The 57,187-nt window shown below is 64.5% G+C and carries 51 protein-coding genes (2 of these 51 running past the window's edge); 25 read left to right on the top strand and 26 right to left on the bottom strand.

The window, feature by feature from the left end; translation table 11 throughout:
- The 3 genes in view from paaK to paaG are tightly spaced (at most 22 nt apart) and all read right to left on the bottom strand, a layout consistent with a single transcriptional unit that may run on beyond the window.
- Positions 1-859 carry the 5' portion of a phenylacetate--CoA ligase PaaK gene (paaK, locus tag AC2A04_RS14115; protein ID WP_484212990.1) on the bottom strand. Its footprint begins 446 nt before the window's first position, so only the first 859 of its 1,305 coding nucleotides appear in the window; it begins with the start codon at positions 857-859; its stop codon lies off the left edge, out of view.
- A gap of 2 nt (positions 860-861) precedes the next feature.
- Positions 862-2,889 carry a phenylacetic acid degradation bifunctional protein PaaZ gene (paaZ, locus tag AC2A04_RS14110; protein ID WP_484212989.1) on the bottom strand — a complete coding sequence of 676 codons (2,028 nt, stop codon included), beginning with the start codon at positions 2,887-2,889 and terminating at the stop codon, positions 862-864.
- Positions 2,890-2,911: 22 nt separating this feature from the next.
- Positions 2,912-3,703, bottom strand: a complete 792-nt coding sequence (gene paaG / locus AC2A04_RS14105) for a 2-(1,2-epoxy-1,2-dihydrophenyl)acetyl-CoA isomerase PaaG (protein WP_484212988.1) — start codon at positions 3,701-3,703, stop codon at positions 2,912-2,914.
- 155 nt (positions 3,704-3,858) lie between these two features.
- On the opposite strand from paaG, the gene paaI reads away from it, so the two are divergent.
- From paaI to paaE, 7 genes are all read left to right on the top strand, one after another.
- Positions 3,859-4,296: a hydroxyphenylacetyl-CoA thioesterase PaaI gene (gene paaI, locus AC2A04_RS14100; RefSeq protein ID WP_484212987.1), complete on the top strand. Its 438-nt coding sequence runs from the start codon at positions 3,859-3,861 to the stop codon at positions 4,294-4,296.
- Positions 4,293-5,492, top strand: coding sequence for a 3-oxoadipyl-CoA thiolase (pcaF, locus tag AC2A04_RS14095; RefSeq protein WP_484212986.1), 1,200 nt, complete (start codon positions 4,293-4,295; stop codon positions 5,490-5,492). Before paaI ends, pcaF begins: the two co-directional genes overlap by 4 nt.
- A 90-nt stretch (positions 5,493-5,582) precedes the next feature.
- On the top strand, positions 5,583-6,569 hold the full coding sequence (gene paaA, locus AC2A04_RS14090; RefSeq protein ID WP_484212985.1) for a 1,2-phenylacetyl-CoA epoxidase subunit PaaA: 987 nt from the start codon (positions 5,583-5,585) through the stop codon (positions 6,567-6,569).
- Positions 6,570-6,586: 17 nt separating this feature from the next.
- The gene (gene paaB, locus AC2A04_RS14085) at positions 6,587-6,871 is read left to right on the top strand and encodes a 1,2-phenylacetyl-CoA epoxidase subunit PaaB (protein ID WP_484212984.1); all 285 of its coding nucleotides are present in this window, start codon (positions 6,587-6,589) and stop codon (positions 6,869-6,871) included.
- A gap of 7 nt (positions 6,872-6,878) precedes the next feature.
- Positions 6,879-7,631, top strand: coding sequence for a 1,2-phenylacetyl-CoA epoxidase subunit PaaC (gene paaC / locus AC2A04_RS14080; RefSeq protein ID WP_484212983.1), 753 nt, complete (start codon positions 6,879-6,881; stop codon positions 7,629-7,631).
- A 9-nt stretch (positions 7,632-7,640) separates the two neighbouring features.
- Positions 7,641-8,129, top strand: coding sequence for a 1,2-phenylacetyl-CoA epoxidase subunit PaaD (paaD, locus tag AC2A04_RS14075; protein ID WP_484212982.1), 489 nt, complete (start codon positions 7,641-7,643; stop codon positions 8,127-8,129).
- A 9-nt stretch (positions 8,130-8,138) separates the two neighbouring features.
- On the top strand, positions 8,139-9,215 hold the full coding sequence (paaE, locus tag AC2A04_RS14070) for a 1,2-phenylacetyl-CoA epoxidase subunit PaaE (RefSeq protein ID WP_484212981.1): 1,077 nt from the start codon (positions 8,139-8,141) through the stop codon (positions 9,213-9,215).
- Between the two features lie 105 nt (positions 9,216-9,320).
- On the opposite strand, the gene AC2A04_RS14065 is transcribed toward paaE, so the two are convergent.
- Positions 9,321-10,340, bottom strand: coding sequence for a glycosyltransferase family 4 protein (locus AC2A04_RS14065; protein ID WP_484212980.1), 1,020 nt, complete (start codon positions 10,338-10,340; stop codon positions 9,321-9,323).
- A gap of 11 nt (positions 10,341-10,351) precedes the next feature.
- A complete protein-coding gene (locus AC2A04_RS14060) occupies positions 10,352-11,923 on the bottom strand; it encodes an alpha-amylase family glycosyl hydrolase (protein WP_484212979.1) in 1,572 nt (523 codons plus the stop codon).
- Positions 11,924-12,073: 150 nt separating this feature from the next.
- On the opposite strand from AC2A04_RS14060, the gene AC2A04_RS14055 reads away from it, so the two are divergent.
- The 4 genes from AC2A04_RS14055 to AC2A04_RS14040 all read left to right on the top strand — a co-directional run bounded on the left by AC2A04_RS14055 (position 12,074) and on the right by AC2A04_RS14040 (position 19,652).
- Entirely contained in the window at positions 12,074-12,622 is a 549-nt protein-coding gene (locus AC2A04_RS14055) for a biliverdin-producing heme oxygenase (RefSeq protein ID WP_484212978.1), read from the top strand.
- Positions 12,612-15,200 carry an HWE histidine kinase domain-containing protein gene (locus AC2A04_RS14050; protein WP_484212977.1) on the top strand — a complete coding sequence of 863 codons (2,589 nt, stop codon included), beginning with the start codon at positions 12,612-12,614 and terminating at the stop codon, positions 15,198-15,200. The genes AC2A04_RS14055 and AC2A04_RS14050 overlap by 11 nt, the downstream gene beginning before the upstream one ends.
- Before the next feature lie 109 nt (positions 15,201-15,309).
- Complete coding sequence (locus AC2A04_RS14045; protein WP_484212976.1) at positions 15,310-16,797, top strand: ATPase domain-containing protein; 1,488 nt, start codon at positions 15,310-15,312, stop codon at positions 16,795-16,797.
- Positions 16,798-16,820: 23 nt separating this feature from the next.
- The gene (locus tag AC2A04_RS14040; protein ID WP_484212975.1) at positions 16,821-19,652 is read left to right on the top strand and encodes a PAS domain-containing protein; all 2,832 of its coding nucleotides are present in this window, start codon (positions 16,821-16,823) and stop codon (positions 19,650-19,652) included.
- Positions 19,653-19,667: 15 nt separating this feature from the next.
- Here the strand turns inward: AC2A04_RS14040 and AC2A04_RS14035 are convergent, their stop codons facing one another.
- The 5 genes from AC2A04_RS14035 to AC2A04_RS14015 all read right to left on the bottom strand — a co-directional run bounded on the left by AC2A04_RS14035 (position 19,668) and on the right by AC2A04_RS14015 (position 24,143).
- Positions 19,668-20,552, bottom strand: coding sequence for an MBL fold metallo-hydrolase (locus AC2A04_RS14035; RefSeq protein ID WP_484212974.1), 885 nt, complete (start codon positions 20,550-20,552; stop codon positions 19,668-19,670).
- Positions 20,553-20,654: 102 nt separating this feature from the next.
- Positions 20,655-21,839: an acyl-CoA dehydrogenase gene (locus AC2A04_RS14030; protein ID WP_484212973.1), complete on the bottom strand. Its 1,185-nt coding sequence runs from the start codon at positions 21,837-21,839 to the stop codon at positions 20,655-20,657.
- 80 nt (positions 21,840-21,919) lie between these two features.
- Entirely contained in the window at positions 21,920-22,678 is a 759-nt protein-coding gene (locus AC2A04_RS14025; protein ID WP_484212972.1) for an SDR family NAD(P)-dependent oxidoreductase, read from the bottom strand.
- Positions 22,675-23,202 carry a cupin domain-containing protein gene (locus tag AC2A04_RS14020; protein WP_484212971.1) on the bottom strand — a complete coding sequence of 176 codons (528 nt, stop codon included), beginning with the start codon at positions 23,200-23,202 and terminating at the stop codon, positions 22,675-22,677. The genes AC2A04_RS14025 and AC2A04_RS14020 overlap by 4 nt, the downstream gene beginning before the upstream one ends.
- Entirely contained in the window at positions 23,199-24,143 is a 945-nt protein-coding gene (locus tag AC2A04_RS14015) for a fumarylacetoacetate hydrolase family protein (RefSeq protein ID WP_484212970.1), read from the bottom strand. Before AC2A04_RS14015 ends, AC2A04_RS14020 begins: the two co-directional genes overlap by 4 nt.
- A 166-nt stretch (positions 24,144-24,309) precedes the next feature.
- Between AC2A04_RS14015 and AC2A04_RS14010 the strand changes: the two genes are divergently transcribed.
- Together AC2A04_RS14010 and AC2A04_RS14005 are read left to right on the top strand one after the other, a co-directional pair.
- Positions 24,310-25,467 (top strand): alpha/beta hydrolase, encoded by a 1,158-nt coding sequence (locus AC2A04_RS14010; protein WP_484212969.1) that lies wholly within the window; start codon positions 24,310-24,312, stop codon positions 25,465-25,467.
- Between the two features lie 5 nt (positions 25,468-25,472).
- A complete protein-coding gene (locus AC2A04_RS14005) occupies positions 25,473-25,880 on the top strand; it encodes a VOC family protein (protein WP_484212968.1) in 408 nt (135 codons plus the stop codon).
- Positions 25,881-26,087: 207 nt separating this feature from the next.
- On the opposite strand, the gene AC2A04_RS14000 is transcribed toward AC2A04_RS14005, so the two are convergent.
- The 4 genes from AC2A04_RS14000 to AC2A04_RS13985 all read right to left on the bottom strand — a co-directional run bounded on the left by AC2A04_RS14000 (position 26,088) and on the right by AC2A04_RS13985 (position 29,919).
- Positions 26,088-27,176, bottom strand: coding sequence for a VOC family protein (locus AC2A04_RS14000; RefSeq protein ID WP_484212967.1), 1,089 nt, complete (start codon positions 27,174-27,176; stop codon positions 26,088-26,090).
- 111 nt (positions 27,177-27,287) lie between these two features.
- A complete protein-coding gene (locus AC2A04_RS13995; RefSeq protein ID WP_484212966.1) occupies positions 27,288-27,524 on the bottom strand; it encodes a hypothetical protein in 237 nt (78 codons plus the stop codon).
- On the bottom strand, positions 27,524-29,110 hold the full coding sequence (locus AC2A04_RS13990; protein ID WP_484212965.1) for a phytoene desaturase family protein: 1,587 nt from the start codon (positions 29,108-29,110) through the stop codon (positions 27,524-27,526). The genes AC2A04_RS13995 and AC2A04_RS13990 overlap by 1 nt, the downstream gene beginning before the upstream one ends.
- Positions 29,107-29,919: an SDR family NAD(P)-dependent oxidoreductase gene (locus tag AC2A04_RS13985; protein WP_484212964.1), complete on the bottom strand. Its 813-nt coding sequence runs from the start codon at positions 29,917-29,919 to the stop codon at positions 29,107-29,109. Before AC2A04_RS13985 ends, AC2A04_RS13990 begins: the two co-directional genes overlap by 4 nt.
- Before the next feature lie 105 nt (positions 29,920-30,024).
- Here AC2A04_RS13985 and AC2A04_RS13980 point away from each other — a divergent pair, with 105 nt between their 5' ends.
- Positions 30,025-30,462 (top strand): winged helix-turn-helix transcriptional regulator, encoded by a 438-nt coding sequence (locus tag AC2A04_RS13980; protein WP_484212963.1) that lies wholly within the window; start codon positions 30,025-30,027, stop codon positions 30,460-30,462.
- Between the two features lie 6 nt (positions 30,463-30,468).
- On the opposite strand, the gene AC2A04_RS13975 is transcribed toward AC2A04_RS13980, so the two are convergent.
- The 4 genes from AC2A04_RS13975 to AC2A04_RS13960 are packed head-to-tail and all read right to left on the bottom strand — an operon-like array spanning position 30,469 to position 36,298.
- Complete coding sequence (locus AC2A04_RS13975; RefSeq protein WP_484212962.1) at positions 30,469-31,476, bottom strand: LysR family transcriptional regulator; 1,008 nt, start codon at positions 31,474-31,476, stop codon at positions 30,469-30,471.
- Positions 31,477-31,489: 13 nt separating this feature from the next.
- Entirely contained in the window at positions 31,490-32,407 is a 918-nt protein-coding gene (locus AC2A04_RS13970; RefSeq protein ID WP_484212961.1) for an NAD-dependent epimerase/dehydratase family protein, read from the bottom strand.
- 23 nt (positions 32,408-32,430) lie between these two features.
- A complete protein-coding gene (locus AC2A04_RS13965; protein ID WP_484212960.1) occupies positions 32,431-33,843 on the bottom strand; it encodes a sulfatase-like hydrolase/transferase in 1,413 nt (470 codons plus the stop codon).
- A gap of 10 nt (positions 33,844-33,853) precedes the next feature.
- Complete coding sequence (locus AC2A04_RS13960; RefSeq protein WP_484212959.1) at positions 33,854-36,298, bottom strand: TonB-dependent receptor; 2,445 nt, start codon at positions 36,296-36,298, stop codon at positions 33,854-33,856.
- A 143-nt stretch (positions 36,299-36,441) separates the two neighbouring features.
- On the opposite strand from AC2A04_RS13960, the gene AC2A04_RS13955 reads away from it, so the two are divergent.
- Complete coding sequence (locus AC2A04_RS13955; RefSeq protein WP_484212958.1) at positions 36,442-37,581, top strand: FAD-dependent monooxygenase; 1,140 nt, start codon at positions 36,442-36,444, stop codon at positions 37,579-37,581.
- A 107-nt stretch (positions 37,582-37,688) separates the two neighbouring features.
- Here AC2A04_RS13955 and AC2A04_RS13950 read toward each other — a convergent pair whose 3' ends face one another.
- Positions 37,689-40,031 (bottom strand): TonB-dependent receptor, encoded by a 2,343-nt coding sequence (locus AC2A04_RS13950; RefSeq protein ID WP_484212957.1) that lies wholly within the window; start codon positions 40,029-40,031, stop codon positions 37,689-37,691.
- A gap of 178 nt (positions 40,032-40,209) precedes the next feature.
- Positions 40,210-40,923, bottom strand: a complete 714-nt coding sequence (locus AC2A04_RS13945) for an SDR family NAD(P)-dependent oxidoreductase (protein WP_484212956.1) — start codon at positions 40,921-40,923, stop codon at positions 40,210-40,212.
- 196 nt (positions 40,924-41,119) lie between these two features.
- Between AC2A04_RS13945 and AC2A04_RS13940 the strand changes: the two genes are divergently transcribed.
- From AC2A04_RS13940 to AC2A04_RS13905, 8 genes are all read left to right on the top strand, one after another.
- Positions 41,120-42,349 (top strand): amidohydrolase family protein, encoded by a 1,230-nt coding sequence (locus tag AC2A04_RS13940; RefSeq protein ID WP_484212955.1) that lies wholly within the window; start codon positions 41,120-41,122, stop codon positions 42,347-42,349.
- Positions 42,349-43,872 (top strand): bifunctional 3-(3-hydroxy-phenyl)propionate/3-hydroxycinnamic acid hydroxylase, encoded by a 1,524-nt coding sequence (locus AC2A04_RS13935; protein WP_484212954.1) that lies wholly within the window; start codon positions 42,349-42,351, stop codon positions 43,870-43,872. Before AC2A04_RS13940 ends, AC2A04_RS13935 begins: the two co-directional genes overlap by 1 nt.
- Positions 43,869-44,294, top strand: coding sequence for a GlcG/HbpS family heme-binding protein (locus AC2A04_RS13930; protein WP_484212953.1), 426 nt, complete (start codon positions 43,869-43,871; stop codon positions 44,292-44,294). Before AC2A04_RS13935 ends, AC2A04_RS13930 begins: the two co-directional genes overlap by 4 nt.
- The gene (locus AC2A04_RS13925) at positions 44,295-45,197 is read left to right on the top strand and encodes a VOC family protein (protein WP_484212952.1); all 903 of its coding nucleotides are present in this window, start codon (positions 44,295-44,297) and stop codon (positions 45,195-45,197) included.
- A 110-nt stretch (positions 45,198-45,307) separates the two neighbouring features.
- Complete coding sequence (locus AC2A04_RS13920; protein ID WP_484213011.1) at positions 45,308-46,141, top strand: fumarylacetoacetate hydrolase family protein; 834 nt, start codon at positions 45,308-45,310, stop codon at positions 46,139-46,141.
- On the top strand, positions 46,138-46,986 hold the full coding sequence (locus tag AC2A04_RS13915) for an alpha/beta hydrolase (RefSeq protein ID WP_484212951.1): 849 nt from the start codon (positions 46,138-46,140) through the stop codon (positions 46,984-46,986). The genes AC2A04_RS13920 and AC2A04_RS13915 overlap by 4 nt, the downstream gene beginning before the upstream one ends.
- A 50-nt stretch (positions 46,987-47,036) precedes the next feature.
- Entirely contained in the window at positions 47,037-48,221 is a 1,185-nt protein-coding gene (locus AC2A04_RS13910; protein WP_484212950.1) for an aminotransferase, read from the top strand.
- Positions 48,222-48,279: 58 nt separating this feature from the next.
- A complete protein-coding gene (locus AC2A04_RS13905; RefSeq protein ID WP_484212949.1) occupies positions 48,280-48,981 on the top strand; it encodes a hypothetical protein in 702 nt (233 codons plus the stop codon).
- Between the two features lie 129 nt (positions 48,982-49,110).
- Here the strand turns inward: AC2A04_RS13905 and AC2A04_RS13900 are convergent, their stop codons facing one another.
- The 5 genes from AC2A04_RS13900 to AC2A04_RS13880 all read right to left on the bottom strand — a co-directional run bounded on the left by AC2A04_RS13900 (position 49,111) and on the right by AC2A04_RS13880 (position 54,221).
- Positions 49,111-49,698, bottom strand: a complete 588-nt coding sequence (locus AC2A04_RS13900) for a twin-arginine translocation pathway signal protein (protein ID WP_484212948.1) — start codon at positions 49,696-49,698, stop codon at positions 49,111-49,113.
- Between the two features lie 76 nt (positions 49,699-49,774).
- Positions 49,775-51,544 carry an SLC13 family permease gene (locus tag AC2A04_RS13895; RefSeq protein ID WP_484212947.1) on the bottom strand — a complete coding sequence of 590 codons (1,770 nt, stop codon included), beginning with the start codon at positions 51,542-51,544 and terminating at the stop codon, positions 49,775-49,777.
- A gap of 116 nt (positions 51,545-51,660) precedes the next feature.
- Positions 51,661-52,257, bottom strand: coding sequence for a hypothetical protein (locus AC2A04_RS13890; RefSeq protein ID WP_484212946.1), 597 nt, complete (start codon positions 52,255-52,257; stop codon positions 51,661-51,663).
- A 157-nt stretch (positions 52,258-52,414) separates the two neighbouring features.
- A complete protein-coding gene (locus AC2A04_RS13885; protein WP_484212945.1) occupies positions 52,415-52,798 on the bottom strand; it encodes a nuclear transport factor 2 family protein in 384 nt (127 codons plus the stop codon).
- Positions 52,799-52,871: 73 nt separating this feature from the next.
- Positions 52,872-54,221, bottom strand: coding sequence for an aromatic ring-hydroxylating oxygenase subunit alpha (locus tag AC2A04_RS13880; protein WP_484212944.1), 1,350 nt, complete (start codon positions 54,219-54,221; stop codon positions 52,872-52,874).
- A 194-nt stretch (positions 54,222-54,415) separates the two neighbouring features.
- Here AC2A04_RS13880 and AC2A04_RS13875 point away from each other — a divergent pair, with 194 nt between their 5' ends.
- Together AC2A04_RS13875 and AC2A04_RS13870 are read left to right on the top strand one after the other, a co-directional pair.
- The gene (locus AC2A04_RS13875; RefSeq protein WP_484212943.1) at positions 54,416-55,393 is read left to right on the top strand and encodes a quinone oxidoreductase family protein; all 978 of its coding nucleotides are present in this window, start codon (positions 54,416-54,418) and stop codon (positions 55,391-55,393) included.
- A 220-nt stretch (positions 55,394-55,613) separates the two neighbouring features.
- A complete protein-coding gene (locus AC2A04_RS13870; RefSeq protein ID WP_484212942.1) occupies positions 55,614-55,940 on the top strand; it encodes a GIY-YIG nuclease family protein in 327 nt (108 codons plus the stop codon).
- Between the two features lie 763 nt (positions 55,941-56,703).
- Here the strand turns inward: AC2A04_RS13870 and AC2A04_RS13865 are convergent.
- Positions 56,704-57,187, bottom strand: partial view of an enoyl-CoA hydratase-related protein gene (locus AC2A04_RS13865; RefSeq protein ID WP_484212941.1) — the 3' portion only. The gene runs 278 nt beyond the window's last position; the window shows 484 of its 762 coding nt (coding positions 279-762); its start codon lies beyond the right edge, outside the window; the stop codon is at positions 56,704-56,706.

Here is a 57,187-nt window from a genome sequence, read left to right as displayed (position 1 = left end):
CTTCTTCGCCGTCGGGCAAGACTTCGCCAGTCTCGGGATCGATCACTTCAGGCAGGAAGTGATCCTCCCAGATGGTTGGCCCATCGCGCGTGGCGGCGTATTCCTGGGCGACGCCTGGCCCCATCACTTCCGACAGGCCGTAAATGTCGACGGCAATGATTCCGGTGGCCTGCTCCATTTCCCGTCGCATCGCGTCGGTCCACGGCTCGGCGCCGAAAATGCCGATCTTTAGCGAGGTCGATCGCGGATCGATGCCGCGCTTCCGCATCTCGTCGATCAGGGTCAACATGTAGCTGGGCGTGACCATGATGATCTCGGGCTTGAAATCGCCGATCAGTTGTATCTGCTTCTCGGTTTGCCCTCCCGACATGGGAATGACCGTGCAGCCCAGCGCCTCCGCGCCGTAGTGGGCGCCAAGTCCCCCGGTGAACAGCCCATAGCCATAGGCCACGTGGATCTTCATGCCGGGCCGGCCCCCGGCGGCGTGGATCGAGCGCGCCACCAGCCCCGCCCAGGTCCGGATGTCCTCGTGGGTATAGCCCACGACGGTCGGCTTTCCGGTCGTGCCGGACGAAGCGTGGATACGCGAAACCTGGTCCATCGGGAGGGAGAAATACCCGAACGGATAATTGTCCCGCAGGTCCGATTTCATCGTGAAGGGAAACCTGGCGAGGTCATCGAGCGAATGCAGGTCATCGGGCGTGATGCCGGCGGCAGCACATTTGCTGCGATAGGCTGCATTGCCCTCCCAGCACGCGCGCACGCTGGCCTGCAGCCGTTCGAGCTGGAGTGCGTCCAGGGCGTTGCGATCGAGCCGCTCGTTGACCAGCAGCTCGCCTTCCGAAACCATCGTGCCCATGATTACACCGCGTTCATCGTCAGGAGTTCGTAGGATGCGACAAGTTCGTCGGCCGAATTCGTCACGGCGACAGCCCAGCGCACTTCACCCATTTCAGGCGTGCGAAGCGCCTTTGACTTGACCGTGAGAGCAACCTTAATGCTCTCTCCCGGACTGACCGGCTTGATGAAGCGCAGCCGCTCCAGTCCGAAATTGGCAAGCACCGGCCCAGGTGCAGGATCCACGAACAGCCCGGCGGCAAAGGACAGGATCAGATAACCGTGCGCGACGCGGCCCCCGAAGATCGGGCTGGCGGCGGCGGCAACTTCGTCCATGTGGGCATAGAACGTATCGCCGGTGAACTCGGCAAAATGTTCGATGTCGGCGATCGTGATCGGTCGCGACGCCGTGTGCAGCGTGTATCCGATTGCCAGTTCGCTCATCCGCAGCCGGAAAGGATGCGTCGTGGCCTCTGCTTGCGGAGCCCCCGGCAGCCAGACGCTGGCGAGGCGGCTGAGGTGTCGCGGATTGCCCTGAATGGCGCTGCGCTGCATGAAGTGCTTCACACCACGCACGCCACCCATCTCCTCGCCGCCGCCGGCCCTGCCCGGCCCGCCATGGACCAGCATGGGCAGCGGTGAACCGTGCCCCGTGGATTCCCCGGCGCTGTCGCGATCGATCAGCACGATGCGGCCGTGATACGATCCCACCGTTAGCACGAAGCGCCTCGCAACATCTGCGTCATGCGTGAACACGGACAGGGCGAGCGAGCCTTCCCCGCGGTTGGCCAAAGCCATCGCCTGGTCGGGATCGGAGTAGGGCATCAGGGTCGCCACGGGGCCGAAGGCTTCGGTCTCGTGCACAAGCCTGGCGTTCAACGGATCGTCGTGGCGGAACAGCAAGGGCGACATGAATGCGCCGCTTGCCACCCCATCGCCCCACGCGTCGACAGAGTCGATGGTGCCGAAGACCAGCTTTGCCTCGCTGGCGAGAAGATGGGCCTTTTCCCGCACGTTCGCGAGCTGTGCCGTGCTGATGAGCGGCCCCATGTTGACGCCCTCGACCGAAGGATCACCCGGCACGACGCGCGACAGACGCAGGCAGAGGGCTTCTTGCGCCGCATCCATCCAAGCCTCGGGCACGAAAGCGCGGCGGATCGCGGTGCATTTCTGCCCGGCCTTCACCGTCATTTCGCGCGCGACCTCCTTGATGAAGAGGTCGAACTCGGGCGTGCCCGGCGCAGCGTCCGGGCCCAGCACGCAGGCGTTGATCGAGTCCCGCTCGGCGATGAAGCGAACGGACTCACGCGCGATGACCGGGTTGGCCTGAAGCTTTATCGCTGTCGCTGCCGATCCGGTGAACGACACGACGTCCTGACAGGTCAGGTGGTCCAGCAGGTCGCCGACCCCGCCGATCAGGAGTTGCAGGGCACCCTTGGGCAGCACGTCTGCCTCGATCATGATGCGAAAAGCGTGCTCTGCGACTTGCGCTGATTGCATGGCGGGTTTCACGATCACCGGAACACCGGCGATCAGCGCCGGACCGAGCTTCTCGAGCATGCCCCAGACCGGAAAATTGAAAGCATTGATCGTGACCGCCGCGCCTTGCAGCGACGTGTAGATATGCTGACCCACGAACGTGCCGGTCTTGCCGATCGGCTCCATGTCGCCATCCAGCAGAAGAACATCGTCGGGCAGCTCGCGGCGCGCCTTGGACGACGTGGCAAAAAGCGTGCCCGCACCGCCCTCGATGTCCACCCAGCTGTCGCTGCGCGTGGCGCCGGTTTCCGCAGAGAGCGCATAGAGCTCTTCCTTGCGCGCCATGATGGCCGCGCCGAGCGCCTTCACGATCTGAGCACGCTGGTGGAACGTCATGTTGCGCAGTGCCGGACCACCGATGCTGCGGGCGTGTCGCAGCAAATCTGCAAAGACGATGCCCTCGCTCCCGGCACGTGCAACCAGCGCGCCATTTACGGCCGAATGGATCTCGTGATCGGGCACGGGAGTGGAATACCAGGCGTCCTGGCAATAGTTCTGAAGAATTCTGGTCATGGTGCCTCTGGTGTGATTTCGGTCAGCGGCCGGTGAAGGACGGCGCGCGCTTCTGCATGAAGGCGGCGACGCCCTCGCGGTAATCGTCACTGAATCCCAGCTCGCGCATCAGATCGCGCTCGAGCGTCAGCGATTCATCGAGAGTGCGGTCGAAGCTGCTCCGCAGTGCCTGCTTCGTCGCCGCCAGTCCGAGCGGCGGACCGGCCGCAAGACTGGTTGCAAGTGCCATAGCCTCGCTCTCCAGCTGTTCGGAATCGACGCATTTCCAGATCATGCCCCACTGTTCGGCCTGCTCGGCCGCGAGCGGTTCACCGGTAAGCGCCAGTCCAAGCGCACGGGCCTGACCTGCCAGGCGTGGCAGCACCCAGGTGCCTCCGGAATCCGGAATCAGACCAATCTTGGCGAAGGACTGGATGAACTTGGCGCCACGCGCGGCAAACACGATGTCACAGGCAAAGGCGATGTTGGCCCCAGCACCTGCGGCCACGCCATTGACCGCACAGACCACCGGCTTGGGCATGGAAGTCAGCCGCCGGACAAGTGGCGACCACCAGGTCTCGACTGATTCGCCAAGATCGACCGCCGAACTGTCCGGCGCCACGGCCCGGTCCGAAAGATCCTGCCCTGCGCAAAAGCCGCGACCCGCGCCAGTGAGGAGCACGGCGCGAACTTGAGGATCTGTCTCGAAGCCGTCCAGGACTTCGGCCAGTTCGCGATGCATTCCCACGGTAAAGCTGTTGAGCCGGTCGGGACGGTTGAGGGTGACCTTCCCCACGCCGTCCCTGATTTCCGACAGGATCGTCTGCCCGACCATCTGCTTCTCCCTTTGGCCATGTTTCTGGCCGCTGTTCTTATTTAATAGAATGCCCGGTCAGACAATTATTGTAAAGCCCATTTTCCGCGTGTATCGCTGCTCTTGGCCGCACGGGCCCGAAATGCAGCAACGGGCAGGGTCCAGAGGGGGAGGGAATGAGCGAAAGCCTGGCGAAGACCATTGCCGAAACGCTTCTTGCCCGGGAAGGCACGGGTGCGGCGTGGGATCTGCGAATCACGCACGCCTCCCCCGGATGTGCCTGCGTGGCCATGATCGTCCGCGAAGACATGACGAACGGCCACGGCACGGTGCATGGCGGCATGGTGTTCGCGCTGGCCGACACCGCTTTCGCCTATGCCTGCAACAGCCGCAACGTCGCGACGGTCTCGCAGTCGGCCACGATAATACATATCGCGCCGGCCCATGTCGGCGACGAGCTCGTCGCCGAGGCGCGCGAGGTGGCGCTGGCCGGTCGGAGCGGAATCTACAGTGTCACCGTCCGCACAGGCGGCGGACAAATCATTGCGCAGTTTCAGGGACATTCCCGGTCTCTCGGGCACCCCGTCATTTCAGAAGCAGGATTATCAGCATGATGGATGCGTATATTTGCGATGCAGCACGGACGCCGATCGGTCGCTACGGTGGCGCGCTCGCCTCGGTCCGGCCCGACGATCTGGCAGCCGTGCCTTTGCGAGCGCTGGTCGAGCGTAATCCCGGAATTCTAGGAGCGATCGACGATGTCGTGATGGGCTGCGCGAATCAGGCCGGAGAAGACAACCGCAATGTGGCGCGCATGGCCGCGCTGCTTGGCGGATTGGGCGATAGCGCTCCTGGCACCACCCTCAATCGCCTTTGCGGCTCAGGCATGGACGCGGTCGCTTTCGCGGCCCGATCGATCAAGGCCGGCGAAGGCGACCTCTATATCGCGGGCGGCGTCGAATCGATGTCACGCGCACCCTTCGTGATGCCAAAGGCCGAGAGCGCATTCAGCCGCAACAACGCTGTTTACGACACGACGATTGGCTGGCGCTTTGTGAACAGACAGCTCAAGGCCGAGTACGGTATCGATTCGATGCCCGAAACGGCCGAAAACGTGGCGGACGATTTTGCAATCTCGCGCAGCGACCAGGACAGTTTCGCGTGCGAAAGCCAGCGCCGCGCCGCGGATGCGCAGCGAACGGGCCGCTTCGCGCAGGAAATCGTCGCTGTCAGCGTACCTTCGCGAAAGGGCGAGCCGACGCTCGTCGAACATGACGAGCATCCTCGCGAAACCACAATTGAAGCGCTTGCGAAACTGCGACCGATCGTCCGCCCCAATGGCACGGTGACCGCCGGCAACGCGAGCGGCGTGAACGATGGTGCCGCCGCGATCATCGTAGCCAGTGCAAAAGCCGTAGAACGTCATGGGCTGGTGCCGCGTGCGAGAGTCCTGGGCTGTGCGGTGGCTGGCGTGAGCCCGCGGATCATGGGCATCGGCCCTGCCCCGGCGACGCAGCGCCTGCTGGATCGGCTCGGTATTGGCGTCGGCGATATCGACGTGTTCGAACTCAACGAGGCTTTTGCCGCGCAAGGTCTCGCGGTGTTGCGCCAGCTGGGCCTGCCGGACATGGCCGCCCATGTGAATCCCAATGGAGGCGCAATCGCCCTGGGTCATCCACTGGGGATGTCGGGAGCGCGCCTTGTCCAGAGCGCGACGCAGGAACTGGTGAACAGTGGCGCTCGCCTCGCGCTTTGCACGATGTGCATCGGTGTCGGACAAGGAATCGCCCTCGCGCTGGAACGGGTCTGACCCTCGTGCGCCGAGCGGAAAACGCCACCTGAAATAAGTTGACCGTTCGGTCGGTAAATTATATACAGACTGCGCGCAGGAGATTCCACGATGTACACAACCGAACTTGGCAAGGCTGCCGACAATGCCCCCACGTTGATGACCGAGGATCCGGCAAAGCTGGCGGCCTTTGAAGCCCGCGTTGCCGCTGACGAGTTCATCGAGCCGAATGACTGGATGCCGCAGGCCTATCGCCGCACGCTGACGCGCCAGATTTCGCAGCACGCCCACAGCGAAATCGTGGGCATGCTGCCGGAAGCCAACTGGCTGACCCGGGCACCGAGCCTGAAGCGGAAGGCCATCCTGCTCGCCAAGATTCAGGACGAGGGCGGTCACGGGCTCTATCTCTATTGCGCAGCAGAAACGCTGGGGACGAGCCGTGAGGACATGATCCAGGCCCTGCACTCAGGCAGCGCCAAGTACTCGACCATCTTCAACTATCCGACGCTGACCTGGGCCGATATCGGTGCCATCGGTTGGTTGGTGGATGGTGCAGCCATCATGAACCAGGTCCCGTTGCAGCGCACCTCCTATGGTCCCTACGCCCGGGCCATGGTCAAGATCTGCAAGGAAGAAAGCTTCCACCAGCGCCAGGGCTACGATCTGCTGTTGTCATTGATGGCCGGCACCGACGCGCAAAAGGCGATGGTGCAGGACGCCATGAACCGCTGGTGGTGGCCTTCGCTGATGATGTTCGGCCCCTCGGATGCGAATTCGCCCAACTCCGAACAATCGATCCGTTGGCGGATCAAGCGCGAAACAAATGACGAGCTGCGCCAGAAATTCGTCGATGCCACCGTTCCCCAGGCCGAACTGCTTGGCATCACGATCCCTGATCCGGACCTGAAATGGAACGAGGATCGCGGCCATTACGATTTCGGGAAGATCGATTGGGCGGAGTTCAACGCGGCTGTTCGCGGCGAAGGTCCTGTCAGCAAGGAGCGCCTGCAGGCCCGCCGTGCGGCATGGGATGGCGGAGAATGGGTGCGCGAAGCGGCAGATGCTTACGCCAGGAAGAAGATGGCCCAGGCGGCCTGAACAGGGAAACGATGCACATGAATCACGATTGGCCCTTGTGGGAAGTTTTCGTCCGTGCGCGCGGTGGCCTCGAACACCGGCACGCCGGTTCGATCCACGCTCCCGACGGAGAGATCGCGCTGCGCCATGCACGCGATACGTACACGCGTCGCCTCGAAGGGGTGAGCCTGTGGGTTGTGCGCTCGGATCAGATCATCGCGTCCGATCAGGGCAAGGCAGATGTCCTGTTCGAGCCGGCGGCCAGCAAGATCTACCGACACCCCACATTCTACAATCTTCCCGATCCCGTAAAGAATATGTGAGGCGGCCATGACCGATCCATTGTTCCGCGCGCTGCTGCAATACGGTGACGACTGTCTCATCATGGCGCAGCGCCTGTGCGAATGGTCCGGCCGGGGGCCGACCATCGAAGTCGACCTCAGCCTGTCCAACCTGGCCCTCGATTTGCTCGGCCAGGCCACGCTGTTTCTCGAACATGCCGCTGCGGTGGAAGGCAATGGCCGGGATGCGGATCGGCTAGCGTTCCATCGTGGTGCCGAAGACTATCTCAACAGCCTCCTCGCAGAGCAGCCTAACGGCGATTTTGCACGCACCATGGCACGCCAGCTCCTGTTTTCGCTCTACAGCGAGCTCGCATGCGAAGCCATGCTGGGTTCGACCGACGATCAGATTGCGGCGATTGCTGGCAAGGCGCTCAAGGAAGTGCGCTATCATGTCGAGATTGCAGCCGAATGGGTCGTCCGGCTTGGCGACGGGACCGACGAAAGCCGTCTTCGCATGATCGAGGGATTTGACTGGTTCTGGCGCTTCGTCGACGATCTTTTCGCGATGGACGACGATCAGCAAGCGCTTGTCGCCGCGGGCGTTATTCCGGATCGGGCGGCGTTGCGCCCCGCATTCGACCGGAAACTGGCTCAGGTGCTAGCCAGTGCGGGTTTGCCCGAACCTGCGCAGGTCTGGCAAGTTCGAGGAGGCCGCCAGGGTCGCCATACCGAACACCTTGCGATGCTGCTGGGCGAAATGCAGGTCCTGCCCCGAGCCCATCCAGAGGCCGTCTGGTAGGCATTGGCCATGCCCGATTTCGCAACGCTGGAACGAATTCTCGCGGTCCTCCGCGTGGTTCCCGATCCCGAGATTCCGGTGGTCTCGGTCATCGACCTGGGCATCGTTCGCAGTGTTGATTCCAACGATGCGGGCTTCGAGGTCGTCATCACGCCCACATACACCGGCTGTCCGGCAACCGAGGTGATCCACATGTCGGTCCGGGCTGCGCTGGATGGCGCCGGATTGGCCGAAGTCTCCATCCGTACCACCCTGTCTCCGGCCTGGAGCACTGATATGATCAGCGAGGAGGGGCGCGAACGCCTGCGTTCCTACGGCATCGCGCCCCCGCCAAGGGGCGGCGGTGCGGCCTCGCTCAAGACAGCGCCCCCTGCCGAATGCCCCCGCTGTGGATCAACCAGCACGCGGGAAATTTCCCGTTTCGGATCAACGCCGTGCAAGGCGCTTTGGCAGTGCAACGCCTGCCAGGAGCCCTTCGACCGATTCAAGTGTCACTAGGAAACCGCCATGACCGCCATGTTCCACAGTCTCAAGGTCGCCGACGTTCGCCAGGAGATTGCCGATGCAATCTCTATCAGGCTTGCCGTTCCTTCCGAGCTTGACGGCCAGTTCGCCTTCGCGCCCGGCCAACATCTCACGCTGCGCGCGATGATCGACGGCGAAGACGTGCGCCGCAACTACTCGATCTGCTCGGCGCCGCATGACGGCGAACTGCGCGTGGCGATCAAGAAGATCGCCGGCGGAGTCTTTTCGACATGGGCCAACGACAACATCGCAGTTGGCCAGTCGATTGACGTCATGCCGCCGCATGGCAGTTTCACGTGGGGTTTCTCAGCTGATCGCAGGGCAACTTATGCCGGTTTTGCTGGCGGTTCGGGCATCACGCCAATTCTGTCGATGATCAAGACCGCCTTGCAGGCCGAGCCGCATAGCCGGTTCCTGCTGTTCTACGGCAATCGCAATTCGCACAGCGTGATGTTTCTGGAAGAGATTGCTGGCCTGAAGAACCGCTACCTTGACCGCCTGCTGGTCCATCATTTCCTCGAAGACGAGGATGGCGATTTCGAACTGCTCAACGGGAGGCTGGATCAGGCGAAAGTTGCGGACCTGCTCACGTCGCTGGTCGAGCCATCGGGCATCGACGCCGCATTTGTCTGCGGGCCGGGGCCGATGATGGATGCCGTAGAGACCTCGCTACGCGCGGCGGGGATGCCGCAGGAGCGCATCCTGATCGAACGTTTCCATGTCGGAGAACTCAGCGCCGCCCGCCGCGATGCCGCCCGCGCGCTTGAACAGGCGGCAGAGGGACGCTCGATCCGGGTGAACATCGACGGCCGTCGTCGCGTGCTCAAATACAGTGCCGAACGCGGCTCCATTCTCGACAACGCGAGGGCCGAAGGTCTGCCCGCGCCGTTTGCCTGCAAGGCCGGAGTCTGTGCCACCTGTCGCGCCAAGGTCTTGAATGGCAAGGTAGAAATGATCCAGAACTTCGGCCTCAACGCAGACGATCTGGCAAGCGGCTATGTGTTGACCTGCCAGGCCGTGCCATTCACCGATGATGTCGAGCTCGATTTCGACGCCTGATGGCAGGACTTACCTTCGCCAATCCGCCGTTTGGTGCCAAGGGCTGACGTGGACTGTTCCGGCGGCCGTCCTGGCGGCTGTTGACCGAAGCGATGCCCTATGGGCCTAGATGGCTGGATGGCCGAGAATGCGGCGATAAAGCGCCTCGTATTCCTGCGCCATCCGCTCCACCGAAAAGTGCCGGGCCGCCTCTGCCCGAACCTCGGCGCGATCCAGTTTACCTGCATGCTCGACTGCTGCCACGGCCTCGCCAGTGTCTCGCAGCAGGAAGCCCGTGCGCCCATGTTCGATCAGTTCGGGCATCGATCCGCGACCGATCGCGATTACCGGCGTGCCGCAGGCCATCGCCTCGATGACGGACAGGCCGAAAGGCTCGTCGAAGTTGATCAGGTGGAGCAGCGCGCGCGCCCGGCCCAGCGCGGCGACCCGTTCTGACCCGCCGACGGGGCCGTGGAAGATCACGCGCTTGCCATCCACATGCGGCAAGACCTGCTCGCAATGGTAGGCCTCGTCCTGAACCAGTCCGTAGATATGCAGCCGCCGCCCTGTCGCCTTGGCGACGGCGATTGCCTCGCTGGCGCCCTTGTCGGGATGGATGCGCCCGAAGAACAGCAGATCTTCGCTGCCGACAGGATCGAAGGCGAAGTCCTCGATCCGGATACCGTGGTGGATGGTCGCGGCGTAGCGCAGATCGGGATGGCGGTCGGCCTCACTGATCGCCACGTATTGCACGCGGTCCTCGAACGGCTTGTACATCGGAAGGATGCGTTCGGACGAAAAACCGTGGATCGTCGTAACCATAGGCGTCGGCACGAAAGGCGCAAAGGCGTGCGCGGGAAAATCAGCCTGGTTGTGGATCAGGTCGAACTCGTGCGCCTTGCCGAACAGGTGTGCGAGGTGTCGGTGCTCCCACACTTTTGCATCGATCGACGCATCCTCCGAATAGGGCGCGGGCACCACGCCATCAAGCGTTCCGGCCGTCTCGCTGTCGAGCGTCGCGAACAGCGTGACGTCGATACCCCGCGCGACGAGCGCCTCGGTCAGCAGGCTGGTGACAAGCTCCCACGGGCCGTAGTGTCGCGGCGGCGTGCGCCAGGCGATCGGCGCCAGCATGGCGATGCGCATCGGAAATTCTCCTAGGGTTTCAGAACCACGCCCTCGTCGGGCGCAAGCACGCCCGGAAAGCGCGTGTCGGAACGGGTCGAGAGCAGCACTTCGCCCACAAGCTCGATGGCTTGGGCTTCGTGCGTCAGGTTGAGGGCAACGAGCAGTCGATCCTCGCCAAGGCGGCGTTCATAGGCCAGCACGCCCTCAGGCGACGGCAGCAGCGCAAACCCACCGACGCTCAGCGCCGCATGCGCGCGCCGGAGTGACAGCAGGTTGCGATGGAGCAGGAGCATCGAATCCGGTTGTTGCTCCTGCGCGGAAACATTGCGCGCCGGCCAGTCCTCGTTGAGCGGCAGCCAAGGTTCGACGGTACTGAACCCTGCATGGGCCGAGCCATCCCATGGCATCGGCGTGCGCGAGCCGTCGCGCCCGAGGCCCAAGCCGGGCTGGCGCAAATCCTGCGTATCGCGGACCCGGTCGGGCGGGATCGCGACCTTGCCGATGCCAAGCTCGTCGCCCTGATAGAGCGTCGGCGTCCCCCTCAGCGTCAGAAGCAGCATGGCGGCCACGCGCGCCTGCGCCTCGCCAAGGCGTCCGGCAATGCGCGGCGCATCATGGCTGCCCATGACCCAGTTGGGCCATCCTCCGCGCGGCAGCGCCGCTTCATATTCGCTGATGATCCGCCCCAGCGCTTCGGCATTCCACGGTGCATCGAGCAACTGGAAGTTGAACGGCAGGTGGACCCCCGGGCCCACCTCGCTGCCGTAGTATTGCATGAGCGAGGGCACCGGCAGGCAGATTTCGCCCACCAGCAGCCGCTCGCCATAGCTGTCGGCGAGTGCACGAAAGCCCGCAGCGATGGCGTGGATCTCGGGCTGGTTGGCCGAATGCTGCTGCAGCACCTTGAACTTCTCGCCAAGTTCGGGCCGGAAATCGGGATTGGGTGGATTGTCGGGCAGGTCGGCGTGCTTGATGCAATGCCACAGCACATCGATGCGGAACCCGTCGACGCCGCGATCCAGCCAGAACCGCAGTACTTCGGCCATTGCCTCGCGCACCGCAGGGTTGCGCCAGTTGAGATCCGGCTGTTCGCGCAGGAAGGCGTGGAGATAGTATTGCCCCGTCGCCGCATCGTATTCCCAAGCCGACCCGCCCATGTCGCTGGTCCAGTTGTTGGGCGGTCCGCCACCCGGGGCAGGATCGCGCCAGATGTACCAGTCGCGCTTCGGATTTTCGCGCGAGGCGCGGCTCTCGATGAACCATGGATGCTGGTCGGAGGTGTGGTTGGGCACGAAATCGAGCAGCAGTTTCAGGCCCCGCAGGTGCGCCTCGGCGACGAGCGCGTCGAATTGCGCCATCGTGCCGAACATCGGCTCGATCCCGGTGTAATCGGAAATGTCGTAGCCGAAATCGACCATTGGCGAGGGAAAGATCGGCGATATCCAGATCGCGTCCACGCCCAGCGATGCTACATGGTCCAGGCGCTGGCGAATGCCCTCGAGGTCCCCCACTCCGTCGCCGTCGCTGTCCTGGAACGAGCGGGGATATATCTGGTAGATGACGCCGCTTTCCCACCAGGGGTGCCGGTTGTCTGAAGCCATGTCGTGCATGACGCCCTCAACGCAGGGCACGCCGGAAGGTTCTGCGCAATTCGGATCGACCATCATCCGGAAACCAGTTTCCCCCTCGCGCATTGTTCCGTCAGCGCACGTGAAGTGGGGGCGAATTTGGTTTTCGAAGATTGCAGACGGATGGCACGACTCGAACTGCGCACCCTCACCCGGCCTGACCATGATGTGGTCGACGACATATTCTCCACATTCGACCTGGGACAGGCCGATGACTACCGATCGTTCCTGATCGCGCAGGCTGGTGCGCTGCTCCCTGTCGAACGTGCGCTTGATCTTGCCGGTGCGGATGATGTCGTGCCCGACTGGCCGCACCGCCGCCGCGCGTCCCTGCTTCTTGCCGATCTTGCCGATCTTGGGGAAGACGCGCCGCTGCCTGCCGCACCCGCGCCCGCATTGGGCACGCGAGAAGAAATCCTCGGCGCGCTCTACGTGATCGAAGGCTCCCGGCTTGGCGGCGCCATGCTGGAGAGGCGCGTGCCGCCAGGGCTGCCGCGTCGCTTTCTGGGGGCTGCAGATTCCGCGCGCTGGCGCAGCCTTGTCGCGCTGATCGACGAGACGGTCGTATCCGACCTACAGCAGGAGCGCGCCGTCCGGGCCGCGCGCGAGGTATTCGGCATGTTTGCCGCAGCGGGCCGCGCCCAATCCAAGGTCGCGTGCCTTGAGTACTGATTTCGCGGTCAACCTGACCAATTGCGATCGCGAGCCGATCCATGTCCTCGGCGCGATCCAGCCCAGCGGGTTTCTGATCGCCCTGACCGCGGACTGGCTGGTGTCGCGCGCATCGGCCAACCTGCCGCAGTTCATCGGCCGCGACGTTGCCGATACGCTTGGACTGCCGCTCGACCAGGTGTTCCTGCCTCAGGCCATCCACGATCTGCGCAACCGCAGTTCGCTCCTGCGAGCCGGGGATTCGGTCGAGCGCGTGTTCGATATCTTGCTGGTTGAAGGTTTCGGCCCTTTCGATGTCGCGATTCACTTTTCGGGCGGCCAGTACATCATCGAGGCCGAACCATCGCGCGGAAGCGTGGGCGACGTTACCGGGATCGTGCGTTCGATGTTCGCCCGGCTAGACCGTCATCACGACATGGCCGCGTTCTATCGCGAAGGTGCAAGGCAGGTCCGCGCGCTGGTCCAGTTCGATCGCGTCATGGTCTATCGCTTCGCTGCCGACGGTTCGGGCGAGGTCGTCGCCGAGGCCTGTCGCCCCGGCATCGGCAAGTTCCTCGGACTGCACTATCCCGCCAGCGACATCCCCGCGCAGGCGCGCCAGCTTTACCTGCGCAACCTGTTGCGCGTGATCGGCGACGTCAACGCCACGCCCGTGCCGATCCAGCCCGTGCTCGACGAAACCGGCGCGCCGCTTGACCTTTCGCTCTCTTTGTTGCGCTCGGTCTCGCCGATCCATATCGAATATCTCAAGAACATGGGTGTCGGGGCTTCGCTCTCGATCTCGATCATTGTCGACGGCAAACTTTGGGGCCTGTTTGCCTGCCACCACTATTCCGCCAACAACCCGAACTTCGAACGCCGTGCGATTGCCGAGTTGTTCGCGCAGATGTTCAGCATGCGCCTCGAAAGCCGCGAACGGCAGGAGACCATGGAGTTCGAGCGGCGCGCCCGCGACATCTCCGACCAGTTGCTCGGCGCGGTCGCCTCGGACGAAACGCTGCTGCGTGATCCCGACTGGCTGGCAGATATCCTTACGCACGCCATTCCTGCCGATGGTGTCGGCGTTTGGCTCTCGGGTGGCTACGCCTTTTCCGGAAACTGTCCCCCGACCGACGATTTTCGCCGGATCGTCCGCGCGCTCAATACCACCGCTGCGGGCAAGGTCTATGCCACCGACCACATCGGCTCGCTTCTTCCCGATGCCGATGCTTTCGCCGATTCCGTCGCCGGCCTGCTCGCCATCCCGATTTCGCGCTCGCCGCGCGATTACGTGATCCTGTTCCGTTCGGAGCTGGTCCATTCGGTGCGCTGGGCGGGCGATCCGCACAAGCCGGTCGAGTACGGGCCAAACGGCCCGCGCCTGACCCCGCGCCAAAGCTTTGCCGAATGGAAGGAACTCGTGCGCGGGCGTTCGCAACCGTTCACGCCGTCCGAGCTGCGCGTGGCCGAAACCCTGCGCGCCACCCTTATCGAAGTCGTCCTGCGTCTTGCCGACGAGGCTTCGAGCGAGCGCCAGCAGGCGAGCGACCGGCAGGAGCTGCTGATTGCCGAACTCAATCACCGCGTCCGTAACATCCTTGGCCTGATCCGAGGGCTGATCCGCCAGTCGCAGGCAAGCGATCCGGCGCTGTCCTCGTTCGTGAAACTGATCGACGGGCGCATTCATGCACTGGCCCGGGCGCATAACCAGATCACGGAGGACCACTGGGGCCCAGCCCCGCTGCAATCACTGATCGATGCCGAGGCCGCCGCTTTCATGGTCGATCAGGACCGCATCCGCAGCACGGGCGCCCCGGTCATGCTCAATCCCCTGGCCTACTCGACCCTCGCTCTTGTGCTCCACGAACTGGTCACCAACTCCACCAAGTACGGAAGCCTGTCGGGTGCGACCGGTCACGTATCGATCGACTGGCACCTGACCCCCAAGGGCGATCTCGTGCTCCGTTGGCGCGACATCGGCGGCCCGCGCGTGTCCGAGCCCTCGCGCCAAGGCTTCGGCACCTCGATCATCCAGCGCTCGGTGCCCTATGATCTGGGCGGCGAGGCCACGGCGCGCTTCCTTGCTGACGGATTCGAAGCGGACTTCTGCATCCCCAAGCGCCACGTCGCCGAAGCTTCGAGCGCCGGCCGCTCGGTCCATTTCCCGCGAACCGGTCCCGGACACGGCGAGGAGCCGCCCGCCGACCTGCTCGCGGGCCAGCAGGTCCTGCTCGTCGAGGATAGCCTGATCATCGCGCTCGACGCCGAAGACATCGTCTCGCGTCTCGGCGCGACCGAGGTCGCCACCGCATCCTCGGTCGATGCCGCGCTCGATCTCATCGAAAGCGCGCTGCCCTCGCTGGCCATTCTCGACATCAACCTCGGCAACAGCACCAGCTTTGCCATCGCCGATGCCCTGCTCGAACGCGACGTGCCGTTCATCTTTGCAACCGGCTATGGGGAGCAGGCCAATTTCCCCGACGTTCACCGCGGTCGGGCCGTTGTCCAGAAGCCCTATACGATCGGCAATATCGCCCGCGCCCTGGCCACTGTCCTGGGCTCGGCCGTGACCGGCGAAACGCAAGGCAAAGCGCCCTAGCGAGAACGCTGGCTTTTGCGCCCGGATCAATCCCCACGCTTGCGCGTTGGGAAACACGGTCCTGTGCCCATCAAGGCAGGGTCAGGCCAATAACGAGATCGGAGACTGCATGGAGAACTGTGCCACTGGCGTCGCGGGTCTCGACGAGATCCTTGCCGGCGGTCTGGCGCATGGCCGGTTGTTCCTGCTCGAGGGCAGCCCTGGCACCGGCAAGACCACCATCGCCACCCAGTTCCTGCTGGCAGGCGCGCGCGCGGGCGAGCGTGTCCTCTACATCACCCTGTCCGAAACCGAGGAAGAATTGCGCGATGGCGCATCGTCGCACGGCTGGGATTTTCCCGAACAGCTTGAAGTCTTCGAACTCGTGCCGCCCGAGAGCCTGCTCGACGAAGACCAGCAGCAGAGCCTGCTCTATTCCTCCGATCTCGAACTTGGCGAGACGACCAAGCGTATCTTCGAGGCCTTCGAGAAGGTCCGCCCCGCTCGCATCGTGCTCGACAGCCTGTCCGAGATCCGCCTGCTGGCACAAAGCTCGCTGCGCTATCGCCGCCAGATTCTCTCGCTCAAGCACTACTTTTCGCGCCACGACGCGACCGTGCTCATGCTCGACGACCTGACGGCAGACGCGCTCGACAAGACCGTCCACAGTGTTGCTCACGCGGTCATCCGGCTCGAGGAGCTTTCGCCCAACTACGGCTCGGAGCGCCGCCGGATGCGGGTGCTCAAGTATCGCGGGCGGCGCTATCGCGGCGGCTATCACGATTTCGTGATCGACACCGGCGGCGTGCGTGCCTTTCCGCGCCTCGTCTCGGCCGAACACCGTACCGATTTCCGGCGCGAGGCAGTGCCGATCGACAATGCCGCGCTCAACGGCCTGCTCGGCGGCGGTTTCGAACGCGGCGCCAGCACGCTGGTCCTGGGCCCCGCCGGCACCGGCAAATCGCTGTTTACGCTCACCTTCGTGCGCTCGGCCGTGAACCGAGGCGAGCGCGCGGCGATGTTCGTGTTCGACGAGGAGCTTGGCCTCCTGTTCGAACGTGCCAAGGGCCTTGGCATCCACCTGCAGCAGATGGTCGACAGCGGCAAACTGATCATCGAGCAGATCGACGCCGCCGAACTGACACCGGGCGAGTTTTCCGAACGCGTCCGCACCTGCGTCGAAAAGCACGAAGTCCAGACCGTCGTGATCGACAGCCTCAACGGGTATCAGGCGGCCATGCCCGAAGAACAGGCGCTCATCCTGCACATGCACGAGCTGCTTCAGTACCTCAATCGCCAGGGCGTAATGACCTTCCTCACCGTTGCCCAGCACGGCCTCGTGGGGGACATGAAGTCGCCGGTCGATGTTACCTACCTTGCCGATACGGTCGTGCTGCTGCGCTATTTCGAGGCGCGCGGACGGGTGCGGCGGGCCATTTCCGTCGTCAAGAAGCGCACCGGCCACCATGAAGACACCATCCGCGAATTCATGATCGCGGCCAACGGCATCACGCTGGGCGAACCGCTGGTTGCCTTCCAGGGCGTACTGCGCGGTGTGCCCACGCTGGTCGGTGACGAAGCCGGCCTTCTCGACATAGCCCAGACCCCGCTGAAGTGAATCGGACAATAGCCCAGGGCGCAGTGATTCTGGCCCCGCGCGGACGCGATGCCGTTATCGCCCAAGGCATGCTTGCCGAAGGCGGTTTCGAGGGCGTGACCGTGCCCACGCTTTCGGCCTTCTGCGAGGTGCTGCGCAGCGGGATCGGCATGGCCATCGTCACCGAAGAGGCGCTGCGCGGCGCGGACCTGCGCGAACTTGTCGATTTCCTTGCCGCGCAGGAGGAATGGTCGGACCTCCCCTTCATCGTGCTCACCGCGCGCGGCGGCGGCCTCGAACGCAATCCCGGCGCAGTGCGCCTGCTCGAGACGCTCGGCAACGTCACCTTTCTCGAACGTCCCTTCCACCCCACCACCCTGCTCAGCCTTGCCCGCGCCGCCCGCCGTGCGCGTCAGCGACAGTATGATGCCCGCTCGCGCCTCGAGGCGATCCGCGAAGGCGAGGCGCGGCTCAAGCTCGCCATTGCCGCAGGCGGCCTTGGCGCGTGGTCCTTCGACGTCGCCACGCAGACGCTGGAAATGTCGGAGACGTGCAAGGCCCAGTACGGCCGCAGCGCCGCCGAGGACTTCGATTATTGCGATCTCCTTGCGGCAGTTCACGACGATGATCGCCCCGCCCTGCTCGATGCCATCCAGCGCACGATCTCGGCAGGCGATGACTACGCGGTCGATTACCGCTGCCTGTGGGGCGATGGTTCGCTGCACTGGCTGCGCGTCAGCGGCCGTGCAGAATACGGCGCGGACCTTCGCCCGTTGCGGATCGCCGGCGTTTCGCAGGAAATCACTGCCGAGCGCCGGGTCGAGGCGCGCCGGAATGCCCTGCTCCTGCTGGGCGATCGGCTCCGCCTGATGACCGGGCCGGACGAGATGTCCTTTTGCGCGGCCGAAATACTCGGCCAGACGCTCGAGGTGAGCCGCGCCGGCTATGGCGAGATCGACGCCGCCAACGAAACCATCACGATAACCCGCGACTGGTTCACGCCCGAGACTCACAGCCTGGCCGGCACGCTGCACTTTCGCGATTACGGCAGTTACATCGATGATCTCAAGCGCGGCAGGCTGGTGACGATTGAGGACGCGCGGCTCGACGATCGCACGAGGGATACCGCCGAAGCGCTGGAGGACATCCACGCCAAGGCCGTGTTCAACATGCCGATCGTCGAGGCAGAGGGCTTCGTCGCGCTGCTGTTCCTCAACCACATCGATGCACGCGCCTGGCCCGAAGACGACATCGCATTCGTGCGCGAAGTTGCCGACCGCACGCAGGCCGCCATCCGCCGCCGCAATGCCGAGATCGCGCTGGCGACGCTCGCCGAATCGCTGGAACTTCAGGTCGAGGAACGCACGCGCGAACGTGACCGGACCTGGCGCAACTCGCAGGACCTTCTCGCGATCGTCGGTCCCGACGGCCGCTTCCGCGCGGTGAATCCGGCGTGGACAACCGTTTTGGGCTGGCAGGCGATCGATATCGTCGGGCGCGAATTCACCGCTTTTTCCCATCCCGAGGAACTTGCCGATGCACGCGCCGCCTATGCGATCGCGCTGGTCGAGCCGTTGCGGCAATACAAGTGCCGTATGCGCCACAAGGACGGCAGCTACCGCTGGCTGTCATGGGTCGCTGCCACCGAAGGCGATCACGTCTATGCCAGCGGTCGCCACATCACGGCCGAGCAGGAAGCCCACGAAGCGCTCGAACGGGCGCAGGACCAGTTGCGCCAGTCGCAGAAGATGGAAGCCGTCGGCCAGCTCACCGGTGGCCTTGCGCACGATTTCAACAACTTGCTCGCGGCCGTCTCCGGCAGTCTCGAACTGATGCAGACGCGCATTGCGCAAGGCCGCACGGGCGAGATCGATCGCTACATCAAGATCGCCGAACAGGCGACCAAGCGCGCCTCGGCGCTCACACATCGCCTGCTCGCGTTCTCGCGCCGCCAGACCCTCGATCCGCGTCCGACCGACGTCAATCGCCTCGTTGCCGGACTCGACGATCTCTTGCGCCGCTCGGTGGGTCCCATGGTCGAACTGGAGATTGTCGGCGCAGGCGGGCTGTGGACCACGCTGGTCGATCCCAACCAGCTCGAGAACGCGATCCTCAACTTGTGCATCAACGCGCGCGACGCGATGCCCGAGGGCGGGCGCATCACCATCGAGACCGCGAACAAGTGGCTCGACCACACGGCAGCGGCCGAACGCGAACTGCCGCCGGGGCAATACGTCTCGCTCTGCGTCACCGACACCGGCACGGGCATGGCGCCCGAGATTATCGAGCGCGTGTTCGATCCCTTCTTCACCACCAAGCCGCTGGGCGAAGGCACCGGGCTCGGCCTGTCGATGATCTACGGCTTCGCCCGCCAATCGGGTGGCCAGGTGCGGATATATTCCGAAGTGGGCGAGGGCACTACGATGTGCCTCTACCTGCCCCGATCCGACAAGGTTGCCCTGCCCGATGAAACGGGGGTGGCCGATCGCCACGAGGGCGAGGCACCCGCCGAGGGGCAGGTGCTGGTGGTCGATGACGAACCCGCCGTCCGCGCGGTGGTCGCCGACGTGCTGGGCGATCTCGGCTACAAGGTCGTCGAGGCGTCAGACGGTCCGTCGGGCCTTGCCATCCTCGCTTCGGATACCCGCGTCGATCTGCTGATCAGCGACGTCGGCCTGCCCAAGGGCATGAACGGCCGTCAGCTGGCCGATGCCGCTCGCCTTTGCCGACCCGATCTCAAGGTGCTTTTCATCACCGGCTATGCCGAAAACGCTGTTGTCGGAAACGGTCAGCTCGACCCGGGCATGCACGTCCTGACCAAGCCCTTCGCGATCGATGCCCTTGCTTTGAAAATCCGCGAGCTGATCACCGGCTGACCGGCTGCGCCGGACTTACTCGTCCCAGGGCGGAATCTCGCCCGAGCCCACCTGGCTGGAGATGCCCACAAGGAATCCGCCGTAGACTTCGGTGGCATTGGGATAGCGCTGCGTGATGAGCGCGGCCAGTTCCTTCGCCGTTTTCGTGCGCGAACGCGCATCGACGAACGACTTGATGTAGGCGCGCGTCCACGCAATGCTCATGTTATCATCGGGCAAGCCGGGCTGGCGGTGGCCCGCGATGATCCGGTTGGGGCCCATCGCCTCGAGCTTGTCGAGCACGGCCAGCCAGTCGGCATAGCGCTGGGGCGTATGCTCTCCCAGCCAGACATAGACTCCGTTGTAGAGCACGTCGCCCGCGATCAGCGTTTTGGTTTCGGCGTCCCACACCACGGTCGAGCGCACGTGATCGCCCTGCATCGGCCCAAGCACCTGGAGCTTGTGTCCTTCCAGATCGAAGCTGTCGCCGGTCATCGCCACGGGATAGACCGGGCGGCGCGGCGCATTGGTCCCGAGCTGCCCGCTCCAGCGCTCGAACTTGATCGGGATCGAGCGGGTCATGTCCTTTACCGCGACCGGATGGGCGATGATCTGTGCATTGGGAAATGCGTCCTGCAGCACGTCGAGCCCGAAGAAGTGATCGGGGTGATCGTGCGTGATGATGATCGCCTTCAGCGTCTTGCCGCTGTCCAACACGTCGGCGGCCACTCGCATTGCGTCCGACCGCGCAAAGGGCACGTCGACCAGCACCGCGTCCTTTTCGCCCTCGATCAAAGTGACGTTGGCGACCATGCTCAGCGGACTGGTGGGGATGACCTTGTATTCAAGCGGTTTTGCCGCAGCATTGCCCGCGGCAAGCGCCGCCAGCGAAGCCAGCGCCAGTGAAAGTGCCTTGCGCATCTGTCTCTCTCCCTTTTGCAAGAGAGGCTATGTGCGGCAACCGACCCTGTCGATTGCCGCCACAGGGCGCGTTTCACCCAGTGACAAGTGGCGGCAATCCGCTCAGAACGCGGGGATACCGGTGATGGCGCGGCCGAGGATCAGGGCGTGGACGTCGTGGGTGCCCTCGTAAGTGTTGACCGTCTCGAGGTTCACCATGTGGCGGATCACCTGGTATTCGCCCGAAATGCCGTTACCGCCGTGCATGTCGCGCGCCATCCGCGCGATGTCGAGCGCCTTGCCGACGTTGTTGCGCTTGACGATCGAGATCATCTCGGGCGCAAACGCGTGTTCGTCCATCAACCGTCCGATGCGCAGCGAGGCGTGGAGCCCGAGCGTGATGTCGGTCATCATGTCGGCCAGCTTCTTCTGGTAGAGCTGCGTTGCCGCCAGCGGCCGCCCGAACTGGTGCCGGTCGAGCCCGTACTGGCGCGCGGCGGCAAAGCAGAATTCGGCAGCGCCCAGCGCGCCCCACGATATCCCGTACCGCGCGCGGTTGAGGCAACCGAACGGACCTTTGAGCCCCTGCACGTTGGGCAGAAGCGCGTCCTCGGGCACGACCACGTCCTCCATCACCACCATGCCGGTGATCGAAGCACGCAAGCTGACCTTGTTCTCGATCTTGGGCGCGGACAGCCCCTTCATGCCCTTTTCCAGCACGAAGCCGCGGATTGCCCCGCCGTGCTCCTCGCTCTTGGCCCAGATCACGAAAACATCGGCGATCGGCGCGTTTGAAATCCAGGTCTTTGCGCCGTTCAGCACATAGCCGCCATCGACCTTGCGCGCCGTCGTGCGCATGCCGCCGGGGTCCGAACCGGCATCGGGCTCGGTCAGGCCGAAGCAGCCGATGAACTCGCCGCTCGCGAGCTTGGGCAGGTACTTCATGCGCTGTTCTTCCGAACCGTATTCATGGATCGGGAACATCACGAGGCTCGACTGCACGCTCATCATCGAGCGGTAGCCCGAGTCCACGCGCTCGACTTCGCGCGCGACGAGCCCGTAGGACACATATCCGGCGTCGGCACAGCCGTACTTCTCGGGCAGCGTCACGCCGAGCAGGCCTTGCGCGCCCATTTCGCGGAAGATTTCGGGGTCGGTGCTCTCGCTGGCAAAGGCATCGATCACGCGCGGCTGCAGGCGGTCCTGTGCAAAGGCGCGCGCGGCGTCGCGGATCATCCGCTCATCATCGCTCAGCAGGCCCTCCAGCCCCAGCGCGTCTTCCCAGTCGAACCTGACCATGCCACCCATCTCGCAACTCTCCTTAGGGTCGCGTTGATTGCATCCGAAATCAGTTTGAGCAACCACCCCAAAGGGATTTTTTGCAGTTTCTAGCTGCCGTCGGTGATCAGCGTTCCGCCATCGACCACCAGGTTGTGCCCCGTCACGAAGGCTCCTGCGGGCGATGCGAGGAACACCGCTGCGCCAGCCACTTCTTCGGGCCGCCCCGGCCGCCTGAGAGGCGTTAGCCCCATGCGCCGCGCCATGAACTCGGCATTGTCGAGCAGCGGCTGGGACAGGTCCGTGGCGATGAACCCCGGTGACAGCGCGTTGACCCGCACCCCTTGCGGGCCCCATTCGACCGCCAGATTGCGCGCAAGCTGCGCCACGCCCGCCTTGGCCAGCGCATAGGCATTGATCCGGCCATTGCCGCGCAGGCCCGAAAGGCTGGAGACCAGCACCGCCGCCCCGCCGCCCACGGCCGCGATGTGGGGCAGCGCCAGATTGCACAGCATCACCTGGCTGCGCAGGTTTATGCCCATGACGCGGTCGTAATCATCCATCGCGATGCCGGCAAATGGCCCCGCCTGCCCGGTGATCCCGGCATTGCAGACCAGCACGTCGAGCCGCCCACACTGCGCGATCGCAAAATCCACGAGCCGAGCCAGCGCGTCATCGTCGGAAACGTCGCACGCGATCCCCGGCATGCCCATCTCGCCCGCGACGCGCGCGGTATCGGCGGCGTCCTCGCTCGATATGACCACCGTTGCGCCACACTCGACCAGCGCCCCGGCGATCGCCAGGCCGATGCCGCGCGTCGATCCGGTGACGATCGCCACCTTGCCGGAAAGGTCAAACAGTGCGCTCATTCGTAGTCCGGGCTGGCCTCGGGCTTGTGCTCGGCCAGTGGCTCACCGTCGTGCAGGTAGGCCGGCGCCTCGATCAGGATGAAGGCGATGCGGCAGACCTTGTCGGTCGTGTTGCGCCACAGGTGATTTGTGCCGCGCTGAACGATGATTCCGCCCTGCCGCACCGTGCGCTTTGCACCATCATCCAGTTCCAGCTCGATTTCGCCTTCCAGCACGATGCCGTAGTCGATCGAGTTCGTGCGGTGCATCGGGCTCTCCTTGCCCGGCAGCATGTCGACGATGCGGATCACCGACCCGCCTTCGAGCGTCAGCCCGGCCTCGCGGTGGCGACCGTCGGTCTCGTCGTTGTTGTCGGCCGGCACCGTGGGGGTCGTCCAGATCAGCAGGAACGAGGCATCGCCGCTCGGGATCATCCGCGTCGGCGTCACATCTTCCGACTTGAATACCGCACGGCCATTCGCGTCGTGGCCGGTGACTACGCGCTGGACAGGGGGAAGACCGGAATCGGAAATCGTCTCGCTCATGCCCGTACCACCTTCTGTTCAAGCGCGCCGAAAGGTGCGCGTCCGCTTGCGTCCACCGCTTCCATGCGCACGGTATCGCCAAAGGTCATGAACGCGGTCTTCGGCTCGCCCTGATCGAGCACCTCGATCCCGCGCCGCTCGGCGATGCAGGACGATCCGATCTCGCGGAAATTGGCGTTCGATACCGTGCCCGACCCGATCACCGTGCCCGCCACCAGATCGCGCGTGCGCGCGGCGTGGGCGACCAGTTCGTGGAAGCCATGGCCCATCGGCTCGCCGTTCGCGGCGCCAAAACGCTTGCCGTTCCAGTCGACGTTGAGGTTGAGGCACACGCGCCCGTTGCGCCAGTCATCGCCCAGCTCGTCGGGCGTCACGGCAAAGGGCGCCATGCCGCAAGGAGGCTTGGCCTGCACCCACCCGAACCCGGTCTTCATTTCCGGCCCGGCCAGGGTACGCAACGACCAGTCGTTGATCTGCACCACGAGCCTGATGTGCGCCATGGCATCGGCGGCGCTGGTGCCCATCGGCACGGCATCGACGATCACGCCGAACTCGCCCTCGAAATCGATGCCGAGGCTCTCGTCATTGAAGCGCACGTCATCGCGCGGGCCATAGAACTTATCCGAGGTGCCCTGGTACATCAGCGGCATGTCGGTCTTTGGCTTGTTGATGCCCAGCACCGCGTCCATCAGGTCGCCGTGGCTCTGGAAGGCCGAGCCATCGAGCCACTGCCACGCGCGCGGCAGCGGTGCAGCCAGCGCCGCCGGATCGAGAGTTTCCGGGAACTCCGCGATAGCGGCAAGCTGCGGCGCAACCTCGTGCCAGCGCTCCATCGCTTCCTGCAGCGTGCCGACCGGCGCAGCCGCGCAAGCGCTGCCATCCGGTGAAACCACGACAAGCCGCCCGTCCTTCGTGCCATCGCGCAGCGTCGCAAGTCTCATCGGCCGTAATCTCCCATAAATTGGTTCTCGATCCTGCCGCTAGCCCGCGTGCCTGCACAGCACAAAGTCATTCGGTTGATGATCTGGTATCCACGCAATGCGTTGGTTCGTGAGACACCGCTTTGGCAAGGCACGCTCACGAACCAACGCCTGAAGAAAGATCCCCATGTTCGAGCCCTTCCCCGGTAACTACGTCTGGAACCTCGCCACCAATCTCGCGCTGGTGTGCGGCGGCAATCATGGCGAGATCGACGAGGCCAACCGCCCGATCATGGAAGCCGCCAAGGCCGGGGCCGACGCCGGCTCGGCACAGATGTTCGACAGCTGGATCCGCGTAGCCGATCAGGTCGCCGCCAATGGTGCTGCCGACGAGGCCGAGGGCTACCTCCTGTCCGCCGGAACCAAGTACCTGCGCGCCTCGGGCTATTACCTTGCCGCAGAGCGCATGCAGAGCCGCGACTATGCCCCGCGCTGGGCAGCGTATGACAAGGGCCTCGAACTCTATCACAAGGGCTGCGCCCTGCGCGGGCTGCATGTCGACAAGGTCGAGATCCCGTACGAAGGCAGCGCCTATACGGCGATCTTCGTGCACGATGGTTCAGGCACGCCGCGCCCCACGCTGGTTTCGGTCAACGGCCTCGATTCGATGAAGGAACAGGTCAACATGGCGGGCCACGGTGCGTCGAACCTCGAGCGCGGCATGAACACGCTGTTCCTCGACCAGCCCGGCACCGGCGAGGCGATCCGCACGCGCAATCTTCCCGCCGTGTTCGATGCCGAACGCTGGGGCAGCCCGGCGTTCGACTATCTGCTGACACGGCAAGACGTGATCCATTCGCAGATCGGCATCTTCGGCCTGTCGTTCGGCGGCTATCACGCACCGCGCATCGCCGCCAACGATCCGCGCTATGCGCTGTGCGCTGTGATGGGCGCCAACCACGTCTGGGGCCAACGTCAGCGCGAACGCGTCTCGAACGAGGGTGAGAACCCCGTCCCGCACTACTGGGACCACGTGATGTGGGTGTTCGGGTTCGAAGACCGCGACGCGTTCCTCAACTACGCCGACCAGATCACGCTCGACGGGCAGGTCGAGAAGATACGCGTTCCCTTCCTCATCACGCACGGCGAGAACGACCGCCAGATCCCCGCTTTCAACGCGCACATGTCCTATGATCAGGCCGTCAACAGCCCCAAGCGCCATTTGCGCATGTTCACCAAGGCCGATTTCGAGGTCGAGCATTGCGGCGCCGACAACGGCACCGGCATGCGCGACTACATCGCCGACTGGTGCGCGCAGACATTTGCCGAGTTGGCCAGGGCCTGAAGCCGGTGGCCGAGTTCACCTTCCACCACGGCGGGGTCTCGGTCCCGAGCCTTGACGAGGCCATCGCCTGGTACGGCCGCGTCCTCGGCTTCGAACTCGAAAAACGCTTTTACATCGAAGCCGCGCGCAGCCACACCGCGATGATGCGCAAGGGGCCGCTGCGTTTCGAGATCTTCGAAGTCGAAGACGCCGCCCCCCTGCCCGAAGACCGCCGCCACCCGCCGCGCGATGTCCGGACCCACGGCAACAAGCACGTCGCCTTCCGCGTCGACGATCTCGCAGCCTTCCTCGCCGAGATGGAGCAGAAGGACGCCGACATCGCTTTCGTCGTCCGCGAGGCCTTCGGCAAAGGCTGTTTCATCCGCGATTGCGCGGGCAACCTGATCGAATTCGTCGAGGAAGACGGGGTTTAGCGCTCCCGTCCATTCAAAGCACCATAACTCCAATGACTTCCACATCCGTTCGCCCTGAGCTTGTCGAAGGACGCGCACTGAGGTTTGTCTTGCGCGCGATGGCGCTCAGGAGCGGGTATCGCGTCCTTCGACAGGCTCAGGATGAACGGGCTTTTGGAACGAGTATAGTTGAGGGGAGCGGATACTTTTTCACCCCTCATCGCCCCCTCAGATCGCGTGTTCGTCCTCTTCAGTCAGGTTCGCCAGATCGCCGCCGATCGGCTGCTTGCCAGGCTTTGAGCGACGGTACGGCTCGAAGCTCTTGCGGTCATGGTCGAAAGTCATGTCCCATGGGATGTCATCGCCCCGGAAGATTGCGGGCGCGTTGTGCGACCACAGGAGGGAGCCGAACTTGAAGTCCCATGCGCGCGGCACCCAGTTGTCGTCGAGGTAGTCGGTGTCGGCGTGGTACTCGGCCTCGCCGGCATGCCCGGGAATCTCGCAGTAGTAGTAGATCGCCGAGGAAATGCGGTGGCGCGAGATGCCACCGCTGGTGTTCATGGTGGTGTTTTTCCAGCCCTTGTTGTCCATGATGTTCGCGCCGAGCATGACCTCGTCGATGTCGTCCATCCCGAAGGCGATGTGCATGAACTTGAAGTGGTCTGGCGCGATCGGGAGGTCGCAGTTCACCCAGAAGATCGAGTGGTGCTCGAACGTGCCGCCCGCGCGCGCGAAGATGCCGGTGCCCTTCGAATGGTCGACATAGCGGAAGCCCATGTGCCGTTCGTAGAATTCGAAGCTGCCGACATAGTCCGGGCTGAAGAACACCACGTGGTTGATCGTCTTGGGGATCGCCTTCTTGCGCCAGATGCGATGCTGGTTGAAGCGCGGCCACTGCGACGGCGTATTCACCGGGCTCGCCTCGGACACCACGGGCCGCTTGTCCCAAACGCGCAGGGCGATCGGCTGGCCATCGGGGCATACGCAACGGACAGTGCCATCCGCGTCACGCGTCACCGGCACTTCGCTGGCAAGGCTGGCCGCGATCTTCTCGAGATTTGCCGCCGTGTCCACGCCCCACACGGTTTCCTTGACCCCGTCGCCCGCAAAGGGATCGGGCGAGGGAAGACCGGCAGAGCCATGGGGCAGGAGGATCACGCGGCTGCCCGATGGCAGGCGGAACACCGCCTCGTCCGCGCTCTCGCTTTCCAGCGGCAGGCCGAAATCGGTCCAGAAGCGGACATTTTCAGGCAGATCGGACACGCCAAAGATGACGCTTTCGACGCCAAGAACGCCGGATTGGCCAGGAACGGGCATAAGCTCTCCACGAAACAGTTTCGTAAAGCGTTCTTGCCCTGCTCCCGCTGCTGACGGAAACCGATCTTACCGCTGCAATTCTATCGACGCTGCCGATAGTGGCACCAAAAGTCAGTCCTTGCGGAACAGGATCGTCAGCAGGAACAGGAAGGTTCTGAAATCGATCAACCTGAGCGCGGCACGGGCTTCGGACGGCGTCAGCTTGGCGACCATCGGCATCGCACCGAAGATCTTGCCGCGGATCACCAGCGCATTGCCGTCACGCTCCAGCTTGCGGATCGCCATCAGTTCCTTGTCCTGCGCATCGAGGATCTTCGCAACCGGCACCTTGGGCTTTGCATTGCTCATCAGACTGGCCCCCCACACACCTTGTCATAATCGAGGCCGATGTCGTCCATCATCTGGATCGCGGTGGCGCGCCCAGCGCCGAACACGCCGCCGCCCGGATGCATGAACGGCCCGGTCAGATAGAGCCCTTCAGCCCCCGGCACACGGAACGATCCAAGGTCCGGCGTGGGGCGATGTGCGGCCGACTGATAGAAGAACGGCGCGCATCCGTGTGCATCGCCCTCGACCATGGAATTGGGGCTGCCGCGTTCGTGATCCAGCGGCGAGCAGACCTTGCGCCCGAGGATATTGTCTGACCCGAGATTCCTGTAGAACTTGCGGTACTGCTCCAGCGCGCGGTCCGAATGCTCCTCCTTGACCGCATCCCAGCTTTGCGGGCCGTCGGGATAGAGGCGGTATGGACCGAAATTCACGCCATAGAACACGCCCGCTCCTTCGGGCGCACGGCTGGGATCGAAGATTGCATTGTCGCCGCCTGCGATCAGGCGGTGGCTCACCTCGCCGCGGCGCAGCTTGTCATATTCCATGCACATCTCGCGCACCGAATAGAAGTCCATCAGCTCGGTCATCATCGCGTTGCAATCGTTGCCGACCCGAAGCTGCAGCCGCTCCTTGAGCGCAAGGTGCGTAAGGTTGATCGAGAAGGTCGATTGCGTCACGCGCTCGGCCCGCTGCAGCACCGGCTCGGGCGTCTCGCTCACGAATGCACGCAGCTTGTGCGGATGGATCTGCGCGATCACGCCGTCTGCGGCCATGATCGTCTCGCCATCGACCAGTTCGACGCCCGCCGCCTTGCCGCTCGACACGATCACCCGCGCGACCGGCGCATTCACGCGCACCTCGCCGCCGAAATACTCGATCGCGCGCACCAGCGCATGGGAAAGCTGCCCCGAACCACCTTTGGGCATCGAACAGCCGAAAGTATGGACGATCCCCGGCATCACGAAAGCGCCCATGCCCGTGCCCAGTTCGTCGGGCATCTGCAGGTTCTCGGTCACCATCCGCACGATGTGCAGCTTGAGCAGGTCGCTTTCGAAATAGGCATCGACGATGTCGAGCGCGGTGCGCTGCATCAGGTCGAGAAGGAACCGCCCCTCGTCCGACTGGTCCATCATCGCCACGAACGCACCCAGCGGGAACGGCGGCGAATACATCCCGCTCATCAGCATCGGCAGCGCGGTCTGGCTCATCTTCACGAACTTGCGATAGGCCTCGGCGTCCTTCTCGGACGTCACCCGCGCCAGTTCCTCGCAGGTCCGGTCAAGGTCCTTGTAGGACCGGATGACGGTGCCATCCTCCCAGATCGAAACGTGCACCAGGTCGGGATAGATGTATTCCAGTCCAAACTTCGACAGCAGCCCCAGCTCGTCATCGCGCAACAGGGGATTGCCCTGGATCATGATGTGCACGTTCGAATGCTCGTCATGCCAGTATCCCGGCAGGATCAGCTCGCGCGTGGAAACCCCGCCGCCGTAATAGGGCTTGGCTTCGAGCACGAGCACCTTCTTGCCCGCCTTGGCCATGTAGGCCGCGGCGGTCAGGCCGTTGTGCCCGCCGCCCATCACTACAACGTCATAGCGGCTCATGCCTGCTCTCCTGCAAAGAAGCTGCGAAATCCGGAAACTCCCGAAACGTGTGATGCAGCACCGCCGTCGCAGACCAGCACTTGCCCGGTCACGTTGCGCGCTGCATCGCTGGCGAGAAACGCCACTGCCTCGGCAATGTCCTGCGGATCGCCGAGCTGGTCGCGCAATGTCTCGTCCTCGACCACCTTGCGCAGCACAGGCGGAAAAGCTTCCTTCAGCGCCGGCGTCATCGTCATGCCCGGTGCGACCGCATTGCAGCGCACGCTGGCCTTGCCGTGGCTGGCGGCAATCGCGCGCGTCATCTGGATCACGGCCGCCTTGCTGCTCGAATAGGCCGCCTGAATCAGGTGGCCCTGCAGCGCAAGGTTGCTGACCGTGTTGACGATGTTGCCGCGCGTCTCGCGCAAGTGCGGCAGCGCCGCGCGGCAGGCAATCATCGTGCCGCGCGTGTTGACGGCAAACGTCCGGTCCCACAGGCCCGTGCCCATGTGCTCGATGTCGCCATCGGCCTGCGCGATTTCGGGGCCGAGCAAGGCCGCGTTGTTGTGCAGCACGTCCAGCCTGCCGAAGTGCTCGACCGTGCGCGCAATCAGCGCCTCGATCGAGGTTTCCTGTTCGAGGTCGACGGCCACTGCCAACGCACCGGGCAGCTGCGCCGCAAGCGCTTGTGCCCGCTCGAAGGCAATGTCGGCGATCACCACGCGTGCGCCGCGCAAGGTGAGCAGTCGCGCGGTCGCCTCGCCGATGCCCCCTGCACCGCCGGTGACGATCGCCACCTTCCCGTCCATGCGGATCGCATCTGTGGCCACCGTCCATCTCCCCTCTGTCATCTGTTGCGATCACCTCGTAAGTCAGGCAGCACAAAGCGGAAGACGGCACTTTTTTGTGCCCGCAAGAAGGGGGGACGCCAGGCTTTGGCACAAGGTGACGACAGTTCGGCTTCCGGCGCGGCAATCGCCGCACTCGCTGCCGAAATGGTGCGCCACGGCCATGATCGCGAAGCGCCCGCGCGCGAGGTCATGGGCCTTCTGGGCGATCGCTGGTCCACCCTGATCCTGCTGGTTCTGGCCACGGGCGAATGGCGCCACGCTGACCTGCGGCGCACCATCGTTGCGCTTTCGGCCGAACAGGCGATCTCGCAGCGCGTGCTCACGCTGAAGCTGCGCACGCTCGAACGCGATGGTTTCGTTGCCCGTACTGTGAGCGCCGATGTGCCGCCCAGGGTAAGCTATCGCCTGACGCCGCTCGGCACCGATCTCCACGCTCAGGCGCGGCACCTTATTGACTGGATCAACGCGCGCGAACAACCGATCCGGCAGGCCCGCGCTGCTTTCGACGCATCAGACGACTGACGCGCTTTAGCGCTGTGGATGATTCATCCGGTATTCGACCTCGATCGAGGTGCGGTCGATTTCGCGGTCCGGTTCGAGCGGCACGACGTTGGTCGCCGCACTCTGAGCGACCTTTGCCGATGCGGCGAGCCGTTCCACCACCCAGCGCAGGGCGCGATCATTGTTGTTGGCGATGTTCCACTGGATCGCTTCGCGGATCGGCGGGATTGCAAACGGGATCTCGCGCATCACCAGTGGCAGCGTGCGCACGACCAACTCGGCCATGCGGCGGTGCATCGTCGCAATGCGGCGCGTGCCTATCACCAGTCCGGGCAGCGAAAGGAATGATGGCGCCACCACCTCGATCCGGCGCTGCTGCTTCTGGCGGCGCACGAACCAGTCCTCGAACGCCGGCACGCGCGCCTTGCCGAAGCGTGCCGTCACATGGCCCAGCTCGAAATAGAGCGGCCGCGTCATCGGCTCGGACAGCGCGGGATTGTCCTTGTCGCCGACCACCACGTAATCGTCCTCGAACAGGACCTGGCTTGGATGATCGGATGAAATCGCGTAGTCGATGGTCAGCAACAGGTCGATGTAACCACGCTCGATCGACTCGATCGGGTTGTCCTGCATCGGCTGGATTTCGAAACGCATGTTCGGCGCATCGCGCTCCAGATCGGCCAGAACCCCCGCCAGCAGCACTTCGGTAGAATAGTCAGAAGCCATGATCCGCACCACCCGGTCGGCGGTAGCGGGATCAAAAGGTGGGGCCACCGAAACCGTCGTGCGGATCTGCTCAAGCACGGCGCGGACCGGCTCGATCAGTTCCTCGGCGCGCGCGGTCAGGATCATCGCCCTGCCCTTCACCAGCAGCAGTTCGTCACCGAAATATTCGCGCAACCGGCCAAGTGCGCTCGACGTTGCCGACTGCGACAGGCACAGCCGGTCGGCAGCGAGGCTCACGCTGCGCTCGGTTAGCAGGGCATCAAGTGCCACCAGCAGGTTGAGATCGAGCCGACCGAACCGCATTGCCATCTCCCGTCGCCTCTCAGATCGTCGAGAGTGCGCTGGCAACCAGTGTAGCAGGATCGCCGTCGTGCGCAAAACCGGCGCGCTCTGCGGCAGGCGTTTCCAGTGGTGGCTGTGTCGCAAATGCCGCTTCGAGCGGGGCGTCCGGACGATAGGTCACGAGATCGGGCGAGACGCCGCACTGGCGCGCGATCTCGGCGGCAAGGTCGCCCATCGCGATAACTTGCGCAGGCAGCGTCACCGCGCGCGTGGGCGGAAGCAGGGCGCTGTCCAGAGTCAGCGCGTGGACAAAGTTCTCGGCACAGCGAGCCACCGATTGCGCCCAGATCGTGCCTTTTGCCGAAACCGGGCAGGTGAAGGCCTCTCCCGCCTTGAGGGCATGGAACAGGTCCGACATGAAGGCAGACTTCATCCCCGATGGCCCCTTGGGCCGCGCCAGGATACCCGGCAGGCGCACGGTCACGCCATCGATCAACCCGCGATTGGAGAACATCGCCACCGCATGTTCCATCATCGCCTTGTGCCCGCCGTAGATCATCTTGGGGCTGAGCGGCGTTGCATCGTCGACGATGGCGGGAAGCGGATCGCCGAACACCGCGATGGAGCTTGCATAGACCACCCGCAGGCCCGGATTGCACGCGCCCGATTCCAGCAGCAGGTCGTACATGGCATCGACATTGATCCGGCGCGAGGCGGCGGGATCAGCCTCGGCCGCCCCACCCGGCACGGTGGCGAGGTGGACAAGCGCATCGCACCCATCTGCCAGTGCGCTTGCCCGCACTGCGGCATCGCCAAGATCGCCCGCGATGGCGCGCGCGCCTTCGGGAATGCCACCCGACAGTGTATCGATGCCCGTCACGCGGTGGCCCGCTACGAGCAGTTTGCGGACAAGTTCACGACCGACGAAACCGCCGGCACCGGTGACCACGACATTCATAACGCTAAGCCCCAATGTTGTTATCAGTAGCGATCGGGATAGGCCGACTTGATCTGCTCGGAATTCCCATCGACGCGGTAGGGCAGCATCCGGGCATTCCATTTGTCCCAAAGGACCCGCATTGCCGCGAGCCGTGCCGGGTCGGCCGTAGCGCGCTCGGCCCGCTCTCGCTCGTCCTCGGCCAGATTGAACAGGTGTTCCTTTCCGCCCAGCTTGACGTACTTCCAGTCACCCTGCCGCACTGCGGCCTGTTCGTTGGCCTTGAACCGCCAGAACAGCGTGCGCTCCATCGGCGCGGCCTTTCCGGCGAGCTGCGCCGACAGGTCGATGCCGTCGAACGTTCCGGCGGTCGCGGGGTTGCCGCCCGCCATCGCCAGCAGGGTCGGCAGGAAATCCATCGAAGCCATGACCTGCTCGCTCTTGCTGCCGGGCGCGATCCTGCCGGGCCAGCGCATCAGGATGGGCACGCGGATGCCGCCTTCGAGCACCTCGCCCTTCTGGCCGGTAAAGGGCCAGGTTTCGGAAAAGCGCTCGCCGCCATTGTCGCTGGTGAAGACGACGATGGTGTTGTCGACCATGCCCGTGCGCTTCAGCGCCGCCAGCACCTTGGCCACGTTCTGGTCCATCGCCTCGACCATCTCGCGGTACTTTGCGAGACTTCCGCCTTCGTAGTGGAACGAAGCACCGATCTTTTGCGCAAGCGCTGCGTCCTCGCGCCCTTCCCACGGCCAGTGCGGCGCGTTGAAGTGGAGGCTGAGGAACAGCGGCTTTCCGGCAGCAGCCTCGATCGTGCGCACGGCCTCGTCACCGAACATGTCGGTCAGGTAACCATCGGTAGTGATCGCGGCCCTGTCGCGGGCAAGGCCCACGCCCAGGTCCTTGCCGCCCATGACCATGTGATGCCGGAAGTAATCCGCAGCACCCTCGACGATGCCGAGGAAGTCGTCATAGCCGTGATCGAGGGGGCTGTGCCCGTCCAGGTCGCCCAGATGCCATTTGCCGATCAGCTTGGTGTGATAGCCCTGCGCTTTCATCACTGATGCGATTGTCGGGCGATCCAGAGGCACGCCGATGCCCTTGGGCGCATTTTGACCAAGTGGTTCTTCCAGCCCGATCGCGAACCGCTGTGCATAACAGCCGGTCAGGAGCGCGGTGCGCGTCGGCGAACAGATCGGTGTGCTCGAATAGCCCTGGCGCAACTGCACCCCGTCGCGCGCGATGGAGTCGATCGCCGGCGTGCGGATATGATGCGATCCGGTGCACGACAGATCCGCGTAGCCGAGGTCGTCGGCCATGATGAAGATGACGTTGGGAAGGGCGGCCTGGGCGGCGGGGCGAGCTGTCGCCCGCGCCGCCCCCCATGCCTTTCCGTAACTTGCCAGTGCACTCGCCGCGGCCAGCGCCTTGACGAAGGCGCGACGATGGTACTGGCTCATCGCGGGTTCCTCAGAAGTTGCCCGACAGGCGCAGACCATACGTGCGCGGTGCCGAGAAGTGTCCAACCGCGACGCCGAGCGGCGAAGCCTGCGGCGCAAGGTTGCGGCGCTTGTCCTCGATGTTGCGCACGAAGCCGGTCAGCGACCAGGCACCGACCGCATCACGGATCGTCAGCGATGCATCGGTCGTCCAGTAGGCCGGGATACGCTCGAAGGCGAGGTATTCGAACGCGCCCCACTGGCTGTCGCGCCATGCGGTATCGACGTTGGCTACCAGCTCGAGGCTGTCGCCCACCGGCACCACCTGCTCGGCGCCGAGATTGACCGTCCACTTCGGACTGAACAGCAGCGGATTGCCCGAGCAGTTGAAGTCCTTGACCGGCGCGCCACCGGCGACCGCACCTGTAAAGGTGAACGGGCAGCCGAAGTTGTCGCGCGGCGATGCAGTGAACAGATGCAGATCGTCGTACTTGGTGTCGAGGTACTGCACCTTCGCGCTCAGCGTCGTGCCTCCGGTGGGCTTGGCGACGAGATCGACGTCGAAGCCCTTGATCGAGGATTTGCCGGCGTTTTCGTTCGAGCTGATCAGCGTGCCCGAGGTGTCCATCGTGAAGTAGGTGATCTGCTGGTCACGATATTTCCAGATGAACCCTTCGAGATTCAGCTGCAGGTGGTTGTCGAAGAAGCGGTTCTTCGATCCGATGGTGTAGGCGGTGATGAACTCGGGCTTGTAGCTGGTCTTGCTCTCGGTCATCTGCAGACCGCCTGCGCGGTATCCGCTTTCGACCGTCGCATAGACGAGGTTGTCTGCGCCAAGGTCGTATTCGGCCGATGCCTTCCACGTCACGCGCGAATAGCCCTTGGTGTCCTTGACCGGATTGTAGGTCTTCAGGATCGCGCCCACGCCGTTGAGCAGCGGGAACACCTGGTAACCGGGCTGGTCGCTGCTCGCGCCCGATATCCAGTTGTTGGCCTTGAGCCAGCTGATCGTGTCGCCCGTGTTCAGGAAGTTCGGGAAATGCGGGATGGTGCCTGGTGCGGCGCAGCCTTGCGCGAACGATCCCGGAGGCGTGATCAGGAACGGCGGCGGGCCGCCGCAGAACGTGATGAAGTTGTTGATCAACCCGTCGATCGACTTCTTGTCATGCGTATAGCGTGCGCCACCGATCAGGCGGAACTGGTCGGTCACATGCGCGGTCAGCTGGCCGAACGCAGCATAGCTGTCGGTCTTGTGCGCATAGTTCTGGATCGGCAGCACGAACTCCTGGTTGTACTGGTTGTTCGCCTTGATCTTCTCGTTGAAGTAGAACGCGCCGAGCACATAGTCGACCATGCCCGCGCTGCCCGAAAGCCGCGCTTCGAGGCTGGTCTGCCTGACCTTTTCCTTGGTCATGGCGGTGTTGAACGCCGGGCCGTAGAACAGCGTGTCGTCAGTGCTTTCGCGATAGGCAGGGATCACCGTCAGCTTGCCGATGCCAGTCTGCCAGTTCAGCTCGGCATTGACGCCCCAATAGGTGCTGTCGAGCTTCGGATCAGTGTTCATCGGGTTGAGGAAGGCGAAGGCCGGTGCGCCAAGGACGTGGCTGCGGAAGCCATTTGCCGCCGGCGTGTTGAAGCCTTCGCTGGCGTCCAGACCCGATGGGAAGAAGGTGTAGCCCGCAGGTCCGGGAATGAACCCCCCGACGTAACTGCCACCTACGCCCTTTCCGCCAGTATGCGTATAGTCCGCTGCGATACGCAGCGACAGATCGCTCGAGGGCTCGACAAGGAACTGGGCGCGCAGCGAACCGCGCTTGGCGTCGTCGGTGCCATCCCGGTTGTAGCCATCGCGCGTGGTATAGGCCGCGCCAAGGCGCAGGGCACTGTTATCGCTCACGCCGAGGTTGACGTGGGCATCGGCATCCACCGCATCGTAATTGCCGTACGACAGGTTGAAGCCCATCGAATTGCGACCAATCTCGGGGCGTGCCGGAATGATGTTGACCGCGCCGCCCGTGGCGTTGCGGCCATAAAGGATGCCCTGCGGACCCTTGAGCACTTCCACGCGCGCGAGATCATAGAACGCCGCGCCAAACACGCCGCCGCCACGACCGAGCACGACGCCGTCATAAGTCGGCGTGACCGCAGGATCGTTGTAGCTGCTGGTGGTGATGTTGCCCACGCCGCGAATGAAGATCGAGGCAATCGAGCCACCTGCATTCGGCACGCTGAGCGCCGGAACCGACTTGGTGATGTCGGTCGCATTGCTGATACCGCGTGAGGCAAGATCGGCACCCGAAACGGCGTCGATCGCGATTGCGGCCTTCTGCAGCGATTCCTCGCGACGCTGTGCCGTCACGATGATTTCCGAAATTCCCGTGCCGTCGCCCGCCTCAGCCTGCGCTTCCTGCGCCATGACCGGTGTTGCGATCGCGAGTGCCAGCACGGCGCTCGTACCCAAAAGTGCAATGCGCATCAGACATCCTCCCTCATGACAGGTCCTTGACCCTTGCCGTCCGGATAGTCCCCGTGCGCGCGAACGTCGCACCGTTTGTATGGATGCCTTGGTATCGACAGTTCGGATTTGTCTGCTTGCGCGAACCCGCTAGGTCCTATCCCATGACACGGGAGAGCATCAGCAGCATCGCCACGGCACTTGTCGTCGGCGGAGGTATTGGCGGCATGGCCACGGCGATCAGCCTGGCCGAGCGCGGGGTGGCGGTCGATCTGATCGATCTCGATCCCGAATGGCGCGTCTATGGCGCGGGCATCACAATCACCGGTCCCACCTTGCGCGCCTACAAGCGCCTCGGCCTGCTCGATGCGATCAAGGCCGAGGGTGCGATCACCAGCAAGACCCGGCTGTTCCGCTTCGATGGCACGCACATGCTCGATCTCGATGAACCGGTGATCGAAGAAGGCCTGCCCGCAACCGGCGGCATCATGCGCCCGGTGCTTCACCGGATCATGCAGACCCGCGTGCGCGAACTTGCGATTCCCGTCCGGCTCGGCCTCACCGTCACCGCGCTCGAGAACCGGGACGATGGCGTCGATGTGCGCTTCTCTGATGAAACCACGGGCCGTTACGATCTTGTCGTCGGTGCCGACAGCGTGTTCTCGCGCGTGCGCGACATCGCCTTTCCCCACATGGGGCCTGCGCTACCCACCGGGCAGGGCTGCTGGCGCATATCGATCCGCAAGCCGCCGGGATTGGAGATGGGCGAATTCTTCCTCGGTCATGCCAACCCCTGCGGCATCACTGCCTGTGCGCCCGACATGGTCTACATGTGGATGCTGACCGCGCATGAGGAGCGCGAGTCCTTCATGGACGAGGAGGAACTCTTCGTCACATTGAAGGCGCTGCTCGCCGATTTCGGCGGCAATGCCGGCTGGATCCGCGACAACATGACGCGCAAGGACTGGATCAACTACCGGCCGCTTGCCGCCGTGCTCCAACCGAAGGACTGGTTCAACGGACGCATCGTCCTTGTCGGCGATGCAGCCCACGCCACCACCCCGCACCTCGCCTCGGGCGCAGGCATGGCGGTCGAAAGCGGCGTGGTCCTGGCCGAGGAACTGGCACGCACCGATGATGTCGGCGCCGCGCTGCAGGCCTATCAGGACCGCCGCTTCAACCGCTGCCGCGATGTGATCGAAACCAGCGTCGCGGTTGGCAAGCTCCAGCTCGCACATGGCGATCCCAAGGTCCACGCGCACATGCTCGAAGGCGCGCTCGGCCGTCTCAACCAACCCTTCTGATTACACAAAGAGGGGCGGCAGCCACCCGGCCGCCGCCCCTCTTTCGCGTTGGTTAGCAAAGGGAACGGGCGGCGCATCCTCGGGATGCGCCGCCCGTTTGTCATTGCTCAGAAGTTGAAGTCGACCGCGAGACCGACAACGCGCGTGGTGATGCCCGCTGCCGGCCATGCACGGATGCCACCGTCGGCGTTGCCGGCAAAGTCGCTCGCCAGATAGGCGGTCGGTTCGCGCTCCTTGGTCAGGTTGCGCGCGAAGATCGACGCGCTCCAGCGGCCATCGGCATCGCGCAGACCGAAGCCTGCATTGATCAGCTCGTGCGCGGGATAGCGGTAGGCATCGCTGCCGTACTGCCCGAGCAGGACCTTGCTCTTGTAGACGAGGTTGGCGTTGACGAAGGCCTCGATATTGCCGCTGACCGCCGCAGAGTACTCGCCCGAGAGCGTGAACTTGTGCTTGGGTGCGTTGATGAACTGCTTGCCCGCCAGCGAGATGCCATCGTTGCCGACAAAACCTGCCGGGAAGCGGACGTCGTTGAACTGGTAGCCCGCGTTGACGGTGAAGCCCGGGAATACCGTGCCCAGCGCGTTGAATTCAAAGCCCTTCGAGACGACCTTGTCGATGTTCTGCGTGACCGAAATCAGCGCGCCTGCCGAGTTGAACACGCTCGACTGGGTCTGGAAGTTGGCAACCTTGTTCCAGAAGGCGTTGCCCGAAAGCTGCACGCGGCCGACCTGCACCTTCGCGCCGAATTCGAACGCATCGGACTTTTCCGGCTTCAGGTTGACGACCGGGTCGGTGGCGATGGTCGGCACCACGATGGCCGGCGGCTTGTAGCCACGCGCATAGGACGCAAAGATCGTCGAATCCGGGGTCGGCTTGAAGCTCAGGCCGATGCGGCCCGAAACGTCGTTGTCCTTGATCCGCGAGGTGCGGCTCGCCGTTACCGCGTTCACGCCGACGCCGGTGGTGTTGCGATAGTTCGAATAGCGCAGGCCGCCGAACACATCGATCTGATCGGTCAGTGGAACGGTGGCATCGGCAAAGAACGCGACGGTCTGGTTGGTCGTGTCCTCATAGGTGAACGCCACCGGCACCACGCAGAAGAAGCCCGCGTTCAGGCAGACGCTGAAACCGGTGCGCTGGCCGGGGAACGGGTTGCCGTACGTGGGGCTGTTGATCGGCGTCGTCTCGAGCGAGAAGTGCGAATAGAGCGCGCCGACCAGCACGTTGACGCCCTCGTTCTGATAGTCGAGGCGCACTTCCTGGCTGAACTGGTTGGATTCGCTCTGGATGTTCTCGTTACGCGCAGCAACGCCCAGACGGCGCGAGAAGTTGACCGTGCCGGTCTCGCGGTCGAGCGTGCGGTAGGCGGTGACCGAAGTCAGCGACAGATTATCCGAAAGTTCGAAGTCGATCACGCCCGACACGCCGCGAGCGCGGTTGCGCATCTGGGTCTGGTCGTCTTCGCAATAGAATTCGGCACGTTCGCTGATCACCGGAATGTTGCAGCCGGCAGGGTTCAGGAAATCGCCGTTCGAGAAGACCGAAACCGGCAGCGACGGCGCAGGGCCGAACGGACCGTCGGGATCGATGAGGTTCATGGCGTTGGGTGCGCGCGCAATCGCGAAGAAGCTCCAGCCCTGCGACTTCTGGTCGGTCATTTCGGCCGAAAGGTTGACCGTCACGGTTTCCGAAGGCTTGACCAGCAGCTTGGCGCGCACGCCATATTCACGGATCTTGTTGTCGAGGCCCAGGAAGGTGTTGCGCTGAAGCCCGGTTTCCTTCTTGAACTGGCCCGAGACGCGCAGTGCGGCCATTTCGCCCAGCGGCAGGTTGAAGCCGGCGCGGGCGTTGACTTCGCTCACTTCGGAACCAGCGGTGCCCTTGTCGGCAATGTTGATCCCGCCCGAGACCATGACCTTGTCGAGCGATGGCGCCACCGTGGTGATGTTGATCACGCCGGCCGATGCACCCTGACCAAACAGCGTGCCCTGGGGCCCGCGCAGCACTTCGACCTGGGCAAGGTCGAACAGCAGCGGGAAGGTCAGGTTGCCCTGCGGCACCTGGTCGACGACGAAGGCGACCGAAGGCGAGACGCTGGCGTTGAACACGCCGGTGCCAAGGCCGCGCAGGCGCGCGCCGCCATTGACTTCGCCGCCCGAGGTCTGGCTGATTTCAAGCGATGCGGTGGTGCGCTGCAGGTCGGTGATCGAATAGACCTGGTCGCGCTGGAGCTGGGCCTGCGTGGCGACGGTAACCGGCAGTGGCACGTCGATCAGGTTTTCCTCGCGCTTGCGCGCGGTCACGATGATCGCCGGGTCGCTGTCGTCAGCCGCTGCCTGCGGCGAGGTCTGATCGGCGTCGGCGGCAAAGGCCGGTGCGGCAAGGGTAAGCGAGGCGAACGCTAGCGCGGTCGTCGACGCAAGCATGGCAAATGAAGGCTTGGGCATTTCGAAGGTCCTCCCCGATAACGGCCGCCTGCGGATCGCAGGTCGGCGAAAGCAATTCCTGTGTCCGGCACACGATGGTCCGGATCGCAATGTATATTGAAGCGATTACGCCAAAAGATAATACGCTAATATAATATCAATCCATAGTTTCCTTCTATGTTATCGCGACATAGCAAGGTCACCAGGCCGTCGCCCCGCCATCGACGGGCACATCGGCACCGGTCACGAAGCGCGCCTCCTCGCTCGCCAGCCAGACGGCACACATTGCAATATCCACCGGCTCGCCAAGGCGCTTGATCATCGATTTGGCGAGTACCTGCTCCCTGAAGCCGGGCACTCTTTCCAGATGTTCGCGGGTAGCATCGGTCAGTATCAGCCCTGGTGAAATCGTGTTTGCACGAATGTTGTGTGGAGCGCCTTCCATCGCCAGTTGCCGGGTCATCGCCAGCACCCCGCCCTTGCCCGCGCAATGCGCCAGCGCGGCCGAACCCTCGAGTGCATGACGCGCATTGGCGCTGGCAAAGTTGATCACGCTGGCGCTCCCGCTCGCCTTGAGGCCGGCCCAGGCAGCACGCACCGGCAGGAACACGATGTCGAGTTCTCCGATCAGCGTGCCCCGCCACTGCTCCAGCGTAATGTCCTCGATCCAGGCAAAGGTCGCAAAGGCCGCCGCGTTGACCAGCACGTCGATCCGGCCATGTTCCGCGAAGATACGTGCAAAGGCATCGGCAGTCGCGGCCTCGTCTGTCAGGTCGCAAACCATGTCAGCGCCGGCAAGATCGATCCCGGTCACACACGCGCCTTCGTTGCGAAACGTCTCGGCACAACCCCTGCCGATCCCGGCCGCCGCGCCGGTCACGACTGCGATCCTGCCGCTCAAACGTCCGCTCACCAGCTATTACCCCTCTTTGCTGGCGCAGGTTGCTGCACGACCGTCCAGTTTGTCCAATCGATAGACCGGAGCTTCGCTTATCGACGGGACAGGATCGTCGTTCCATAACCCTGCATTATGCAAACATTGCATATCACTACTTTTCCCTGTGCCGCAAATGGCCCAAAGCGGATCGGGCAATCTTGGGAGAGACCATATGACGACGCTCATTCGCGACGTCCGCATTTTCGACGGCGAAACCCTCCTGCCGGGCACGCGCTCGCTGCTGGTCGAGGGCAACCGCATTGCCGCGATCGGCGATTCGGCCACGGCTCTTGACGCCACCGCCGCCGATACCGTGGTCGAGGGTGCAGGCCGCACGCTCATGCCCGGCATGGTCGAATCCCACGCCCACCTCACCTGGGGCTCGTCGGTCGAAAAGATCTACCACCAGTTCATCCTGCCTGCCGACGAACTCAAGGTTGCGGCATGGCGCAATGCCCGCGTCCTGCTCGACCACGGCTTCACCAGCGCCTATTCCGCAGGCGCTTTGGGCGATGGCGTGGAGGTCGAGCTTGCCCGCGCGATCGACGCCGGTGAAACCCCCGGCCCACGGCTGATCCCTTCCACTCTCGAGCGCAGCCCCGAAGGCGCGGAAGGCGTCGAAACGGGCGACGTGTTCAACGGTCGCGGCCCTGATGCCATCCGCAGCTTCGTTGCCTACTGCAAGGAGCAGGGCATCGGTTCGTTGAAGCTGGTCGTTTCGGGCGAGGACGCGCTCAAGCCCGGCTCGGCGGCGGACGTCCACTATAGCGCCGAGGAGATGGAAGCGGCGGGCGCGGCAGCGCGCGAAGCCGGACTGTGGATCGCCACTCACGCCTATTATCCCGAGGCGATCGCGCTGGCGCTCAGGGCCGGGGCGCGGATCATCTACCACGCCTCCTATGCCGACGAGGCCGCCGCCGATGCCATGGTCGCGGCCAGGGACTCGACGTTCTACGCCCCCTCGCCCGGCGTCTCGGTCGCCGCGCTCGAAGCCACCCCGCCCCCGCACATCGACATGAGCCACATGAAGCAGAGCGCGGCCGAGCGCATGGAGCGCGAGAGCAAGCTTGTCCCCGCGCTCAAGGCACGTGGCGTCCGCATCCTCATCGGCGGCGATTACGGCTTCCCGTTCAATCCGAACGGTCGCAACGCGCGCGATCTGCAGATCTTCGTCGATCACTTCGGCTATACTCCCGCCGAAGCGCTCACCGCTGCGACCAGGCTCGGCGGCGAACTGATGGATCTGCCGGTGGGCCAGGTGCGCGAGGGCTACCTTGCCGACCTGCTGCTGGTTGAAGGCGATCCCACGCAGAATGTGTCGATCCTGCAGGACAAGGCCAATCTCGCCATGATCATGAAGGACGGCGCGCTCTACAAGGCCCCCGCCGAGGTCGCCGCCTGATGGCCCACTCGCAGACATCTGCACCGATGTACGATGTGGCGATCATCGGCTGCGGGCCGGTGGGCGCAACCGCCGCCAACCTGCTCGGGGCGCAGGGCCTCTCGGTCGTCGTGCTCGAAAAGGAGCATGACCACTACCCCCTGCCCCGCGCTGTCCATCTCGATCACGAGATGATGCGGCTGTTCCAGACCGCTGGCGTGATCGATCGCGTCGCGCCCGACATGGTCGCGACCGACGGCCACCTCCACATCGGCGCGGACCACGGTGTGATCCGCTACATGGGCACCGTGGGCAAGCCCAAGCCCTTCGGCTGGTCGAACGATTACTTCTTCTACCAGCCAGAGCTGGAATCGCACTTGCGCCGCGCCTTTGCCGGTAACGGCGCGATCGGCCTGCTGCTTGGCGCGGAATTTACCGCGCTCGAGAGCCACGATGATGCCGTCACCGTTCGCTACACGCAGGACGGCGCGCAGCGCCACCTGACCGCGCGCTGGGTGATCGCCGCCGATGGTTCGCGCAGTCCTGTCCGCAAGGCGCTTGGCGTAAAGCTCGACGATCTCGATTTCGAGGAACCCTGGCTCGTCGTCGATGCCGAGGTCGAAGGCCCCGTCAGCTTCCCGCCGCTCACCGGCGTGCCCGAAGGCGCGGACCTGCAGCGCCTTTCGGTAATGATGTGCGATCCGGCCCGTCCGGCCACGATCGTGCCGGGTCGCGGCAATCACCGCCGCTGGGAATTCATGCTGCTGCCGCATGAGGACGATGCCGAAATGATGCGCGAGGACAACGTCGCGGCCCTTGTCGGCGCGTGGATGAAGGACGTGCCGCACAAGATCGTGCGTGCCGCGACCTATCGCTTCCACGGCCTCGTGGCCGAACAGTGGCAAATGGGCCGCGTATTCCTGGCAGGCGATGCCGCGCACCAGACTCCGCCGTTCTTCGGCCAGGGCATGTGCCACGGGCTTCGCGATGTCGCCAACCTTGCGTGGAAGATGGCCGCCATCGCCAATGACGGCGCCGACGAATCCATCCTCGATACCTATCAGCCCGAGCGCGATCCCCATGTGCGCGGCGTGATCGGCGCAGCCGTCGCCGCAGGCCGCTACATCTGCGAACTCGATCCCGCCAAGGCCGCCGCGCGCGATGACGGCATCCGCGCCCAGGCCGCGCAAAAGACGGGCGAAACCGCCGCCGACCTGATCCCGGCAATTGCCACCGGCTTCATTGCGCCGGGCACGCCGGCTGCAGGCACGCGCTTCATCCAGCCCATTCTGGAGGACGGGCGCAAGCTCGATGATCTCGTCGGGCAGGGATGGCGCCTGTTCGTCCGCAAGAGCGGACCTGTGGGCGCTATCGTCGCTGCCGATCTGCCCGATGGCGGCGCGGTCGGCGCATGGCTCGACGCGCATGGTGCAGATGCGGTACTCGTCCGCCCCGACCATTGCGTGTTCGGCACCGGCCATGCTGCCGACCTGCTCGCCGCGCGTGACCGGTTGCTCTATTCGAAACAGGAAGTCGCTGCATGACGCTTACCCTTGCCGCCGCCCAGACCATCGCCAACGTGGCGCTTGCCGAAGCCCGCAGCCGCTCGGCCAAGCCGCTTGCGCTGATCGTGCTCGATGCCGGTGGCCACCCGGTCCTTTTCGCGCGCGAGGACGGCGCGACCACGTTCCGCTTCGACATCGCAAAGGCCAAGGCGACCGGCGCGCTCGGCATGGGCGTCAACACCCGTGCCACGGCAGAACGCGCGCAAGCAAATCCGCTGTTCTACCAGAGCGTCACCGCCGTGCTCGAGGGCCGCATCGCCTTCTCGCCGGGCGGCGTGCTGATCCATCACGACGGCGCGGTGATCGGTGCGGTCGGCGTGAGCGGCGATACCGGTGATTGCGACGAGGAATGCGCCATGGCGGGCATCCGCGCAGCAGGTTTCAAGACGGAGAGCAATTGAGTGAAGCTGCGCAGCATCGAAATTGCCCTGCCCGATCCGGCAGCGGCTGCGGCCTTCATGGTCGACATCTGGGGCCTTACCGCCACCGAGCAGCGCGGGTCGACGCATTACCTGCGCGGCACCGGCCCGTTCCCATATCTCGTTGCCTTCGAAAAGTCGGACAGCGAATGGGTCCGTACGACCACGTTCGTCTGCACGGGCGAGGAGATGGCCGCCCTGAAGGCGCGCGTCACCGCCACCGGCTGGCCCGCCAGGCCGACCGTATCGGCCGATCCCGGTGACGGCCACGGCATCATCGTCGAACTGCCCGAAGGCACGATCCTGCGGTTTCTCACCGACGCCACCGAAGTCGCGCCGATCGAAGGCTTCGCCAAGTCCACGCGGCGCGTCTCTCCAGTCAAGCTGACGCATGTCGTGTTCAACGCTGCCGATGCCGAACTGATGGGCCACGCGGTGGAGGACGTGCTCGGTTTCCGCGTGTCGGACCGGACCCGTGGCATGGTCTTCGTGCGCTGCAACGACAGCCACCACTCCACCGCCTTTGCTCGCGCGGGCTTTGCCAGCCTCAATCACATCGCCTTCGAGATGGACGATCTCGATGCCGTGATGCGCGGCATCGGCTGGATGCGCGACAACGGCTTTGCACCCGCATGGGGCCCCGGCCGCCACGGTCCGGGCGATAACGTCTATGCCTATTACATCGCGCCGTTCGGCCCGGTGATCGAATATTCGACCCCGGTCGAAAAGGTCCCGACCGATTACGCGGCGGGCGTGCCCGACGACTGGACATGGCCCGAACATCGCATCGATCAGTGGGGTGTCTCGGACAAGGACTTCGACGGTCTTCGCGTCGCCGAGGAACGCTTCCGCAGCCGCCGCGACTGGGAGCCCGCACCGCTTTGACCATCGACAGGCGCGCATTCGTGGGCGGCGCTGCCGCACTTGCCCTCGCCGGAACCACCGGCCAGGCAAGGACCACGCGTCGCCCGCAAGCCATCAGGAGTGACAAGACAATGGCCCAGTACATCAGCTTCCGCCGCCCCGACGGCACCCCCAGCTTCGGCCGCCTCGAGGGCGAAACCGTCCACGATCTCGGCGGCCAGGGCGCGCCCGCCTTCCTCAAGGATGTCCTCGGCGGCGATCTTGCAACGCTTGCCGCCACGGCCAGCTACCCCCGCGCCAGCGTGCGCCTGCTGCCGCTGGTCCCCAATCCCGACAAGATCCTCTGCGTCGGCCTCAACTACGCCACCCACGTGGCCGAGACCGGGCGCGAGCAGAAGGAATTCCCGGCGATCTTCACCCGCTATGCCGACAGCCTGATCGCCGATGGCGAACCGCTGCTTCGCCCGAAGGAATCGGTGCGCTTCGATTACGAGGGCGAACTCGCCGTGGTGATCGGCAAGCCCGGCCGCCGCATCCCGCGTGGCCGCGCGCTGGAGCACGTGGCGGGCTATTCGGTGTTCAACGATGCCACGGTCCGCGACTGGCAGCGCCACAACATCCAGTTCACGCCGGGCAAGACCTTCCCCGGCACCGGTGCGTTCGGCCCTGCGCTGGTCACTCCCGATGCCGTGCCGGACCTTGCCGACCAGCGCGTGCAGACCCGCCTCAACGGCGAAGTGGTGCAGGATCAACCGATCTCGGACCTGATCTGGGACGTCGCATTCATCATCGAGTACTGCTCGACCTTCACCCCGCTCAACCCCGGCGACGTCATCATCACCGGCACCCCCGGTGGCGTCGGCGACAAGCGCAAGCCCCCGCTCTACATGAAGGCGGGCGATGTCTGCGAAGTGAGCGTCGGCAAGATCGGCACGCTGACCAACCCCGTGATCGACGAAGCGTGACACCGCGCGCCGCCATCTCCGCAATGGGCACAACGCTCGGGCTGCCCGTGCTCGAGGCCTGCCGCGATCTGTTCGATGCCGAGCAGATCGCGCTGGCGGCGCGTGTCCCGGCGCTGGCGGTGGACCTTGCCTATGGTCCCCACGATCGCCACCGCCTCGACCTCTATCGCGCCGAACAGGCGGGCGACCTCCCGGTCGTCCTCTTCGTCCATGGCGGCGGCTTCCGCATGGGTGACAAGGGCGGGGCCGGTAACTGGCAGAATGCCGCCGTCGCGCGAACGATGGCTGAAGCCGGGTTCCTCGGCGCGGCGATGAACTACCGCCTGCTTCCCGAAGCGCGCTGGCCCCAGGGCGGCGAGGACGTTGCCCTCGCGGTCGACTGGCTGCGCGCCAATTCGGCGCAGTTCGGCGGCGATCCGGCAAGGATCGTGGTGATCGGCACCTCGGCAGGCGCAGTCCATATCGCCACCGCGCTCAAGCTGCGGCCCGACCTGCCCGTGGCAGGCGCGGTCCTGCTCTCGGGGCTCTACGGCCATACCCCGCTCGATGATCGTGACGAGCCCTACTATGGGCCGAACGAAGCTTACGCAGCGCGCATGCCGCGCGAGGCCGTAGCCACAACCGCGATCCCGCTGTTCGTCGCCTGCGCGCAGTTTGATCCGCCGCGCTTCCAGGCCGAATTCCTCGGGACCATGCAGGACCGGCTCGATCGCCACGGCGCCATGCCCGCAGGCACGATCGTGCCCGGCCACAACCACTATTCGCTCGCCATGCACATCGGCACGTCCGACCGGCGGCTGGCGCAGGAAATCGTCGCCTTTGTTCAGACGGTGACCGCGCGCTGACGCCGCAGCCATTGCAAAGGCGCGCCGCCTGCCCTTAAGGTCCGCACCCGATGACCGAACCGGCGCAGCGCCTCTCTCCCGTCTACCGGGACATGCCTCTCACCATCTTCGAACACATGTCGGGCCTCGCCAGAGCCACCGGCGCGATCAATCTGGGGCAGGGCTTCCCCGACGAGCCGCCATCCCCGGCCCTGCTCGAAGCGCTGGCACGGGCGAGTGCCGAAAGATCGCACCAGTATCCGCCGATGGCGGGCCTGCCCGAACTGCGCCGCGCGGTGGCGGGCTTCTACGCGCGCACCCAGGGGCTCGATCTCGCCCCCGAAAGCGTCATCATCACCTCGGGCGCGACCGAGGCGGTGGCCTCGGCCATTCTCGCCGTCGTCGCGCCGGGCGACGAGGTCGTGCTTTTCGCGCCTGCCTACGATGCCTATGCGCCGATGGTGCGCCGTGCAGGCGGGGTGCCGGTGTTCGTGGCGCTGCAGCCGCCGCACTGGTCCTACGATCGCGCCGCCATCGAGGCCGCGATCACGGCGCGCACCCGCGCCATCGTGGTCAACGATCCCCTCAACCCCACCGGCACCGTCGCAAGCCCGCAGGATCTGGCGATGCTGGCGGCCATCTGCACCGCGCACGATCTTGTCGCGATCTGTGACGAGGTCTGGGAAAACGTCCGCTTCGATGGTCGGCCCCACGCCTCGCTGATGATGCAGCCGGGCATGGCAGGCCGCTCGGTCAAGATCGGCTCGGCTGGCAAGATCTTCGGTGCAACGGGCTGGAAAGTCGGCTGGCTGATCGCCGCCCCCGCCATGGCCGCCGTCCTCGGCCGCGCGCACCAGTTCCTCACTTTCACCACCCCGCCGATGCTGCAATGGGCGGTGGCCGAAGGGCTGGAAACGCCCGGTCTGGCCGAAAGCTGCACCGCGCGCTGGGCGCAAACGCGCGAAGTGTTGCTCGAAGGCCTGACCCGCGAAGGCTTCTCGCTGCTCCCCAGCGCCGCCACCTGGTTCACCTGCATCAACCTCCCCGCCTCGGGCATCCCGCTCGACGACCGCACCTTCAGCGAACGCGCCGTCCACGAGGCAGGCGTCGCCTCGATCCCGCTCTCGGCGCTATGGGAAGGCGGTGGCGCGCCAACCAGCATCGTCCGCCTGTGCCACTGCAAACCCGAGGTTATGTTGATGGATGCGGTGGCGCGACTGGCGCGGTGGCGGGATTCGATGGGCAGCGTCCAATAGCTGCCGCTCCGGACACGACGCCATTGCGGGCATACGACAAATAGGGAACGATGTATCAGTGAAACGCGCCCACATCATCATCCTCGCAATCGCAGGTATCGGCGCGGCAGCCACGGCTGAATCCTATCTTGGCTCGACGCGCTACCGACTGGATGACGCTACCTACGCTGTTCCCCACAAATACGAGTTCATGCGCAACTTCAGCGTGCCGTGGCTCTTAGGCATCAAAGGGCTGGATAAGGAGCCAGATGAGTCCGTGTGGCTCTTACTTCCGGCCTCTGAACTTTCCGGCGGTGTGCAGGGCTACAGGCGCCTGTTTCACGGTTATTCGAGCGATGTTGAAGCCGACATGGTAGTCAATGTGCTTGGCGGAAAGGAAGCGCGCGAGTTTCCTGCCGACCGGAGCAGCGACATTACGAAGGTGCGGCAGGCACTTGCCAACGGCGGGCTTCGACAGCGTGATCCCACGACTGGCTGGGATCGGGTGTATTGGCTCGTCGGCGAAGTGGGGACGCCGGGACAGGGCGGATCCCTTTTCTATCTCGTTCCCCGCGATGGTGTTGAAAGCTTGCCGCCTAACTGGCGAGTTCCGTCGTGCCAAGGTTCGCCAGACATCAATGGGCATGAGAGGTTCGATTGTCACATCACCATTAGCGAAGACGGGCAGACGTTCGACTTCACGCTGCGCAAAGAGAATCTCGGCACTGCCAGCCGTATTCCTGCTTACGTTTTGAGGCGCATGAAGGACTGGCGGGCCTGAGCATCGGCTGTCCGCTTCCCACAACGAACCGGCCGTTCACTGCTCACAACCAAAAGTCTGAAACCTGCCATCAATTCATCTTCGCCCCGGATCAGGTCCGGGGTGACGGAATACGGGAGGCCTGCTCGTTCAATCCGCCCCGCCCTTCGCCACCAGCGCGTCCCACTCCCCCCAGCCCATCGACCGCCCCGGATAGACGACCTTGGCGAAGGGCCAGTCCTGTTTCATCCAGCCCTGCACCCATGCGTAGAGTGCGGCGTCGAAGCCCGCGTCGTGTTCGGCCTTGGTCACCCACATAGTGACGACCGCATCATGGCCTTTGTTCTTGGCGGGATAAACGTAGACGCAGCCGCGTTCGCGGGTTCCGTCGGGGGTGAGCACGGCAAAGGCGAAGGAGGTACGCGCCTGAAAGCGGGCCTGCTCGGTCTCCATGTCGCGCATGGCGTCGGCATCGGTGATGCCGGGGTGCGGCCAGTCGGTGCTGCGGGTAAAGGTTTTCTGGAGATGTTCGATCGAGGACATGTAGGCCTCGAAATCGATCTTCACCAGCGCGGGGCCGAGCGGCACCAGCTTGAAGCCCGGCCCTTCGATCAGGGTGGGCACCTTGAAATCGGCGGGCACGAACGCGGTCGCAGCGGGCGGCGCGGCCTGTGCCGGGAACGCGCCCGCAAGCGCCATCGCCAAGGCGATCCCCAGACCCTTCATGCGTGAATTCATGCCTTGCTCTCCGCCCCGATGCGCTTCAGGTCAGCTAGGGCCGGTCGCGCATCCCTGGCAATACGCCATTAGGCGGTCACAGCGGCCAGAACCACAAGATCAGCGGCGTGCCCAACACCGCCACCAGCAGCGAGAGCGGCGCGCCAAGCCGCGCATAATCACCGAAGCGGTAGCCTCCCGGCCCCAGCACCAGCGTGTTGCACTGGTGGCCGATGGGAGTGAGGAAATCGCAGCCTGCGCCGATGGCAGTGGCGATCAGGAACGGTTCGGGCCGATAGCCCAGTTCCTTGGCAAAGACCGCCGCGATCGGGGCCATGACCAGCACGGTCGCCGCATTGTTGAGGAACGGCGTCACCGCCATCGCCGCCAGCAGGATCAGCGACACCGCGCCCCACGGCGGCAGGCGGATGGCGAGTTCGGCGAGCTGGTTGGCGATCACGTCGGACGCGCCCGTGGTCTGGAGTGAGGCGCTGACCGGGATCAGCGCGGCCAGCATGATCAGGATTGGCCACTCGACAGCCTCATAGGCCTCGCCCACCGGCAAGGCGCCCGAGATTACTGCGACGGCGGCGGCTGCAAAGAAAGCCACGGCGGCCGGCACAGTCCCGCTTCCCGCAGCGATCATCGCGACCGCGAGAATGGCGATCGGCAGCCAGCGCTTGCGCGCCGAGCCGAGCCGCATCACCCGGTCCGCCAGCGGCAGCGCGCCCAACTGGCGCAGGCGCGATGGCAACACCTCGAGCGGGCCTTGCAGGACTATCACGTCGCCCGCCTGCAGCACGATCTGCCCCGGCTTGGCGGTGAGAGTTTCGCCCGAGCGCGAGACCGCGATCAGGTTGATGCCCAACCGTTCGCGCATCAGCAGACGCCCTGCCGTGCGCCCGATCAGCGCGGAATCGTTGCGGATAACGGCCTCGATCACGCCGATATCGTCGGGTGGCCCGCCGCTCCCCTCCTTGCCCGCGCCCGCCAGCGCTAGCCGGTCAATCGCGATGGCGCGTTCGAGCGCGTCAGGGTCACCGGTGAGGATCAGCACGTCGTCCTCCTCGATATGGACGTGCGGATCGGGCTCGCCATGCATCTCGCCGCGCAGCAGGCCGGTAACCTGCACCTGATCCTCGTGGCGGGCGGTGAATTCGCCCACCGTCTCGCCGATCGCGGGCGATCCCTCGCCCACGGTCGCCTCGATGGCATAGGCGGAAATGTCGATGGCCTCGCCAAGACCGGGCGAGGCCATGCGGTCCTGCGGGAGCAGGCGCCAGCCCAGCGCCAGGAACACGAGGCCCGCCAGCAGCAGGACAAGGCCGGTCGGCAGGTAATCGAACATGCGGAACGGCTCGCCGGTCATCTCCTCGCGCACGCGGCTGACGATGATGTTGGGCGATGTGCCGATCAGCGTCATCAGTCCGCCCAGCAGCGACGCAAACGCCATCGGCATCAGGAACACCGAGGGCGAGCGGCCCTCCTTCTTCGCCATCTGGACCGCAGAGGGCATCAGCATGGCCAGCGCGCCGACGTTCTTGATCAGCGCCGAGGCAAAGCCGACCGTGGCGGTGAGCAGCATCAACTGTCCGGTGGTGGAGCGCACGCGCAACGCGATGCGCAGCAGCAGCCCCTCGATCAGGCCCGAGCGCTGCACCGCTGCCGACATGACGAGCGCCGATCCGACGATGATCACGATATCGTCTGAAAAGCCGGTGAACGCTTCCTTGGGGCTGACGATGCCAATGGCCATCGCTGCCAGCAACGCGATTACCGCGGTCACGTCATAGCGGAAGCGCCCCCACACGAAGAGCGCCATCATCCCTGCGAGAGTGGCGAGCGATAGCCATTGGGGCGTGGTCATTGTCTGGGGAACCGCCACGAGGCAAAGTCGTTCCTGCGCCCCCTGTGCCTTGGCCTATTGTGCGACAAACGTTTCCCCGGGGAAACATTCCAACACAGCCAGATCGTGCAACTGCTTCAGAAGAAGCGCAATTCCCCCTGGGCAGGGCGCATCTTGCCGGATTTGACGGGACTGGCGAGAGGCGCGCGCGGCAGCAGGCAGCGCGCGGGGCCGAGCAGGACATAGACCGCATGGCGCTGCCCGCCCCGGTTCTCATGGTCCACGGCAAAACCGGCATAGTAGCGCCGCAGCAGCCCTGCCTTCACCAGTTCGGACACCGCACGGCTGAGATTGGTCTTGCCCGAGGCGCGGATGCGGTCGCGCAGTTCCTGTTCGATTGCAGCGGCGCGCTCGTTTTCGTCCGAGGGCAACGTGCCCGCAGCAGCGAGATCGCCCTCGATCCGGGCGGCCAGTGCGATGCGGCGCGGATCGCGTCCGCCCATCGGCGCAAGACTGTCACACAGCCAGTCACGCAAGGTGTGGCTCTGACCCTCGCGACGCACGAAGGGGCCCGCCTCGCCATCGGCATTGGCCACCTCGGCAATCAGGCTGAGTACCATGAAGGCATAGCGCGGGCGCGTGCTGGCGTGCGCGAGCAGATCGAGCAGACGCGCCATCGCGCCTTGAGGACCGGGTCTGGCCGTGGCGGCAGCGGGGATGGCGGTCTGGAACATTACGGGATTCAAGGAAGCACATAACGGGATTCCCGTGAATCCCCTTTCTGCGTGCGGCGCCCGCAATTCCAACATTTGTCGCGCGTGACACTTTACCCGAGGGTAAAGTGTCATTGATGGCCCTTTGCGTTCGCGCAGACCGGCAATCCCCACAGGTTCAATCGCTGCTCGTTGCGCTGCGTGGGCCTTCAGCCGGATAGGTGCCGTGTCCCCGGCGCACCAGGCCGGCCTCGAAGACCAGCACTTCAGCCACGCCGATCCCCTTCTGGTTGCGGTACCGGATGACGAGGGCGTCCACGCCTGCAAACACCGCTTCGATCTCGAAGCGAAGATCGGGAATGCGGCGCAGCCCCTCTTCCCAGTAGGCGCGAAGGGCCGTCTTACCGCGTAGCACGCCCCCCGTCTCGGGCAGGAGACTGGCGGCAACCGGCGAGGTAAAGGTCACGTCCTCGTGAAAGTGCGCGAGCACCCGATCGAGATCGTGCGCGTTCCACGCGGCACACCATTCGGCAGCAAAAGCTGTGGGGTCGATATCCATCATTGAGCCACCCTGCTGCGCTCGCGCCGCCAGAGCAACCCGTCATCGTAAGCTGCGCGCCACGGCGACCCGCGCCTCACCGTCCCTGCCGGCCCGCAATCCAGTCATTCAGCACTTCATGGAAAAAGCGGATGCGGGTTTCCTGGTCGGAGAGGTGCGCGTCGGTATAACCGCGCGAATGCATGCCCGCCTGCATCGCCTCGGCAAGTTCCATGTCCTGATAGACGATCTGGCCGGCAAGCTCGGGTACGCCGCGTCCGCCATCGAACACGCGGTGCTCGCATTCGGCCGCTTCCCTGAACGGGCGCACGCCCGCCATGATCGATTCCACTTCCTTCTGACCCTCCACCGGAAAGGCCATGCACCACAAGTCGAAGTAGGATTTCTCGGGGTTGGTCGGGTGCGGTTCGCTGCGAAACAGGATCAGGTTGTCGGGCAGGAAGCTGATCGTCACGTTGGGGAACATCACCGTGTGCGGGCTGTCGGTGATCTCCTCGTCGTCCATGTGTTCGTAGTGGAGATAGCCGCGTTCGCGCCAAAGCTTGCGTTTGGCGGCTTTCAGATCCTTCCAGCCCTGCAGCGCGAAGTCTTCATACGTCGCGTAAGCGGCGGGATCGATGTCCCACTGGCGCAGGATATGGGCAAAGACGTGTTCGGTGCCTTCGGCGGGGCGGTCGGTCAGCGAGGGGCGCATCGGCTGAACGGTCCGGCCGTGTCCGCGCGGCCACATCTCGTGCCGCGCGGAATCGACGTCCTGATCGATCCACGCAGGCACTTGCGGGTGGGCGGTACGGGTGTGATAGCTTTCCGAGAAGTTGTCGGTCACGAACTTCCAGTTGGCGTCGATCTCGATGCGATACCACGCCACGCGGACCGCCGTGTCCATCGGATAGTTGCGGAACACTTGCGGCATTGGGTCGAGGAATTCGAGCAGGCCGGGGCTGTCGTCCGACATCGAATACCACACGAACCCGCCCCAGGTATCGCAGCGCAGTTCCTTGAGCTTGAGCTTGCCGCAGGGGTTGCCCTTCCGAAAGTCGACATCGGCATCCTGCGCGTGCTCAAGCACGCCGTCGATGCCCCAGCGCCAGCCATGATAGGGGCAGTGGAATGCCGCGACAGAGCTGGAATCGTGGACCATGCGCATGCCGCGGTGGCCGCAGGAATTGTAGAAGGCGCGCACGCTCCCGTCTTCCTGGCGTACGGCGATCACCGATTCCTTGAGGAAGGTGTGGACAAGGAAATCGCCCGGCTCGGGGATTTCCGCCGTTCGCCCGGCTATGTGCCAGATGCGCGTCCACATGTGATCCCATTCCGCCTTGGCAAATTCGGGCGAAAAGTACCGGTCTCCGGTGATCGCATCGCCGCGCAAGTGCGAGGGATCGCGTCCGTCCATTGGCGGGGGAACGTGGCCACGAAGGCTCATGGGTCGGGTCCTCTCTTGTTGATTCTGCGGCTCTGTCGCCTTGCCTTGTCAGATTGCGCGAAACCCGGCGCTATTTCTCCCCGTCAAAGTGTCAGGTGTTAACCGGCAGCTCTGCCGGTTTTCTAAACTCTTGCCCCGTGCCGCGGGGTGATCCATCACCATTGCCGCAGACCACCGGCAAGGACCCCTTACCCATGCATGCCCGCGTTGCCCGTATCAGCCGCACCGGCGGCCCCGACGTGATCGAATGGATTGACGTCGACCTTGCCGCGCCCGGCCCCGGCGAAGTGCTGGTGCAGCACGCGGCGGTCGGGCTCAACATGATCGACACGTATTACCGGCGCGGGATCTACCCGGCAGCGATACCGGGCGGGCTGGGTTCCGAAGCAGCGGGCCGCGTCGTCGCAGTCGGCCCCGGCGTGACCGGCCTTGCCGTGGGCGACCGCGTGTCGACCTTCGGCCCCGGCCTCGGCGCCTATGCCACCGCGCGGATCTATCTCGAACAGGCGCTGCTGCGCCTCCCCGACACGATCGACGACATGACCGCCGCCGCCGCCACGCTCAAGGGCTGCACGACGGAATTCCTCGTCGAGCGCTGCGCCTGCGTGGAAGCGGGGATGCCGGTGCTGGTCCATGCCGCAGCAGGCGGTGTCGGTCTGCTGCTGGTGCAATGGCTGAAAGCCGTGGGCGCGACCGTGATCGGCACCGTCTCGACCCAGGCCAAGGCCGAGGCCGCGCTGGCCGCAGGCGCGGACCACGTGATCAACTATGCGACCGATGCGGTAGCACCCATGGTGCGCGAGCTGACCGATGGCGCGGGCGTCGATGTGGCGTTCGACGGCGTCGGGCAGGACACCTGGGCCGCCAGTCTGGATTCAGTCGCCCCGCGCGGGCTGATCGTCAGCTACGGCAACGCCTCGGCCCCTGTTACCGGGGTTGCGCTGGGCACGCTCTCGCAGAAAGGCTCGCTCTTCGTCACGCGGCCCACGCTCTTCCACTACTACGCCGACCCCGACGAACGCGAGGAAGGTGCCGCGCGGGTATGGGAAATGATCGCCAGCGGCGCGGTCAAGGTCACCGTAGGCCAGACCTATCCGCTGGAAGACGCCGCCCGCGCCCACGCCGATCTCGAAGCGCGGCGCACGACCGGATCGACCGTGCTTTTGCCTTGAGGCGCAGGGGTTTTTGTGGGGCGGAGACCGACGACGCCTCTTATCACCCCAACTGAATTATTGGTGCGGTCAGATGGCAGCTTTTGGGGCGACATTGCGGGATGGGATGCGGCAGGAATGTCGTGGGAGGGCGGAAAGCTCCTCGAACTAAGCACCGTCGCCCCGTGCTTGACACGGGGCTTGGCTTCCCTTGCGACCTCACGTTTGGCATGACGGCCCGATGGACAAGGGTGGCTGGGTCTACATCATGGCAAACCGCTATCGTGGCGGGATGTATGATGGCGTCACCTGTGATCTGATCCGTCGCGTGTGGCAGCATCGTGAGGGTGACGGCTCGATCCACGTGAGCGACTTTGGCAAGACAAGGCTGGTCTACGCCGAACGTCACGGGGAAATCGAACCCGCGATCGCCCGCGAAAAACTGGTCAAGAAATGGCGCCGGGAATGGAAATTCGCTCTGATCGAGGCGGAAAATCCGGATTGGCTCGACCTTTGGGGCCAGTGGTACCCGGCGGTGGAAGCGGCAAGAGGCGACGTCGAAAGCTAGCCAAGCCCCGTGTCAAGCACGGGGCGACGACGATGATGGGGGTTGTTGCAGGCGAATGTCGGCAACGGCGTCTTATCCGGAACGGCAGCTTTTTCCGCAGAATGCCCGTTAGCGGCCAATCGCGCCCGACCTGAACCAATGGCTGCTTTCAGCGCTGGCGCATCGTCTCCGCTACGGCAGGAAGTGGGTGGTTAGCTGCCTAACGGTTTCTCGGATCGCCGAGGGCTGGGGCGGCACCAGTCAGGCAGCCATCCAACGCTTCACGTTCCCGATCACTAAACCGCTCCCCCGCTCTAGAATATGCCTTCAGCACCCGTTCCCGCCCGTCGTCGACCACATCGACAATGAAATGTCTCACCGGATTATCCAACCTCGCCATAGGCTTTAATATCGACGGTGGCTTCCGGTGGCGAAGCGACAAACGACCGCCCCAGTCCTTGCCCAGACACATCTCAACCCATTCGAGTGGGCGCGTTGTAGAGCCGACAAATGCGAGGCGCGAAGCCGCAGGGTCTTCGGCGGGTGTCTTAAACGGAACGACAAAAAAGGCCGTGAAAAGTAGCAAGCCACCCGCCGCAAACCAAGGCATTGGCTGCCGTAAGGAGACCGGTCCTCCGTGCGTGAATGGGTCGGATCGCATCACGAAAGATTACTACACCCCGTTCGGTCGGCAAGTCCGCAATGGGGTCGTATCCGGAACGACTGCTTTCGAAAACAAAAGCCGTTAAGCCGCCGTCGCACCCAACCTCTACCGCCCGCGCCCCTAAAACACCGGCTTGCGTTTCTCCACAAAGGCAGTGGTGCCTTCGTGGAAATCCGCGCCTTCGAAGGCCGAGCCGAACAGTTCCAGCGATTGCCCGTCCTCCTCGCCCTGCCCGTCGAGCACACGGCGGACAAAACCTTTCAGCGCGCGGGTGGAGAACGGCGAGGCCTCAAGGATCTGGGTGGCGAGGGTTGCCGCGTCTTCCCGCAGTTCCTCGGCAAGCCCTATCCTGTGCGCCTCGGCGGCATCGATCAGCATGCCGGTGTAGAGCAGCCGCCGCGCCTGTCCCGGCCCGACCAGATCGACCAGCAGCTTCACGTCATGCAGCGGATAGACGAGGCCGAGCCTGGCGGGCGTGATGCCGAAGCGCGCCCTGGGGCCTGCCACGCGGATGTCGCAGGCAAGCGCGATGCCGCAGCCCCCGCCGATGCAATCGCCTTCGACCATCGCCACTGTGGGCAAGGGAAAGCGGGTGAGGTCGTAT

The organism is Novosphingobium sp. HNCC26DJ243 (assembly GCF_057180545.1).
This window is presented reverse-complemented; position numbering and strand designations above follow the sequence as displayed.

What these genes read in the sequence shown, in the direction of transcription:
- paaC (WP_484212983.1), top strand. Translation starts at nt 6,879, where the DNA reads ATGACCGATCCATTGTTCCGCGCGCTGCTGCAATACGGTGACGACTGT.
- AC2A04_RS13970 (WP_484212961.1), bottom strand. Translation starts at nt 32,407, where the DNA reads ATGAATGTCGTGGTCACCGGTGCCGGCGGTTTCGTCGGTCGTGAACTT.
- AC2A04_RS14055 (WP_484212978.1), top strand. Translation starts at nt 12,074, where the DNA reads ATGGCACGACTCGAACTGCGCACCCTCACCCGGCCTGACCATGATGTG.
- AC2A04_RS14045 (WP_484212976.1), top strand. Translation starts at nt 15,310, where the DNA reads ATGGAGAACTGTGCCACTGGCGTCGCGGGTCTCGACGAGATCCTTGCC.
- AC2A04_RS13910 (WP_484212950.1), top strand. Translation starts at nt 47,037, where the DNA reads ATGACCGAACCGGCGCAGCGCCTCTCTCCCGTCTACCGGGACATGCCT.
- AC2A04_RS14010 (WP_484212969.1), top strand. Translation starts at nt 24,310, where the DNA reads ATGTTCGAGCCCTTCCCCGGTAACTACGTCTGGAACCTCGCCACCAAT.
- paaD (WP_484212982.1), top strand. Translation starts at nt 7,641, where the DNA reads ATGCCCGATTTCGCAACGCTGGAACGAATTCTCGCGGTCCTCCGCGTG.
- paaE (WP_484212981.1), top strand. Translation starts at nt 8,139, where the DNA reads ATGACCGCCATGTTCCACAGTCTCAAGGTCGCCGACGTTCGCCAGGAG.
- AC2A04_RS14065 (WP_484212980.1), bottom strand. Translation starts at nt 10,340, where the DNA reads ATGCGCATCGCCATGCTGGCGCCGATCGCCTGGCGCACGCCGCCGCGA.
- paaB (WP_484212984.1), top strand. Translation starts at nt 6,587, where the DNA reads ATGAATCACGATTGGCCCTTGTGGGAAGTTTTCGTCCGTGCGCGCGGT.
- AC2A04_RS13930 (WP_484212953.1), top strand. Translation starts at nt 43,869, where the DNA reads ATGACGCTTACCCTTGCCGCCGCCCAGACCATCGCCAACGTGGCGCTT.
- paaA (WP_484212985.1), top strand. Translation starts at nt 5,583, where the DNA reads ATGTACACAACCGAACTTGGCAAGGCTGCCGACAATGCCCCCACGTTG.
- AC2A04_RS13880 (WP_484212944.1), bottom strand. Translation starts at nt 54,221, where the DNA reads ATGAGCCTTCGTGGCCACGTTCCCCCGCCAATGGACGGACGCGATCCC.
- AC2A04_RS13890 (WP_484212946.1), bottom strand. Translation starts at nt 52,257, where the DNA reads ATGTTCCAGACCGCCATCCCCGCTGCCGCCACGGCCAGACCCGGTCCT.
- AC2A04_RS14000 (WP_484212967.1), bottom strand. Translation starts at nt 27,176, where the DNA reads ATGCCCGTTCCTGGCCAATCCGGCGTTCTTGGCGTCGAAAGCGTCATC.
- AC2A04_RS13875 (WP_484212943.1), top strand. Translation starts at nt 54,416, where the DNA reads ATGCATGCCCGCGTTGCCCGTATCAGCCGCACCGGCGGCCCCGACGTG.
- AC2A04_RS13995 (WP_484212966.1), bottom strand. Translation starts at nt 27,524, where the DNA reads ATGAGCAATGCAAAGCCCAAGGTGCCGGTTGCGAAGATCCTCGATGCG.
- AC2A04_RS14025 (WP_484212972.1), bottom strand. Translation starts at nt 22,678, where the DNA reads ATGAGCGCACTGTTTGACCTTTCCGGCAAGGTGGCGATCGTCACCGGA.
- AC2A04_RS13895 (WP_484212947.1), bottom strand. Translation starts at nt 51,544, where the DNA reads ATGACCACGCCCCAATGGCTATCGCTCGCCACTCTCGCAGGGATGATG.
- AC2A04_RS13960 (WP_484212959.1), bottom strand. Translation starts at nt 36,298, where the DNA reads ATGCGCATTGCACTTTTGGGTACGAGCGCCGTGCTGGCACTCGCGATC.
- AC2A04_RS13900 (WP_484212948.1), bottom strand. Translation starts at nt 49,698, where the DNA reads ATGAATTCACGCATGAAGGGTCTGGGGATCGCCTTGGCGATGGCGCTT.
- AC2A04_RS13990 (WP_484212965.1), bottom strand. Translation starts at nt 29,110, where the DNA reads ATGAGCCGCTATGACGTTGTAGTGATGGGCGGCGGGCACAACGGCCTG.
- AC2A04_RS14015 (WP_484212970.1), bottom strand. Translation starts at nt 24,143, where the DNA reads ATGAGACTTGCGACGCTGCGCGATGGCACGAAGGACGGGCGGCTTGTC.
- AC2A04_RS13940 (WP_484212955.1), top strand. Translation starts at nt 41,120, where the DNA reads ATGACGACGCTCATTCGCGACGTCCGCATTTTCGACGGCGAAACCCTC.
- AC2A04_RS13920 (WP_484213011.1), top strand. Translation starts at nt 45,308, where the DNA reads ATGGCCCAGTACATCAGCTTCCGCCGCCCCGACGGCACCCCCAGCTTC.
- AC2A04_RS13965 (WP_484212960.1), bottom strand. Translation starts at nt 33,843, where the DNA reads ATGAGCCAGTACCATCGTCGCGCCTTCGTCAAGGCGCTGGCCGCGGCG.
- AC2A04_RS14030 (WP_484212973.1), bottom strand. Translation starts at nt 21,839, where the DNA reads ATGGGTGGCATGGTCAGGTTCGACTGGGAAGACGCGCTGGGGCTGGAG.
- pcaF (WP_484212986.1), top strand. Translation starts at nt 4,293, where the DNA reads ATGATGGATGCGTATATTTGCGATGCAGCACGGACGCCGATCGGTCGC.
- AC2A04_RS13935 (WP_484212954.1), top strand. Translation starts at nt 42,349, where the DNA reads ATGGCCCACTCGCAGACATCTGCACCGATGTACGATGTGGCGATCATC.
- AC2A04_RS14035 (WP_484212974.1), bottom strand. Translation starts at nt 20,552, where the DNA reads ATGCGCAAGGCACTTTCACTGGCGCTGGCTTCGCTGGCGGCGCTTGCC.
- AC2A04_RS14060 (WP_484212979.1), bottom strand. Translation starts at nt 11,923, where the DNA reads ATGGCTTCAGACAACCGGCACCCCTGGTGGGAAAGCGGCGTCATCTAC.
- AC2A04_RS13950 (WP_484212957.1), bottom strand. Translation starts at nt 40,031, where the DNA reads ATGCCCAAGCCTTCATTTGCCATGCTTGCGTCGACGACCGCGCTAGCG.
- AC2A04_RS14020 (WP_484212971.1), bottom strand. Translation starts at nt 23,202, where the DNA reads ATGAGCGAGACGATTTCCGATTCCGGTCTTCCCCCTGTCCAGCGCGTA.
- AC2A04_RS13975 (WP_484212962.1), bottom strand. Translation starts at nt 31,476, where the DNA reads ATGGCAATGCGGTTCGGTCGGCTCGATCTCAACCTGCTGGTGGCACTT.
- paaG (WP_484212988.1), bottom strand. Translation starts at nt 3,703, where the DNA reads ATGGTCGGGCAGACGATCCTGTCGGAAATCAGGGACGGCGTGGGGAAG.
- paaZ (WP_484212989.1), bottom strand. Translation starts at nt 2,889, where the DNA reads ATGACCAGAATTCTTCAGAACTATTGCCAGGACGCCTGGTATTCCACT.
- AC2A04_RS13955 (WP_484212958.1), top strand. Translation starts at nt 36,442, where the DNA reads ATGACACGGGAGAGCATCAGCAGCATCGCCACGGCACTTGTCGTCGGC.
- AC2A04_RS13870 (WP_484212942.1), top strand. Translation starts at nt 55,614, where the DNA reads ATGGACAAGGGTGGCTGGGTCTACATCATGGCAAACCGCTATCGTGGC.
- paaI (WP_484212987.1), top strand. Translation starts at nt 3,859, where the DNA reads ATGAGCGAAAGCCTGGCGAAGACCATTGCCGAAACGCTTCTTGCCCGG.
- AC2A04_RS13885 (WP_484212945.1), bottom strand. Translation starts at nt 52,798, where the DNA reads ATGATGGATATCGACCCCACAGCTTTTGCTGCCGAATGGTGTGCCGCG.